The organism is Pseudoalteromonas sp. 3D05, from assembly GCF_002723455.1.
Classification (GTDB): Bacteria; Pseudomonadota; Gammaproteobacteria; order Enterobacterales; family Alteromonadaceae; genus Pseudoalteromonas.
On sequence record NZ_PDUS01000005.1, the window covers coordinates 115,343 to 173,013 of the forward strand.

Consider the following 57,671-nt stretch of genomic DNA (forward strand, 5'->3'; position numbering starts at 1 on the left):
TTTTGCAGAGAAAGAAGCCAGCCAAATATTGGTCAATGACTATTTCCCTATCGATAAAAGTAAGTGGAAACAGCCAGCTAATGTTGAATTAGAGCTACTCATTGAACGTGAAATGTCAGCGGTCATTGGCGGGGCGTCGGCAAGGCTTATTTTAGATGTGGCGAAAAACGAACAGCGCCAACCGCTAGAGCAAGTGGCGGAGTTCGTTGACGAAGCCACACAAGTTCTAAAGTTTAATCGTGACTTATTGCAATCCACCATCGAAAATATTCAGCAAGGCATTAGCGTGGTTGACAGTGAACTACGTTTAGTCGCCTGGAATCAGGGCTATAAGCAGATGTTTGCCTACCCAGAAGATGCGCTTTTTATAGGTCGTCCAGTGGCTGATATGATTCGTTTTAATGCAGAGCGAGGATTGTTTAGCACTGACGATATAGACACCGAAGTTGATAAGCGTTTGGCATACATTAAACAGGGCAGCGCGTATAAATATCAGCGCTCACACAGTGACGGTCGGGTATTTGAAATGCAAGGCAACCCTTTACCAGGCGGTGGTTTTGTTACCACTTACACGGATATATCTGAATTTGTTAAACAGCAAAAAGCACTAACACAAGCTAATGTGAGCCTAGAGGAAAAAGTAGCGGCGCGCACGACTGCGTTAACGCAAGCAAATCATGAACTATCACAAGCCAAACAAGTCGCAGAGCAAGCCACGGTGAGCAAAACGCGTTTTTTTGCTGCTGCTAGTCACGATTTACTGCAACCTTTTAATGCAGCCAGCTTATTTTGCTCATTGATGAATGAAAAAGCGCAAGACACAGAACTTAAAGATCTTGCCTTAAATATCAAAAATTCATTATCCAGTGCAGAAGAGCTGCTATCGAGTATTTTAGAGCTCACCAAGCTTGATTCTGGTGCATTTAAAGTGCAAGTCAGTGAGTTTTTGGCAAGTAGTCTAATTGAGCCGCTGCGTAATGATTATGCGGCTCTTGCCAAAGAGAAAGGGCTCGGCTTTGTTATTGAAACCTGCGATGTGCGTTTGATAACAGACAAAGCATTATTAAGGCGCGTGTTACGTAACTTACTAAGTAATGCAATTCGCTATACAGAGCAAGGTGAAGTGCGATTGAAGATGCAACAGCAAGATGGACATGTTTCGTTTATTGTAGAAGACACGGGAATTGGCATTGCCACAGCCGACCAACAAAAAATTTATCAAGAGTTTAAACAGTTAGGTGCCAAGCACAATGCAGAAGGTTTAGGGCTAGGCTTAGCAATTACTAAGCGAATTTGTGATTTGCTGACTATTCCGTTGGTGATGGGATCTGAGCTTGGCAAAGGCACGCAATTTACATTAACCCTGCCTTGTAAAGAGAACTATAACAAAAGCACTACTCAACCCCATGAGCATAACCAAGAGACAGAATTGGGCCGTCTACGTATTTGGCTGATAGATAACGATAGCAATGTGCTTGAAGCGCTCAAACAATTACTTGAAAACTGGGGCTGTGCAATTGCCACCGCCACTAACTTAACCGAGCTTGAGCAATTGAAAGTGGCTCACGATTTACCGCAACTACTCATAGTTGATTATCAACTAGATGACGGTGTGACTGGACTTGACGTTATTGAGCAAGCAGGTCTTGAAACACTGCCGGCTATAGTCAACACAGCGAATCATGATGAGGGTATTCGAGAGCGGGTGCTAGATGCAGGCTACCCGCTGCTCTATAAACCACTTAAAGCACCCGCCTTAAAACGGATGATAAAACGGCTAACATAATTGCAAGGACACGAATACTTGGGTTCCCGATTTATTTTGTCGGGCGTTAACACTCAGCTCGCCCCCTTGGTTGCGTATCAATTCGCGACTGATCACCAAACCGATTCCTGCGCCTTGTGCTTTGGTTGAGTAAAAGGGCACAAAGAGGTTATCAGGGTTGGCAATACCCGTGCCGCTGTCAGTCAGTTCGATCACAACGTTATCGTTTTGCTGTTGCCAGTTAAGTGTGGGAGGCGTGTTACCGCCCGCTTCAAAGGCATTTTTTATCAGGTTGATAAGTGCTTGCTCAAGCTGGCCTAAATCGGCTGTAAAATTAACTGGCTGAGAAGGGTGAATTTCGAGCTCAGGGAATATTGCCTGTAGTCGTAAGTTCACTTGCTCGTTATTGATTTGCTGTTTATTTGGGGTGGGGAGTTTTGAAAATGCACTGTAGCTACTTACAAAATCAAGCAAATGTTGGGCGCGTTTTTCAATCACTTGCAGCATATCTTGGGCAAGGTCTGGGCTCGGGGTTATTTGCCCTTGCTGTTTCATGGTTTGTAATGATTGGCTCATCGAGTAAATTGGCGTTAAGGAGTTACGTACCTCATGGTTGAGCACGCGAATTAAGCGCTGCCAAATGTCTTGTTCATTTGCGCGTAGCTGTTGTTCGATTGAAAATAGGGTAAGCAGTTCGTAGTTTCGCCCTGTGCGCCAAAATGTTTGTGCTGATACGATAAAGCGGCGTTTAAAACGAGACTCTTTCTTTATTTGCCAACTACCGTTGTTATAAACCAACCCTAAATCGGCGCTACTTAACCCTTCAACATTAGGTGTTGTTAAGGTGTTTAAAAATGCTTTATTGGTAAAGTAAACTTGCCTGTGAGGGTCTAAAATAACAATAGGTAAATCAAGCATGCTGGCAAACTCAAACACGAACTCTTCGGTTTGCATATAATGGCGTTTACTTTGCGCTATTTTGTCACTGAGCTTGGTAAAGTCATTTTTAAGGTTGGCGACTCGCCCGATTTGGTACTGCGCTAAATGCCAACTATTACTCTCGTTGTTAGCCAGTGCATCGAGCTGTGTTCCAAAGCGTTCGATAACATCAAGGGTTAGCTTGTAGCTTTTGACAACTGCAAACAGGCTTACTGCAACAATGGGGAGTATAATACTAATGCTTGCAAACCAATCGAGCCCCCACGTTATTACAAGCAAAATACACAGCAATAATACAATAAACATCACTAAGGCGGCATAACGCATTAGGCGTTGTTCGAGCGATTGAGTGCGGGCCATCAAAAGTCTGCTTCTTTTAAATCAAGCTGGTGTTTATCGATTCGTCTGTAAATCGCTGATTTACTCAAGCCTAAAAACTCACCTGCGGCCACAACATTACCATTAAATTGCGCCAATGCTTTTTGAATCATCTGTTTTTCAAGTTCTTCCAGAGGCAGCAGGGGTAATGATTCACTCGTTGCGGTGTTGCTTGCATCACTACTGGGTTGTTCAAGAATTAAATCACTGGCGTCAATATTGTCGTTATCGCTCATGATTACGGCACGTTCAATACAATGGCTAAGTTCTCGCACATTGCCCGGCCACGTGTAGTTTGTGAGCGCCTTGGTCGCAGAGGCTGACAGTGACATGCCTTCACGTTGGTATTTTTTACTGTGCGTTGCAAGTAAATGATGGGCTAATTCTATAATGTCTTCAGGGCGCTCACGTAGTGGCGGAATATGTAGTTCAATGGTGTTGAGCCTGAACAATAAATCGCGACGAAACTCACCCGCCTCAATGGCTTTAGCAAGCTCTGCGTTAGTGGCTGCAATGATCCGTACGTCTGCTGTTTGGGTTTGGCTTGAGCCTAATACTTCAAACTCTTGGCTTTCTAGTACGCGCAGCATTTTACTTTGTAGCTCAAGGGGGAGTGTGGCTATTTCATCTAAAAATAAGGTGCCGCCATTGGCTATTTCAAAGCGACCTAAACGGTCTTCTTTGGCGTCGGTAAAGGCGCCTTTTTTGTGACCAAATAATTCGCTTTCAAATAAAGAGGGCGCAATCGCGCCAATATTTACGCTCACATAGCGTTGCTCGCAGCGGTTAGAGTGTTGGTGAATATAGTTTGCTAGTAGGCTTTTACCGGTGCCATTTTCTCCGGTGATTAAAATACTGGCATCGGTTTTTGCGGCGCGGTTAGCACGTGTTAGTAATTGTTGCATCACCGCTGAATTGGCGATGTAATCAGTATTTTTTGGTAAGTTCAGTGCTTTTAAACAAGCATTATCGTGATTGCTTTTTTTCAGCGTTAGTTGCTGTTGTACAACGCTTGTTAGACGCAGGTTATTCCAAGGTTTCTCAACAAAATCAGCAGCGCCTAATTGCATCGCTTTTACCGCGACATCTACACTCGCCCATGCGGTCATTACGATAACAGGAATGGTTGAGCCAAGTGATTGCAGTTGCTTTAAAAATCGCAACCCTTCTTCACCGGAAGTGGTATCGAGGCGAAAGTTCATATCGAGCAAAATAAGGCTAATTGCATTGCTGTTTATAATATCAAGAGCTTGCTCAGGGCCTTGTGCTTCAATACATTGCAAGCCAAGTTGGTTTAAGGCGACGATGGCTGCCATGCGAACATCGGCTTGGTCATCAATTACTAAAATTGGGTCCATTTTATATGTATAGTCCTGTCGTGGTGGCCCTGTTTGGGCCACCCTTATCATTATTATTCGTTACGAAGTGCGGCCATGGGTTTGGCTTTAATTAACAGCAATAGTGGCCTAAAGCAGGCGAACATTGCAATAATCAACGTGATAAACCACGCCATTAATTGTAAACGCACGTCTAAAATTAACCATGAGACAAGCTGTTCTTGCAAGACAAAGTAACCTGCTATTACGATAATAAGTGCCACGGTAAAGCCAATTAACACTGGGATGATCGCCTCTTTACTCATAAGTTTAAATAAACGTGCCTTTTTAGCTCCCAGTGCCATGCGAATGCCAAACTCATAACGACGCAGGCCTAGGTTGTAGCTCAAGACCCCAAATATTCCAATTGCCGCTAATAGCAAAGTGAATAGTGCCAAGGTACTGCACAGAACAACAGTTAAACGGCTCATGTAGAGTAGGCCATCATATTCTTGCTGTAAGTCTTTAAATTGCCATAACGTTAAATGGCTATTGGCTTCTCTGAGTAGGCTTAATATTTTTTCACTATTGAGTGTGGCACCAGCGTCCATTTTAATCGTAAACATGTAGCTCCATGGTGTCGCTGGCCACCACATGTGCCGACCAAACGATTCATCATAGTACTTAGGGTGATTAAAATCTTCGGTTACCCCGACAATCTCAAACATTTTATCTTCTAAGCCTTGGTAACTTTTACCGATAATATTTGTGTATTCTTGATCGGGTAATAACCAATTCGCAACACTGATAGACACCAATAGCTCATTTGTTTCCCCGCGCATAGCTTGTTCACTGAAAGTGCGGCCAGCGAGTATCTTGGTGTTTACTAAATCAAAATACTCAGGCCCGACCCATTGGCTTGGGAAGAAGATAGAGCTTTTTCCTTCAACATCGGTCAGCGTGTTGGCATTTTGCCTTGGCGTTACAGGGCTGTGGCCGATAGCCACATCTTTGATTCCGTCGCTATTTTTTAGTACTTTTTGATATTGCTTAAGTTGTTCATAGCGCTCAGGGAGTGTTGCATTATTATTGGCTTGAAAAAGTTGGGCAAAGTATAGGTTTTCTGTATCGCTGCCGAGTGGGCGGTTAATGGTTTCAAGAGATTTGCTTACAATCATCACTGAAAAGCTCACTAATAAAGCAGCTACAAACATTTGGCTACCGATCAGTATGCGCACGGTGCGACCTGAGACCTGTGATACACCGCCTTTACCGCTACTTTGCATTTGGCCACTGAGGGTTTTGTAGTTAATTAAGCGAGCTGTAATAATTGAAAATACATAAGCCAAGGCAATACAGATAGCAATGGCAATGAGCACCAAGCTGGTGTCGACGGCTAAGCTATTTACTAGCGGTAAACGGCCTTCGGCTAACACTTTAAACAGCCTAATGCCCCAGACTGACAAAAACAGCGCAATGCTGACAGAGATCGTCATCAATATAAGCGACTGCAATAGAATACTATTAAATAACGTTTTACGCTTTGCGCCCAGTACAGCTTGCAGTACTAATGTTTTGTGTTGCGCCAAGGCACGAGAAAAAAACAACGTGCTCACGTTAAGTACAGCAATAATAAATAAGCCTAAGGCACCGGCAAGCATCATTAAACTCAGTTGATCATTATTACCCAGTTCAACCTCGCGATAGGGTGTAACAACAGGGTTTACATCAGTAATACCGCCATTATCAAGCCACTCAGATTTAATGGTATCAATTTGGGCTTTTAAATCGGTTTTGACTTGCTCGTTTGTGACGCCGGGCTTTAATACTGCTATTAACTTGAGATTTCTAAAGGTGTTGGTCCACGGGCTTTGCCAGTCATCATTATGGAAAAAACGACGGTCAGCACTCATTGGTAGCCACACGTCAACCAGGCCCGTTTTAATCATGTATGACGGACTAAATTCTTCCGACACGACAGCCTTTATGGTGTAGCTTATACTGCCGAGAGTTTGTAGTGATGTGCCAATTACATCAGGGTCACTGTTTAAGTGCTCGCGCCAAAATCGTTCTGAAATAACCACACTGTCATCAACCTGCTCTAGTGTGTCACCGCTACTAAAAGGCTGCCCGAGGATAAATTCTGTATTGAGTAGCTCAAAATATTCGCCACTGACATATAAAATATCTTCTTTGGGCTCCCCTGCAATATTTTTAAAAATCATTTCATTGGCATTGATAATAAATGCATTTTCAAAAGATTTATTGTTCTTAAACCAGTGCACCATGGATTGATAACTTTGAAAGCCAGCCGCATCATAATCATCATAAGTGAGGCTTTGTTCGACCACCACCATGCGGCTTTCATCAAATACATCGAGCGGTTTTAAAAAGTAGCTATTGACTAAACTTAGTACGACAAATAATGCCGCTAAAGTCAGTGCGAGTGTTGAGACAACGGCGGTGACAAACCCCGGTGCATTCATCAGTGATGCCCATGCTAAGCGCAGTTGGCTACGCGTTTTTGTTAAACGGCTCATGCTACACCACCTCTGCAGTATCAGTGGTTTCGCTTGTTAGAGCATCATTGCTAAGCGTGTCATTTTGGCGTGCATGCGAGTAAGAGACAATTTCGCCATCGAGTAGTTTTAGCTGAGTTTTTGCCCGCCCAGCGTAGCGTAAGTCATGGGTTACCATACAAATGGTGGTGCCTTTTTGATTAAGTGCATCAAGTAAGTCCATCACTGCATCGCCGTTTTTAGAGTCAAGGTTACCTGTTGGCTCATCGACCAATAAAATACTGGGCTTTCCGGCAAGGGCGCGAGCAATAGCAATACGCTGTTGTTGACCACCTGAGAGCTGGTTGGGCTTATGTTGCGCGCGGTGACCCATTTCAACTTCATCAAGGGCATGTTTTACTGCACTTTGAATGTCAGCTTGGCTCATCGCAGGCTCACGATAAGTCAGCGGCAGGGCGACGTTATCAAATACTGATAGCTCATCGATTAAATTAAACGACTGAAAAATAAAGCCAATGTGTAAATTGCGTAGCTCGGCTTGTTGGTCCATATCAAGGGTTTTGGTATCGACGTTTTTAATGGCATATTGGCCGCCTGTTGGGCTATCAAGCAAACCTAATAACGACAGCAAGGTCGATTTCCCGCAGCCTGAAGGGCCGCTAATACAAATATAATCACCTTCATGAATAGTCAGGTCGATATCTTTTAAAGCATAGGTTTCAACATTTTGGCTGCGATAAACCTTGGCGATGTTCTTTAATGAGATAAGCGTATTGTTGTTCATAAACTTTCCTGTTCGATTTTTATAGTTGCCAAATGCTGCCATTTAGAAAGGTCTGAAATGATCAGCTGTTCGCCCACCTTGGCGCCATTTAAAAGTTGAATTTTATTATCACTGAGTGTACCAAATTCAATATCTATCGGGGCGGCTAAATGAGTGTTGGGGTTAAGTTTAAAAAGCATCGCTTTTGAGTGAGCTTTTGCTTTTTGCGGTAATTTAATGGTCAGTGCATTAGCTATTACATTGCTTATAACATGGCCTTCTATGCTTAAGTCAGGGCGTGCATTGGCAGGTAATTCACCAATAAGGTCGAGCTCAATCATGACACGGCCATCACTAACAATGGGGTCAATTCGGGTCACTTTAGCTGCCACTTCACCTTGCTTTGAATTGCTAAAGGTATTAACGCGGGCATCCATATTGAGTGCGATCTTTTCAGCGTCACTTTGTTTAATACTGAGCTCTGCTTTGAGTGCGTTGTCAGAGCCCACCACCGCTAAGCGGGTTCCGGGTGTGAGGTTTTGACCCAGCTCTACATTGAGCTCTTGCAGCATGCCATCTATGCCCGCAGTGATTTGTAGGTCGTCAAAAGCTTGTTGCTGTACTTGATAATTTAATTCAAATTGGCGCAATAACTCTTGTTGCACTTTGCTGCGTTGTAGGTGCATTTGCGCAAGTTGTGCGAGGCGCTTTTTCTCAATCTCTACACGCTGCTTAAGTTGTTTTACGGTGAGTAAGCTGCGTTTGTAATCTAAACTCGATACGATACCTTGTTCGATTAATTGACTCTCTGCTTCGCTTCTAAGCTGAGCGCTTTCAAGCTCACTTTGCAAAATAGTTAGGTTAGCTTCGCGCTCTAGTAGCTGACTCTTTTGATTGATTTGTTGTTCACTAGCGCTGGCCTTTTGCCTTGCAAGCTCCAGTCTTGCGACTGATAAACGCTGGGCTTGCAGTGGATTAACAAGGCTTAAAATAACGGTGTCTTTTTTGACTTGGGTACCTGGGTAAACGTGAATTGCTTCAACCATTGCGACATCTGTGTTGGTTAAGTAGCGCTGATATTTTGATTTTAATCGACCAAAGCCTTTCACTTTTACAACAAAATCAGCTTGTGTCACGCTGGCTATTTGCAGTTGTTTGGCTGGCAATGATGTTGGGGCAAGCCACAACTTAATAAGCCAAATAACCAGTGTGATGCTAATGAGTAAAGCGCCAATAATCAGTTTTTTACGCTGATTTGGTTTTTTACTCGGCTTTAAGGTGCTATCTAAATCCATGGCTTGTGTTTCATTATATTCTAATTAATAAACACAGTAGCGAGGAGTGTGCCAATTTTTAAACTATTGAATTTTATTGTTTTTTGTTTTGTTTTAAATAAAGTATTTCCCACTTTTGGGAGAGTGAAATCAAAAGTGGGACGAGAGCAGTGGTAAGCTTATTGATTAAGCTTGGCTAATTTAATCAATTGCTTTTGCGCATATGCGTTATCAGGTTTGAGCTTAAGCACATGCTTATAGTTTGCAATGGCGTGTTGATAGTCCCCAAGGTGCCAATAGGCTTCAGCTAAGCTATCAAATGTGTTGTAACTTTGTGGGAACAAATGCGTATTAAGTTTAAAAATAGCCAAGGCTTCATGTAGTTTTTCTTGGCTAATCAGTGAGTAGCCACACAGATTAAGATTGTTTTCATCAAACTGGAAATGTTGCTTTTGGCTTAAGGTGCGCGCAGCTTCAATGGCATTTTCATAGCCTTGGGCTTCAAGAGTTTGCCACAATAATTTTATGTTTTTAGTTAAACCAAAGCCGTTCTCGCGTTTCATTTGCGGGATATAAAACCCGGCAATTTCATCTGCAAACTGTGAAGGAAGTGCGCCAGCAAGGTTGGTTAAAATAACGATAGACATATTATCTTCAGGGTAAACAAATATACCGGCTCTATTTCCTCCAACGGCCGCGATTGCTGGGTGTTCTTCACGTCCCATGACTGGCCAACCTAAGCTATAACCATTTAGGAGTCTGTTAAACCCTTGCGTATTACCATTATTTAATCGAGCTGGAGTCCACATTTGACGTACGCTATCATCATTGATCAATTTGTTAGTTTGCAATGCAATTAACCAGTTTGCTATTTCAGTGGCCGTTGATGCCATACCTGCTGCTGTTTGTAGCATAGGAGAAAAAGTAGCTGCTCTTAAGTTTATAAGGGTAGTGCCTTGGTTTTCATAGCGCCTTGCTGAATGCTTAACGACGTGATTAAGATTGTTAAAACCGGCGTCAATGGTTCTATTCATTTGAACCCGCTGCAACTGATTTTTTATGATAAACTGCTGAAATGGCATGCCTGATAGCTTATTAATTAGCTGACCAATGATAATATAATTAGTTTGGTTGTATTTAAAACGGCTGCCTTTTTCAAACTCTACAGGTAATAATTGCACTTTTTGCCACGCATCTTTTGGCGCAAGATCAGCGATTAAGTTACCTACATCGTCTTTCAAAATAGCCGGTAAACCAGAAGTGTGGCTCATCAATTGTTTAATCGTTACGCTATGCCACTGCTTAGGTAGCTCAGGTAAATATGTAGCAATAGGCGCATCAAGGGTGAGTTTTTTCTGCTCAACTAATTGCATTAGGGCAACGCCAACAAAGGCCTTAGTGACTGAATTAATAGAAAATAAAGTGTCTGAGTCTACCGCGATATCATCTTCTATATTGGCGTGCCCATAATGAGCTGTTTTTATTATTTTATTATCTTTGACAATGGCCAGTTGTAAGCCGGGAATATTGCGCTTATGCATAAGTGTTTGCATCCACTGATCAAGCTCATCCGCATTGACGCTAAAAGCACTTAAAATAACGGTGAAAAAAGCAATAATGCGTAGTATTCGGTTTTTACCCAGTGATTTGCTCGCTGTATACACGTGATCGTCCTTAGTGTTTATTTGATTAGTGCATGAGATAAAAAATTTTAAACTCACGTTGCGAGTACTAAAGCTAAGAACATGCCAGAATATAAGGTGCTGAAATATATTGTTTTTATTTTTTAGATATGAGTGTCTTTCCCATTTATGGGAAAAACGCTGAAAACTGGGAAGCGTTTTGGTTTATTGGCTGCCTTCGGTTTTACCCACCTGAGATAGCTGGTTAAATAAAATGCCTGCTTGGGTGCGGTTATATACGTTGAGTTTGCGCAAAATAGCGGATACATGTTGTTTGATGGTGGTTTCTTGAATCGACATTTCAAACGCGATTTGTTTATTCAGCAGCCCATCAGCAATCATGGCTAAAACACGGTATTGTTGCGGGGTGAGCTTTTCTAGGTTACGGGCAAAACTGCTTTGCTCGTCATTGACGACTACATCGGTTAAATCAATGTCGACTGGCAGCCAAGTATCGCCATTGAGAACATGGCTAATGGCTTCGCTTATGACATCCAAAGATGATGACTTTGGAATATACCCCGCAGCACCTAAGCTCATTGCTTGTTTGATTATAGTGGGTGTTTCGTTAGCTGAGACCATAATAACTAAAATGTCAGGGTAACGGTTTCGCAGTTGTGACAGTGCTTGTAAGCCATTGGCACCGGGAATGGTTAAGTCTAAAAAAATCAGTTCTGTTTCAGGATGATTCGCGAGTAAAGTGAATAAGCCGTCGATATCACTGGTTTCTTTTATATGCTCTTCAGGCACACAGGTTGCAGCCGCTTGGCGCAATGCGCTTCTAAATAGTGGGTGATCATCGGCAATTATTGTGTTCACAGCAAAAGACATTCCTAATACTCCAAGGCAATAAGTTATAAGTGATTTTTTGGGTTGAAACAAGGTTTACCTGCTAGGGAAATATCAGGTAAACCTTTAAAACACTCACTTAGAAGCTATAGCCTATAGTAAGTGATACCGTACGAGGGTCGCCGTAGTAACCAATCAAGGTATTGTCTCCACCAAGGCCTGGTGTGTATTTACTGACATCAGCAGGGGCAGTAGGATCAGGAGTAACAAATTGGTAGCCGCCAATCATATACTGCTCATCAGTGAGGTTTTTACCGTATAAACCAGCACTCCACTGGCCATCGGTGCTGTACCAAGTGATCCCGACATTTAATATGCCGTAAGCGTCTTGTGTTAATAAGCTGTCTTCTTCAAATAATGAATAGTCACCACGGTGGTAGTAATTACCGTTCATAACAAAGTCGCCCATGTCGGTATACATACGGTAAGTCGCGCCAAGGTTAAAGGTTAAGTCCGGCGTGTTCGATACACTGAAACGGTCTGATTTATCAAATGCTTCGCCAGTTGTAGGGTCGTAATCAATTACGTTATCAAAGCTGCTATCTATGTAACCAATGGATGCATCAAGGCTGAGTGATTCTGTGGCTACATAGCTGAGCTCGACTTCAACACCGTCTGAAGTTGATTCACCGATGTTACCTAAACGCTGGTTTAAATCAGCGGCGCTGTCGCCCGGTAGAACTGAGATATACTGGCGGTCTTTGTGATCAAGCGTAAACACGGTGACATTAGCTCGAAGGTTATTATTCCACTCACTTTTCATCCCTAGCTCTATTGAATCAACCACTTCTGGTCTCGCGGCAGGTTCTGCTGTGGTTGCCCGTGGGTTAAACGTGCCTGATTTAAAGCCTTGTGCATAACTTGCAAAGAACATAATGTCTGAGCTGTATTGGTATTCGATACCCGCTCTAGGCGTAAAGCGAGACCAATCTTCACTGTCATCGAGGACTGTAGGGACTAAGTCACCCTCTGGGCGAACATAGCCTGGCACCCACCCAGATTCAGGATAAACGGTATCAAAGATCAGGCCGTTATTAACCTTTGCCTCTTTGCTGTCTTGGGTGTAACGCGCACCGAGTGTCATAGACCATTTATCGTCAAAGTCATAACTACCTTGAATGTAGGCAGCTTTGCTGGTGGAGTTGCTGCACCCACTTACTTCACGAGTGAGGCCTGGAGCACCAAGGCTTTTACCGAGCTCTTCTAAAATAGCTTCAAACTGACCGCATGACTGGCCATCATAGTAGTACAACCCAGATACCATTTTGTAGTTATCGCCCTGATGATTGAGTTGTAACTCATGGGTAGTTTGTTCATCATCGTAAATAGCGGGAACATCAAAAATGCGGATTGACGTATTATCAAAATCAATATTCGTTGGCGAGTAACTTTCACGGCTAGCGCCAACATACTTTAAGCTAGTGTTGTTACTTATATCCCAGCGCGCTGTTAGGCTATAGCCTTCAAGCTCGACTTTGTTCCATGTTGGCATGCTGGTGTAAGAGTCGTATACGCTATCTGGCACAGGTGCATTAGTGAGTAAGCTTGGCAGTAAACGATAGCCGCCTTTAGCGTTAGATTTATCTTCGGTTTTATCCCAAGCGAGTCTAAAAAATAAATCGTCTGTGGGTGTGTATTCTAACGTTACGCGTGCGGCGGTGACGTCTTTGTTGTAGTTTTCACGGTCTTGATTATCAAGGTCTGAGGTTAAAAATGAGCCAAAGCCATCGCGGTTTAAAGTGGCAAAACCAAAGCCAACATAAAGTTTCTCATCAACCAGTGGCAGTTGCCCGGTAATTTTTAAATCTTTTTGATTGTAGCTACCTACGGTGCCTTGCACATTGAGTGTAGCATCGCCGCTCATTTCTTTAGTCACATATTTAATTGCGCCACCAATGGTATTTTTACCATATAGCGTGCCTTGTGGGCCACGTAGTACTTCAATTTGTTGTACATCGAGCAAATCCAGTACCGCACCTTGCGGGCGCGCTAAATATACGTCATCAATATAAATACCAACGCCTGGTTCATAACCCCACAGTGGGTCTTGTTGGCCTACACCGCGAATAAATGCCGTGATGGTTGAATTGGTACCGCGGCTGGCTTGCAGTGTAGTGTTTGGGGAAAACTGCTGTACTTCGGTCATTACGCTAATGCCATTCTCAGCAAGTTCTTGTGCGCCAATAGAGGTCACTGCCACAGGGACTTCTTGCAGGTTCTCTACGGTTTTACGTGCAGTTACTTCAATGCGTTCTAACTCGCCTTTGGCTTGAGTGGTTTGCTCGGCGGCAATACTGCTGGCACTTAATAATGCCAGTGAAACGGCGAGAGTAACCGGTGTAATTTTTTGATTGAGCTTAATCATGGTGTGTTCCTGTTTTTGTTGTCTTTGTTGTCTTTGTTGATTGCTTAATTGCTCATGTCACCTGCATTTAATGTAGAAGATAGTTGCGAAAAAGGAATTAGTACCATAGTGCTATACGCTCTCAATACCTTGACTTATCTAGCTTTTAAGCCAAATTTAAACGATGTAGTACCTTAGTGTTATGTCATTTTTACTGTTTTAACGTAAGACTAAATTCAATTACTGCGATGTCACCTCATCTGTGTAATAACAATAATTATAGGAATGTCTATGCTGAGCATGATAGGGCTGTTAGGCGGTTTAATACTGCTGATTATATTAACGTTGCGTGGCGTAAACTTGTTTATTGCCGCGCCAATCTGTGCACTGCTGGTTGCGCTAAGTAGTGGGATGGCGATATTTCCAGTAACGGCAGAGAGTAATTTTATTACTGCCTATATGGATGGTTTTGCTGGCTTTTTAAGTGCATGGTTTTTTATGTTCTTACTTGGGTCATTATTCGGTAAGTTTATGGAAGACACCGGCGCGGCAGATAGCGTAGCAAGCTACATAGTTGGCAAGTTAGGCATGAAACATGCCGTACTCGCAGTGGTCATTGCTTGTGCGGTACTGACTTATGGCGGCGTTAGCGTGTTTATTGTGGCGTTTTCGGTCTACCCGATGGCGCTGAGTTTGTTTAAAGACGCTGATTTACCCCGGCGCTTTATTCCTGCCACGTTAGCATTTGGCTCGGTGACATTCACCATGACCTCGGCAGGCTCGCCAGAGATTCAAAACTGGATACCGGTTAAGCACCTTGGTACATCACCCTATGCCGCATGGGAAGTGAGCCTTGTAGTGGCTATTTTTATGGCGATAGTGGGTTACGTTTGGCTTAACAAAATGATTAAAAAGGCAGTTTCAAACGGTGAGCGATTTGCTGCCCGTGATGACGATCCGGTGATCTTAGAGCGTGAACGACCGCACCCAATCACTGGGGTCATTCCGCTCATAGTGGTGTTGCTTTTATCATTTATGTTGCACGATATTTTACAGCAAACCGCCTTAATTGTGGCGTTACTCGGCGGCGTGTTAAGTATTGTGGCAATCAATTTTAAATACTTTCATAACATGGCTAATGCCATCAATGTCGGGACCACGGGTGCCTTGGTTGCCATTGGTAATACGGCCGCTGTGGTCGGTTTTGGTGCGGTGGCTAAAGTGTCGCCGGCATTTATTGCAGCGGTTGATTTAATGACCCAGATGCCCGGTAATGAGCTGGTTGGTGCAGCGGTGGCGGTGAGCGTTATTGCTGGCTTAACAGGTTCAGCCTCGGGCGGTCAAGCCATTGCGCTACCGCTTGTTGCCCCGGGTTATTTGGATATGGGCGTTAATCCTGAACAATTGCACCGTGTGGTGGCTATTAGCTCCGGCGCACTCGATAGCTTGCCGCACAATGGCTACGTGGTGACAACGATACGGGCTATCTGTAATGAAACACATCAACGCGCTTACTGGCCGCTGGCTGCATTAACTGTGGTTATTCCGCTTATTGGTGTCGCGTTGGCATTAGGTCTATTTATAACTTTTTAAGGAAGGGCAATGAAAACAACATTAATAATTATCGGATTGCTTTTATTTTATACCAGTGCCGCATTTAGTGCAGGCAAAGCTGCACCCATGCTGGTGGAGAAACAACATTTTACCACCAAAGATTTTACCACTGTATCAGGTAAAAAAATTGCCAAAGTCGATATTGGCTGGGAAAGCTACGGCACGTTGAATAAAGCCAAAGATAATGTGATTTTAATTACTCATTATTTTTCTGGCACCTCCCATGCGGCAGGTAAATACAACGCTGATGACGCTTTACCAGGGTATTGGGATGCGATTATTGGCCCAGGCAAAGCCATTGATACGAATAAGTATTTTGTGATCAGCTCTGACACTTTAGTCAATGCCAATTGGCATGATCCAAATGTAATTACAACGGGCCCTGCATCAATCAATCCTGCTACTAATAAACCCTATGGGCTCGACTTTCCTGTGGTGACAATTACTGACTTTGTAAATGTGCAAAAGCGGTTGCTCGATAGCTTAGGCATCAAAAAGCTACACGCCGTGATGGGCGCATCAATGGGGTCATTCCAGGCGCTTGAGTGGGCGGTGCGTTACCCAGATCAAGTTGAGCGACTTATTCATGTGATTGGTGCTGCCACCATGGATGCGTGGACGGTGGCGGCCCTTGAAAAATGGGCATTGCCAATTCGATTAGATAAGAACTGGCAGCAAGGCAACTATTACAACAAAGAGCGGCCGCTAGATGGTTTGGCTGCAACCATGTTGAACATTACTCAAGATGCCATGCACCCGATTATTTATAACGCCAGTTTCCCTAAATTTACCGTACTTGATCAAGGAGCTTTAAATGATATTCGTACCTTGCCACAGCTTAGCCAAACATTAGCAACACGAGCCATGGCACGTGCGAAAACCCAAGATGCTAATCACGTGTTGTATTTAGTCCGTGCATCACAGCTGTTCACCGCGGGTATGCAAGGAGATTTAACGAGTGCACTGAAAAACGTGAAAGCAAAAACCTTACTATTGCCTGCAACAAACGATTTATTACTGCGTCCTGAAAATATGCGAACGGTTTATAAAGCCATGAAAGCAGCAGGTAAAGACGTTGAAATGTCAGAGATTGAAGGCGGCTGGGGGCATTTAGACGGCATTTTTTCTATCTCACCAAAGGCTCAGCTTATCAGTGACTTTTTAAAGGAGTAATCGCATGAGTAAAACGGTACTAATTACAGGGGCTGCAAGTGGTATCGGCTTTTATATTGCTGAGCAACTCGCCAAAGCAGGTCATCTTATTATCGTCACTGATTTACATCAGCACAGCGCTGAACAAGCCGCTGCTAACATTATTGATCAAGGCGGAAATGCACAAGGTTTTGCGCTTAATGTAGCTGATAGTGATGCAATAGAGATATTTTTTAATGAATTTAAACAGCCGATTGATGTATTGATCAATAATGCGGGCATTCAGCATGTAGCTAAACTTGAGGATTTTCCTGCTGATAAATGGCAGTTTTTACAGCAAGTGATGTTGGTTGGGCCAGCGATGATGACCAAAGCGGTGTTACCGCGTATGCGGGAGCAAGAGTTTGGCCGTATTATTAATATTGGCTCTATTCATGCGATGGTCGCGTCTAAATATAAGTCAGCTTATATTGCTGCTAAGCATGGCTTAATTGGCTTTGCTAAAACCATGGCGCTGGAAACAGGGGATGCCAACATCACCATTAATACGGTATGCCCTGCATATGTAAAAACGCCGTTAGTCGAGCAGCAAATTGCCTCGCAAGCTAAAGAACATGGTCTATCAGAGCAGCAAGTTATCGATACTATTATGCTTGCGCCTATGCCTAAAAAATCCTTTATTGGTTTGGATGAAATACATCATACAGTGACATTTTTAATGGCAGATGCGGCACGTAATATTACCGCACAAGCAATCGCTATTGATGGCGGTTGGACAGCGCAATAGGAGGACGTATGGCAGGTTTTGATAAAGTAGTAGCTAATTACAATGAGGCTATAGCAGGCCTTGAAGATGGCATGACGGTGATTGCTGGTGGTTTTGGTTTATGTGGGATTCCTGAAGGGCTTATTGCGCAAATTAAACGCCAAGGCACGCGAGATTTAACCGTCGTGTCAAATAACTGCGGGGTTGATGGCTTTGGCCTTGGGGTGCTGCTTGAAGATAAACAAATTAGCAAAATGGTAGCTTCTTATGTGGGTGAAAACGCACTATTCGAGCAACAATTACTCAGTGGCGAGCTTGAAGTACAGCTAACTCCACAAGGCACCTTAGCTGAAAAAATGCGTGCTGGTGGTGCGGGCATACCAGCCTTTTACACCGCAACTGGAGTGGGTACCCCTGTGGCTGAGGGCAAAGAAACCCGAAACATTAATGGCCGTGATTATTTACTAGAGCCGAGTATTACCGGAGATTTTGCCATTGTTAAAGCATGGAAGGCGGACCGCTACGGTAACTGCATTTACCGCCATACGGCGATGAACTTTAACCCCATGGCCGCTACAGCAGGGAAGATAACCGTACTCGAAGTTGAAGAAATCGTAGAGCCTGGCGAGCTTGAACCAAGCCAAATTCATACTCCAGGTATCTATATCGATAGAGTAATAAAAGGCGAATTTGAAAAGCGCATCGAGAAAATCACTACGCAAGCGGCAAAGCTTTAAGGAGTAAATAATGGCGTTAACACGAGAGCAAATAGCAAAGCGCGTAGCGATGGAATTACAAGATGGCTACTATGCTAATTTAGGAATTGGAATACCTACGTTAGTGGCGAACTATGTGCCTGAGGGCATTGAGGTAATGTTGCAATCGGAAAACGGATTGCTAGGTATGGGGCCATATCCAAGTGAATCGCAAGTCGATGCAGATATGATCAACGCAGGGAAAGAAACCGTCACGGCGGCGAAAGGCGCTGCCATTTTTAACTCCGCAGAGAGCTTTGCCATGATCCGCGGCGGCCATGTCGATTTAACTGTGCTCGGTGCGTTTGAAGTGGATCAAAACGGCAGTATCGCCAGTTGGATGATCCCTAATAAGTTAGTTAAAGGCATGGGCGGGGCAATGGACTTAGTGGCAGGAGCAAAAAACATTATTTGCACCATGACCCATGCGAATAAACATGGTGAATCAAAGCTACTCTCAGAATGCAGCTTACCGCTGACTGGTGTGGGGTGTATTAATAAAGTGATTACCGATTTAGCCTTATTAGAAATTAAAGACGGCGCTTTTCACTTATTAGAACGCGCCCCCGGTGTAAGTGTTGATGAAATTAAAGCTAAAACACACGGGCATTTAGTCATCCCTAAAGACACACCTGAAATGAGGCTTTAATATCGTCGTAAAACTTTTATCAATTAAACCTGCTTATATTTGTCGCTTGTAAGTGGGCAGGGTCAGTTCTTACATTTGCCTTTATGTAATTAGTGGCAAAAAAACAAAGCTTGACCCCGATAGTTTCTGCAGTAATTGTTTTTAATCCTAGAAAAAGGATTTCGATTCATATAAATAGAGGAGTTGTAAATGATTCTCCAAGCTTCGCATTAGCTCATAAAGTATTTTATGTTTGGAGACCCATGACTCGTGGCTACTTTGGAGCAAACGATCGGATTAGGATGGGTAGGCCTGTCAGGGGGCTTGGTGTAATGAAAGCCCATGCTGTTAGATATACAAACAGAACAAGAATGCAAGCTGGTGCAAATTATCAACGTACGCATCACCTTGGAAAAGGGACCTTATATGCAATACCTTAAATTTTTACTTGCTCTTAGTGTTACATTGATAACTTCATGCTCCAATTTTGAAACAAATTTACATGAATATGAGAAGTTATGTAACTTTAATGAGAAGGTGATCGATAGCTTAGAAAGTGAAGTTCATGAGAGGGTTAATGGACCTTCGGAGTTAAGTAACTTCATGTTGGTTCGACATATGCATCCTAGCAGTAACAGCTATAGTGTAACACTTTTCGAAAATGAGATATCAAAAGGAACTGTTTATTATATAGATAATGAGGAAGGTAAAGTCTTTAGTATATTATCACCTCAATATGTTAATAATGTTCTTACCTCTTCCAAATCATTAGAAAGTGTTAATGTTTCTGATCATTTTACAACTGAAAATGTTTTTGGTTTTTCTTGTTATTCAATCAAAGTTAATAATAGCTCTAGTTACAAGAGCTATAACTTTGTAGGGATGACTAGAAATTCCGATTTTTATGAGTTTGTTAGTAAAATAGAAAGAGCAGCGGCACTCGCTTACTACTGATAATAGTCGATAAAGAATAAAGGAAAAGTGAGTAGGGTCAGGTCGTGCATTTTGACTTTATGTAATTAGTGGTAAAAACAAGACCTGCCCCCCTATATTCACTCATCAAAATGTTAAAAGCGCAGTGTAATATAAATAAATAGAAGGGTTCTATACTTCTGCTCATGAGCTTTACCATGCATGGGATAATACTTTGGGCGCCCCGTTAAGTGGAAGTGCAAAAAGGCAAGCTATTCAATGGACCAATCAAATCAGGTTACAGAGAAGGTCTCAGTGGGTTCGTTTATCACATGATCTAGGTAAAAATTCAAATAGCTTTGTGGATAGTTATAAAGATGCGAAATCAAGAATTGACTAAAGTTTTATTTATACCAATATTAATTGCTATTTTTTTAGCTTTTTTCTTTATTGAATCTTATAAAGAAAAAGAAAAGTGCAGGTTAACGTTGGCTAATTTAAACTCATTTTTTGAGCTTAGTAACTCTCCAGTAAAAAAAGGTGCAAATATTATAAGTGATGGTTCTTACTTTGTATTTAAGACAGCAGGTGGAAATTCATTAATGTATTATTTACTTGTTGAAAAGAAAAATCACTTTGAGTTGCATGAGTTCTTTCAGTTTGGAGGGTGGAAGTCTCAAAATTTAGAGGTTGGAGAAGGTCGATTGATTTTTGATAAGTTAAGAGCTCTATCTACTGAACCAGCTAGTGAGTCTAAATTATTTCATAGCTCTTGTGCTGTAACTGAGTATAGAGATGAAAACTCTAAGGTATTGAAATATACAAATGAATCACATCCTGTCTCAGTAAAGATAATTAATGAAATCTTTAGTAAAAGAGAGAGCGTCTTTAATCAGGAAGAGCACCTTTTCCGGATGAAAGATAGTCAAATTAACTATCTGAATAAGGATGTTTTCGCCGAGCTAGGAGAACGGTGAAAACAGAAATGAGGTAAATAGGGTCAGGTCTTGAATGAGGTAAATAGGGTCAGGTCTTGTATTTTGCCTTTTATGAAATATCAGGAACAAAAGGAAAAGTGAGTAGGGTCAGGTCGTGCATTTTGACTTTATGTAATTAGTGGTAAAAACAAGACCTGCCCCCCTATATTCACTCATCAAAATGCTGAAAGCGCAGTGTAATATAAATCAACAGAAGGGTTCTATACTTCTGCTCATGAGCTTTATCATGCATGGGAAGTCCAGTATTTATAATACAATTACTGGTGAGATATCAATGACTACAACTTATTTAAATGGTAGTTCAGTGAGTGGTTTGATACACGAGATTTCACATTCATTTGGCGGGGAGCATCAGAATGGAGGTTACCATTTTAATAAAAAGAATATTAGTATTCGTGCTAATAATGCTCGGTATCGCCCTTTTTATACAGACACTCAGGCGTTAGACAGTCAAAGGTTAGATAGAGCTGCTCTATATAAAAATGTTCATACACTTGATTTTGTGCTCCAAAATAAGAGGTTATAAGTGATTGATAAATTGATACTGTTGGGGGGTGCTATTTTATCATCTCACACTATGTCTAGCATGGCTGCTGAACATAGTGTTGGTTTGTATAGTAAGGTCTATATTGATGTGACTTGTTCAGTGGTTAAAGGCATTGCTACTTTAAAGTTTCATAATATGACAGGCACCTATGTAAATATAGAAGGTGCAAATGACAAGTTCGGCATTTGGGAGTCGGATGCCATTAAAGTTGTTCAAAAGAAATCATATTCAGAGCATTACACACGTTGGGAATATGCTAGAAAGAACAAGCTTTCTAGTTATGAAGGTAATGACCCTATATCGAGTTTAGTCCTTGCTCCATATTCAAAGCGAGAGTTTGATGTTTTTTATGATAAAGAATTTGAATTAAAATCAGGCGACGAATACGTGTTATACCTAACATTTTCTGCTTATATAAATAGTTATCCGCTCGACTTTAAAGTCTTTAGGTCCAACAGGCTTTTGACCTCAAGTGATAATTGCTACTGATAGAATTAAAATGAGGTGAATAGAAAGAAGGAAGTTAATAGGGTCATCCATTAGAAAGTTCCGGTCAAGCAGGCAGCTGTGTTTTCTTGCACATCACTTGTATAACCAAATAAAAAATCAACCAATTACCACCGCGCATTAATTTATTGTGCTCATAAAGTTCATGCACTTTATGGTTTTAATCATTTTTAGATCGATCAATGCAGCTTAACTTCTAAACATTTCGTTAATTTCACGTTAACACTATGCTCCGATTTAGATCGTAGTAGGTAGCCCTGATCTTTGACAACAAACCATTATAAAAATGAGTGTGGAGAACACAAATGAAAGCAAGTAACACACAATTAGCGCTTTGTGTTGTAGCGGCATTAGCAAGCTCGACAGCATTGGCAAATAACGATACTGAAAAATTACAGCAACAACTAGATAAATTGCAAAAAGAGGTTGATTCTTTAGAAGGTAATAAAGCCTTTGACCTTGAATTTGGTGGTCGTGTTCAGCTCGATTACAACTATTTTAACGGCGCGTATAACGCCAATAATGATGGTGATGCAGGGAGTGATTTTTCCCGCGTCGTATTCGTACTTATGTAGAAAGTGAGCACGGTAATTGGGATCATAAATTACTTCTTGAATTTGGTGAGGGGACTGCAGAAATTGTTTTGGCTCGGGTTCGTTATGCATTTGATAATGGCCTCAAAATTAAAGCCGGTAAAATTCGTGAGGATATGTCGCTTAATGCTTTAACCAGCTCTAAACATATAAATACAATTGAGCGCAGTACGTTAGCAAATACCTTCTCTCCTTTTTTCCGTTGGGGTGTATCGGCTTATCAATACTCTGAAAATAGCGGCGTGCGCTATGCTGTTGGTGTGTATAAAAATGACGCATTTGGTGCATCTGGGCATGATGAAGATGACAGCTTAACACTTGCTGCAACGGGTCGCTTAACGTGGTCTAGCGCGTCACCGGGCGATGTAATTCACCTAGGTGCGTGGCATTCATATCGTGATATGGAGTGAATAGGGTCAGGTCTTGAATCTTGCCCTTTACAAAATATCAGGAACAGGTCTTACATTTTGTTGACCTGTTTCCTTCTAATAAATTAAAGAAAATAATGAAAAACCATTAATTTTACTCGTGTTTTTATTTTTAAGTGACACAGTGTTTGCTTATAATCGGGCGTCAGGAAAGTTGATTGAAAACATTCGTGTCAGGCCAATGGTCGCCTATGTATTATTTGAAGGGTGTGCCAAGTACACTAAAATATATTTAACAAACGATTATTATAAATCAATGCTATCTGTAGCTTTAACGGCAGCTGCCGCTGGCAAAAAAGTCGACGTGGTTTTTCAAAATAATGCGAGTTGTGCAACCACAGAGGCGCAAATTGAATTTATTGATGTGAAATTTTGATAATATGAAAATAGGGTTTGCAGCACGAACCCTATTTTTGAACTTTTATAATGAGAAGTTTTCTTGAAAAATTATTTTAATCATTTTTTACTATTAGATTGCGCTTATAGCCCTAATTCGTATTAGCGAACATATTCCAAGTTCAATTTACACAGGTAGAGGCACGAATGCAGGTCCATAAGGAGCCCCACATTTACTTACCAAGCTACAAGCACACGGCAACTCTTATTTAATCGTTTATATCAAAACCACCTCAAAATGCAGGATTCAGCATTTCAGAAGAGCTTAATATCAAGACGTTACTTGCAAGAATGGCAGTCCCTTTCAATTCCAACGACGCTTACATCTTGCGTATATTTGTCGCTTGAAGGTGCGACAAATATACGGATTGGACTAACACGACGTTGTAATAACCTTAGCGATTAGGTAAGGCGTTTAAGTTTACCTTAGGTGCTTTACTTGCTGGGCGCTCAAACTCGCTATGCAATTTAGTAGGGCCTGTAAAAAAGCCTGTGTTGCGTAAGTAAAAGCCTGCGTTTTCAGTGCCACCTTGATAATCCATTCTAGATTGCTTGGCGGCAGTTGCATCATAGGTAAAACGTGCTTTAGTCAGTGCGTGCCATTTGCCATCAGTATCCCTGAGCCACTGATTACCGTATAACGCTTTGCGCTCGAATTGCCCTGCATCTGGAATGAAATTCTCTAAGAAGCTGTGTGGCCTTGCTACATATGTATTGGTATTGGGGCGCCTGAAAGAAGCGATGAAGAGCCACTTTTCATTACTAGGATCATAAAAGTATGCGCTGTAATCGGTTTTGTTATTAAGGTTTTCAGTCGGGTTTACTTTTAATAAAAAACGATAGGTTTGCTCTGCCTGCCATGGGAAAACGAGGTAACTTTGACCGCCAGAGCCTTCGTTACCAAATTTACCTGTGTATACATTGTTGCCTTTTGCTAAGAGTTGAATTCTCATTTCAACAGGGATAGCTGTCGGATCATCCGTTTGAAATGGGCTCCACACTGAAAACAAAACTCTGCGTTCGGTTTCAGAGTTAACCTGTATACCAAAGTAACCCTCAGCAAACCCGTTAGCCATAAAATATGAGCCCTGATGATCATAGCCTTTTGGTACTGTGAGCTCAGAGTAAAACCATTGATAGTCTTTTGAAGTGTCATCTATAGGGTAATTTAAATGTACTGACGGACCACGACGGCCCCAGTAAATATCGTCTTTGACATATAAAGGTGCGGCGATGTTTTTATCTAGCGTGATAATGATCCCTTCAATATCTGCAAAGGTTCTTGCACTTCGAGTGAGTCCACTCAATATCAGCTGCTGGTAGCCTGCATCTGTTGGGTTAAATTGCCCCAGGTCGATATCTTGGAATTGTTGATTTGTGAGCTTGATGATCTGGCTTTGCTGATTAAAAGTGACTTTTAATTGGCTGTTTCCGCCAGTAACTTTTGCACGTATTTTTAAATTGAAAGGGGCGTTTGTTGGCAAATAAAAGTAGTGGCTAATTGGTACTGCAGGGTCTTGCCAGTGAGTAATTCCTTGGTCACTGAGCAGGTTTTTATTTTCTACAATGCTATGGTTGGTGGCACTATTGCCATAGCTGGGAATGAAGTAGTCAGTGGTTTGATTTGCTGCGACTAAGGGAGAAAGTAAACCGCCCAATAATAAGCTAACAAGTAGTAAAAATCTCATAGTATGTTCCATAAAAAAGCGCCGATAAACGGCGCTTAGTTGAAGAGGTGCTATTAAAATGACGCAGAAAAGCCTAAGCTAATCGAGCGGCCATAGCGCGCCAAGCGACGAATTTGTTCTTCAGTTTTAACATACGACCATTGTCGCTCGTTTGTTAAATTAGTGACGCTTAAATCAACGCGCATTTTTTTAGTAATGTTGTAACTTGCACTAAAATCATACTGACCATAATCGGCCGCCCACTCAGGTCCGCCCCATGCATCTGGGTATACTAAGTAATCATCACGCCAGTTATAAGCAATACGCGTTTGGTAATCACCTTTCTCATAATAAATCACAGCATTATATGAGTGTTCAGACATGCCAACAAAAGGAAGATCGTTTAGCTCTTCATCATCGTAGCTGCTGTCTGTGTAAGTATAGTTTACTTGTACACCTAAGCCATCAAAGGGGGCAGGAAGTACTTCATCAAACGATTGCTGGTAAGCTGTTTCAAAGCCTAATATGGTTGCGCCTTTTTCTGACGTTGGTGAGATTTTAGTAAAAACAGGCCCTTCAACTTCAACGTCATCTTTAAAGTAATTACCCACTTGCGCGGTGCCGACACGGCCACGAGCTATGACAGATTCTATATCTTTATAATACGCTGCAAATGTAAGTGCGCCATAATCAGAAAAATACCATTCAATTGTGCTATCAAGCTGGTTTGCTCTGAGTGGCTCAATACCAGGGTTAGAGGCATGGTACTCAGCATTATTAAAGTCTAAGTAACTATACGGTGATAAGTAACTAAGGTTTGGCCGTGTGATCACTTTTGCGGCACTAAAGCGATACAGTAAATCGTCGCGTAAGTTAAGCTTGAAGTTTAAGCTAGGTAGTACGTCGGTGTAGCTTTCATCTGTTGTTGAACGTGCATAATAATCGTCAATATCACCATCAACACGATAGCTTAACGCACCGTCTTTTTCAGTCACATTGTAGCGAACATTTTCAACATCAAAGGTATAGCCATCCGATGTGACATCGGTTTTAATAACGCGAACACCCATGTTCAGTGCAAAAGGGAATTGACCGATATCGCCTTGTAGGTTTGTTTCAACAAAGGCTGCTAGGGTTTGCTCTGTTAATGCAAAGGAGTCTTGCGGGCTGTTTTTTGCAATAATTTTATCTTTAGCGGCTTGTGGGTTGATTGTTTCATAAAAAGCATAAAGCTTATCGTAATCAAAGCTGGCCCATGGATCTGGGTGCTTGCCTGGTTCGCCATCTAAGAAGTTATCAAAATTAGCTGGGACTAGCACATCAGCAGGTAAGCGGAATAAACTTAAGCCGCCAAGCTCTTCAACACTAGAGTCATCAAAGCTATCGTATTCAGAGTTTTTAAAGTAAGCACCACCGTTACTAAACATGGAGGCATTTTTAGATTTAAATACGCTGCGCTCTTTCGTTTGTTTGCCGTAATGTAAGCCAAATTGCACATCTTTTACTAGCTCAAAAGAAGGAATATAAGTTGCTGCGAGACGTACTTCTTCGATTTTGTCTTTCACATCGGTGCCAGAGTTATAGCTGTAGTGCGCACCAAAAGGTTGCTCTGAGCTAAGCGCTGGTGTCATCGTTACATCTGGTAGCATATTACTGCCAGTTTGGTCGATGGTGATGCCATCAACAAAACCACGGGCTACAATAAAGCGGTTATTACCATTGCTAACATTTTTAGCTTGTGATTGTGAGATATCTAGATCAACAGTTAAGTTATCAGTGGCATACCAAACAGTATTGAAGCCCCATTGCCATGTATCGGTATTGCGCGGTACGGAAACATTCAGCAGCTCGGCCATAGCGCCATCAACAAGTTCTACGTAGTTTGCATTGCCATCTTCATTAAACTTTACCTCACCGATTGCCGGAATGCCGGGAGTCCAAGACTCATCGTAGGTCACAAAGGAGATTTGGTATTGCTCACCATTAGTTTCATACTGTGAATACATACTATCAAAGTTCACATCAAACTTATCTGATGGGCGCCATTGCAACGCTAGACTTGCGCCAAGACGTTCGCGTGTATCTTGCCAGTTTGAGTAGCGCACGTAGCCTGGAATTATAGACGGATATGATTTCTCATTGTCCTCAAGCTCACCATTGCCATTACTATCGATTGGAATACGAACGTCTACGTTTTCATCTGGGTCATAGAAGCCTTGGCCTTCATATGAATCAGCACGTTGTGTACGCTCAGAGTAAACAGCAGTAAATAATGCGCCAAAGGTGTCATCAAAAAATGTATCGCTAATTAAGAAAGATGCTTGCGGATTTACATCACCCGTTCGTTCTTCATAAATGCCTTTGGCACTGCCTGATAAAGTAAATCCATCTAAATCAAGCGGTTTACGGGTTTTAATATTGATGACAGAGCCTATGCCGCCTTCTTGTGTTTTACTTTGTGGAGATTTATATACTTCGAGGGATTGGACAATTTCTGGGGCGATTAAATCAAAATTAAAATTACGGCTGGAATGCTCTGATGCCATGCGCCGACCATTAACGGTGGTCACGTTATAGTCACCACCTAAACCCCGCACGGTCACGTTTTGCCCCTCGCCACCGTTACGGGTAATTGCAATACCTGTCATTCGTTGTAGTGCTTCTGCAATATTTTGGTCTGGGAACTTACCGATATCTTCTGCAACGATGGCATCCATAACCCCAACAGCTTGCTGTTTTAAATACAGGGATTCCTTAATACTCGAGCGAACACCTCTGACTTCGATTACTTCTACTTGCTCAGCCTCGGCTTCTTTTTCCGTTTTTTTATCTTCTTCAGCAGCCAAGGTTGCGCCACTGAAAATGGCACTCATGGACAAAAACAGGGTGGACAGTTTTAGTTGTGCTTTCATAATAGTTACCTGTATTTTACTTGTTGATGGTTGTTTTTTTATTGCTTTACTTAGGGTTAGGCGTACTGGTAGTCGTTACCTACCAATACGCTTTATTTAATTACGAAATAATGCCAAGTGGCTTGGCTTGTTGCCAAAGTCCACGAGTGAAATCCGGGAAGTCTTTGCTGTTACTGCGATCGGCAACCGAGTCAACAGAGAGTGGAAACACTGCTGACCACGCCGCAGCGTCATATACATCCTGATCAAGTGGCTCGCCATTGCGAAGGCAGAAAATAATGCGCCAAAACATAAGGAAGTCCATACCACCATGGCCGCCGTTGCGCTCAGCTTCTGCGCCCATTTTTTGCCAAAGCGGGTGATCATATTTGTTATACCAATCTGCCATATCGTAATCCCACTCGTGGTAGCTTTTGCTGCCACCTTGCTCAAGTGCAATACGATTAGGGAAACCAGCAAATACGCCATTGGTACCTTGAATTAGGTTGTGACGAGAGTAAGGGCGCGGTGTGGTTGTATCGTGTTGCACCATGATGCTGCGGCCTTTAACCGTTTTAATGATGCTGGTATTCATATCGCCAGCGACATAATTCAGCTTGTTGCGACCATGATCTGCTGGAAATTCTTTTTTAGCGTATGCTGCACGGCCCAGTGACGGTGAGCTCATTGATGTTATGTAGTCAAAACGATCACCGCGATTAATATTCATATACTGTGAAACGGGTCCCAAACCATGGGTTGGGTATAAGTTACCGTCAACCGCGGCGTGCCAAGGCGTGCGCCAAGAACCTGTTTTATGGTCAATCTCTTTCATTTGCCAGCGTAATTCATGGATATACGCTGCTTCACCATGGAGCAACTCACCAAAAATACCTTGGCGAACCATATTCAATACCATGAGCTCATCACGTCCATAGCAGACATTTTCCAACATCATGCAGTTCATTTGGGTACGTTCAGAGGTGTTTACTAATTGCCATGCTTCTTCAACGGTTACGGCTGCGGGCACTTCAACAAACGCATGTTTACCACTTTCCATGGTCGCTACTGCCATGGGGGTATGCCATTTCCAAGGCGTTGAGATAATAACGATATCAATATCTTTGCGCTCTAGCATGCGAAGATAATCATGATCGTCTTTGCCGTAGGTATCTGGCTTTTTAAAGCCTTTATCGACCACTATTTTTACTGCTCTATCTACAACAGCCTGATGGGTATCGCAAATTGCTTTGATTTCAACACCGTCTAAATGACAAAAATGTTTAACGGCACCAACACCTCGCTCACCTACACCTATAAAGCCGACTCTTACCACATCCATTTTAGGTACGGTTAAGCCTAGCGTTGAGCGTCCTTGTGTTGCGGTTTTTAGCATTGAGTTGGCATTGGTTGTGGAAGTGCAACCTAACGCGGCGCTTGTTGCTGCAATTGCGGCCATTGATTGAAGGAATCGTCTGCGGTTGAGATCGCCCATAATAGTGCCCTTATGTGTTTATTATTTGTAAATTTGTTTTCACAGGCTTTTATTTGTACACCCAAGAGAATGTCAAAGCAAGATAAAAATCTTTCGTTTGCTTTCATTTGTCTTGTGGTTTTATTTTTATTTTTACATTTGCTGTTTAAAATCAGTTTCTTATGTTTAATTATTGCTAATAAATAAAAAATGTAAAAAAATTGAATTGAAAGTAAGTGAAAGCTGCGTACAATGAATGAAAGTAAATAATGAAAGAGAGCGGGCATGCTTAACACTATCGAAAGACGTCATGAAATTGTGCAATTAGTTTGTAAACAAGAGCGCGTACAGGTTCCTGAGCTTGCTCAGTTGTTCGGTGTATCGACAGTTACTATTAGAAACGATTTAAATGAACTGAATGAAAAGGGTTTGTTAGTGCGTTCTCGAGGTGGTGCTGTGATGAGTAACCGTCTTACGCAAGAGTTGTCATTAAAAGAGAAGCACGATGCGAACCGCAGCATTAAAGAGCGTTTAGGTAAATTTGCTGCCAGCTTAATTAAAGACGGTGAATCGATCATTTTAGACTCAGGGACTACAACGGAAGAGGTCGCTAAAAACTTAACCAACCATCACAGTGTAGTAGTGATGACTAATGGGTTAAATGTCGCGCACTCGCTGTTAAATGCACCATCGGTTGAAGTATTGATGACCGGTGGAACATTGCGAAAAAAATCATTGTCATTTTATGGTCGCCAAGCAGAGCAGCATTTGCAGCAATACCACTTTGATAAATTAATTTTAGGTGTCGATGGTTTTGAGAAAGACATCGGTATTACTACGCATTTTGAGCTTGAAGCCTTATTAAACCGGGTGATGTGTGAAGTATCGAGAGAAATAATAGTTGTTACCGATTCGAGTAAATTTAATCGTAAAGGGGTACATAAAATAATTTCTGCCAGTGAAGTAAATACAGTAGTGACAGACAGTGGGATCCCTGCCGATATTAAAACCGCTCTTGAAAGTGCAGGTGTTCAGTTACACATAATCGACCTTTAATTTCCATAGTACGAATATCAATTAAAATAACCAATACAGAGGCTTGCAATGACGATATTACAGCAATTAATCGCAGCGAATAAACGGGGTGAAAGGCAAGGCATTTATGCCGTATGTTCGGCGCATCCATTGGTGCTTGAAGCCGCCATATTGCAAGCCAAGCAAGACAATAGTTACTTATTAATAGAAGCGACGGCTAATCAGGTTAATCAATTTGGCGGTTATACTGGCATGTTACCTGCTGATTTTATGACGTTTGTTGAAAGGCTTGCAGAAGAGCAGGGCTTTGCGGTTGATAAACTGATCCTCGGTGGTGACCATCTAGGTCCGGTGTGTTGGTGCGATGAGAGTGCTGAAGCAGCAATGCACAAGGCGGAGCAATTAATTGCTAGTTATGTAGCGGCAGGGTTTAAGAAAATTCACTTAGATACCAGTATGCGCTGTGCTGATGATGACGAGATTTTAGCGGATGAAACCGTGGCAATACGAGCGGCACAGTTATGTGAAGTAGCTGAGAAAACAGCACTGAAAGTATTTGGTCATAGTGACTTGGTGTATGTTATAGGTACTGAGGTGCCACCACCTGGTGGGGCTGATGAACATATAGATACGTTAGCCGTTACAGATACAAAGCACGTTGCAAGCACTTTAGCATTGCATCATGAAGCTTTTTTACAACTTAATTTATCATCGGCATGGCAACGTGTTGTTGGTCTAGTTGTGCAACCGGGTGTTGAATTTGATAATACGCAAGTATTTGATTATGTCAGCAGTGCAGCTCAACAACTTAAACATTACATAAAATCTGTAGATGGTATTGCTTTTGAAGCACATTCAACTGATTACCAAACACCGATCGCATATCAGCAGTTAGTGAATGACCATTTTGCGATTTTAAAAGTGGGGCCTGAGCTTACATTTGCGTTACGTGAAGCATTATTCGCATTAAGCCATATTGAAGATGCACTAATAGATACCGAACAGTGTTCGCATTTGCGTACAGTAGTTGATGCTGATATGCAGCAGCATCCAAAAGACTGGCAGCGCTTTTATCAAGTTGAACAATCATTGCAGCAGCTATACCGTCGCTTTAGCTTTAGTGATCGCATTCGTTATTACTGGGGTAAACAAGGCAATCAAAATGCGGTTGAAAAGCTGCTTTGCAATTTACAAAATCAGCCAATCCCATTGCCATTACTAAGCCAATACATGCCATTACAGTATCTTGCTGTGCGAAATAAAACACTTGAAAACAACCCTAAAGCCTTGGTTATTCATCACATAATGCAAGTAACCAGTCGCTACGCAGACGCGTGCTTTAAACAATAATAGACGTAAGTGAGGTAGCAATGTCGAGTTATTTAGCAATTGATAAAACCCTTCTAGAATCTAGAAATAGTGCATGGACAGCAAAAGAAATTATGCAGCAAAGCAGCTGTTGGCGAGAAACACTGACTATTGTTGAGCTTGCGCGTAAGCAGCTTGATAGTTGGCTTGACCATGTGCTGGATAAGCCTAATGCGCAAATCATTTTTACCGGTGCTGGTACATCTGCCTATGTTGGAGAGGCGGTTGTTGGTTATTTAAACCAAAAGTTATCAACGTTATGTGTAAGTGTTAGTAGCACGGAATTAGTGGCTTGCCCGGAGCAGTATTTACAAAAAAGTACACCGACTTTACTTGTGTCTTTTGCGCGTTCGGGTAATAGCCCGGAAAGTGTCGCTGCTGTAGATGTAGTGAATAATTATGTGCAGGAATCTGCCCACCTCTTTATAACCTGTAATCCAGATGGCGCACTGAACCAGCAAGCCAAAGAGCATGAGAACTGTTTTTCGCTATTGATGCCATTGCAAACGCTCGATCAAAGCTTTGCGATGACCAGCAGTTTTACTTCAATGTTGATTGCAAGTCTCGCGGTGTTTAGCGATGTGGATAACGCAGTGTCGGTGATGGCTGATTGTGTTGAAAAGAATATTCCACAACAACTTACTCAATTAAAAGCATTAGCTGAATTGCCTATGCACCGTTTAGTTTATTTAGGAGCTGGGTCGTTAAAAGGTTATGCGCAAGAATCAGCTTTAAAACTACTGGAATTAAGTGCAGGACAGGTGATGGGGTATTTTGAATCTCCACTTGGTTTTCGCCATGGGCCAAAATCATTGGTTGATGACAAAACGTTAATTGTATTATTTGGTTCCAGCAATAACTATACAAAACAATATGATATTGACCTATTGAATGAATTGAAAGGCGATAACCAAGCACTTGCAGTTCATGCGTTAGCCTTGCCAAGTGAGGCTTCTGATGAGCCATTAGATGATGTATTTAATGGCCTGTATTATATGGTGTGTGCACAAATAATTTCCTTTTACAAAGCGTGGCAATTAGGTATTACGGTAGATAATCCATGCCCAACCGGTGAGGTAAATAGGGTGGTTCAAGGGGTAAATATTTACCCATTCCCACAAGGTAATGCTAATGACTAAGCAGTATATTTATGGCATTGATATTGGCGGTAGTAAAATCGAACTTGCCGTGTTTGACGCTTCCTTAAATCAACTTGAATCATGGCGCATTGCTACACCGCAAAGCAGTTATCAAGACTTTTTAAACGCGTTAGTCGATATGATTTCAAGTGCCGATAATAAATATCAATGCCAAGGCGCGGTAGGTATTGGTATGCCAGGGATTATAAATGCGAAGCAGGAGGTTTTATCCGCGAACGTGCCTCATGCAACAGGTAAAAATGCAGCACGCGATTTAGCAACGTTGATAAATCGACCCGTTGCTATCGAAAACGATTGTCGTTGTTTCGCCCTTTCTGAAGCACAAAGTCCTGTTGGTTTGCAAAACACTCGTGTATTTGGTGCGATCATTGGCACTGGTACTGGTGGTGGGTTATGCATCGATGGTGAGCTGTACAAAAGTGCGCAAGGTATTGCAGGCGAATATGGGCATTATCCGCTTTCTGCCGTGTTACAACAAAAATACCAATTACCGATTCTAAAATGTGGCTGTGGTTTGACCGGGTGTATTGAAAGTTATATTGCTGGCCCAGGGCTGGCACGAATCTATCATCACTTTTCAGGTGAAAAGCTCAGCACTTATGAAATTGTGGAAGGGTTGCGAAAAGGCGATGTACTTTGTCAACAGAGCTTTGCATGCTACTTAGATCTATTGGGCAGTACCTTTGCGGCAATTGTCATGGCTTATGATCCTGAGGTCATCGTTGTTGGTGGTGGTATGTCACTGGTTGACGAGCTTATGGGTAATTTAGACGCGGCAATAGTGCCGTATGTTTTTGCTGATATCCGTGTACCAAAGATTGTGTTGGCTGAGTTTGGCGATGCCAGTGGTGCCCGCGGTGCTGCTATTTTAGCGAAGGCGCAAGGTGGAGCGTTATCATGACAGAGTCGGTATTTTACGTTAAGGCGCATGCTATTTATTGCCAAGAGACGGTACTCAAAAATCATCTAATGTTAGTTGTTGATGGCTGTATTAGTGGCTTTACAGAAAACCCTAAAGCGGGTGTGCCAATTCATGATTATGGTGATGCTGCAATTATTCCTGGCTTAATAGATTTACACATTCATGGTCGCGAAGGCTGTGATGTAATTGATTGTAAAATGAGTAGTATCGAGACTATCTCATGCTCACTTGCACAGCATGGAGTTACGGGTTTTTTAGCAACAACTGTGACGACTGACTGGCAACAAACTCTTGAGGCGATGGCTGTAATTGGCCAAGCATATACAAAGCAACCTAGCGGTGCGCAGGTGCTAGGTGGCTATAGCGAAGGTTTGTTTTTTAGTGAAAAACATAAAGGGGCGCATAACCAAGACTACTTTTTAGAGTTATCGCAGGACCATTTAAAGGCAATGATTAGTGCCGCCAACGGTAGTTTAAAAGTGGTTGCATTAGCCCCAGAAAAGCCAAAAGCAAATACATTAATTAAATACCTGACAGCGCAAGGCATTCGGGTAATGCTTGGTCATTGTGATGCTAATTTTGAGCAAACACAGCAAGCTCTTGAGCATGGTGCGTGCGGTGGAGTGCATGTTTTTAATGGCATGCGCGGCATTCATCATCGCGACCCTGGTTGTGCTGGCGCGGTCTTGATGAATGATAAGGCTATGGTAGAGGTTATTGCTGATGGTGTGCATCTTCATCCAACTATTTTACAGTTAATTTATAAGCTAAAAGGCCCACAAAAAATCGCGCTGATAAGTGATTGCATTAATGCGGGCGGGTTAATTGATGGGCAATATAAATTAGGGAAAATGGATGTTTTTGTTAGTGAGGGAATAGCAAAAACGGCATCAGGATCACTGGCAGGGAGCACTTTAACTCTGGAAAATGCAGTTAAGAATATGCATGAATTGGGTTGTATAGACTTACGAGAGGCACTCAATATGGCCAGTATTGTACCTGCTAGGTTTCTAGGTATGGCGGATAAAGTAGGTTCGCTTGAAAGCGGTAAACAAGCTAACTTTGCCATTTTAGATAGAGATTTTACAATTCAAGCAACTTATATCAAAGGGCGGCAATGTTTTTTAAACGATATAGAAGTGAGCGAAAAACAAGGGCTTTAGCGAAGATATATTGTTCAAACTAACAAGAAAGAAATATTTTCTAGAATTGATTGCATTTTAAGCGACTTCTATGGTGATGTTCGCTTTAAGTGATGTTATACTCCCGCCGAATAATTTTTCGACTTTATTAAGAGTAAAATAATGGCAGATTTATCGAAGTACAGAAACATTGGTATTTTCGCGCACGTTGATGCGGGTAAAACCACGACTACTGAGCGTATCCTGAAGCTTACAGGTACTATCCATAAAACAGGTGAGGTTCATGATGGTGAATCTACTACAGATTTCATGGATCAAGAAGCTGAGCGCGGTATTACTATCCAGTCTGCGGCAGTAAGCTGTTTCTGGAAAGATCACCGTTTTAACGTTATCGATACTCCTGGACACGTTGACTTCACAGTTGAAGTTTACCGTTCACTTAAAGTATTAGATGGCGGTGTTGGTGTATTCTGTGGTTCTGGTGGTGTTGAGCCACAATCAGAAACTAACTGGCGCTACGCGAACGAATCAGGTGTTGCACGTATTATTTTCGTAAACAAATTAGACCGTATGGGTGCTGATTTTTACCGTGTAACAGCGCAAGTACAAAAAGTACTTGGTGCTACTCCACTTATCATGACTTTACCAATCGGTATTGAAGATGATTTCGTTGGTGTTGTTGACGTTTTAAACAAACAAGCATACGTATGGGATGACACTGGTCTTCCAGAGAACTACAAAATCGAAGATGTTCCTGCAGACATGGTAGACAAAGTTGAAGAATACCATGAAATGCTTATCGAAACTGCTGTTGAGCAAGACGATGATCTAATGGAAGCATACATGGAAGGTGAAATGCCTTCAGTTGAAGATATCAAGCGTTGTATCCGTAAAGGTACTCGTGACCTTGCTTTCTTCCCAACGTTCTGTGGTTCTGCATTCAAAAACAAAGGTATGCAACTAGTACTTGATGCTGTTGTTGATTACTTACCTGCACCTACAGAAGTTGATCCTCAACCTCTTATGGATGAAGAAGGTAACGAAAACGGCGAGCATGCAATTGTATCTGCAGACGAACCTTTCAAAGCGTTAGCATTCAAAATCATGGATGACCGTTTTGGCGCATTAACTTTCGTACGTATCTACTCTGGTAAGCTTAACAAGGGTGACACCATCCTTAATGCATTTACTGGTAAAACTGAGCGTGTTGGCCGTATGGTTGAGATGCAAGCAGATGAGCGTAAAGAGCTTACTTCAGCACAAGCGGGCGATATCATCGCTATCGTTGGTATGAAGAACGTGCAAACTGGTCACACTCTATGTGATCCTAAGCACCCAGTAACTCTAGAGCCAATGGTTTTCCCAACGCCAGTAATCTCGATTGCTGTACAGCCTAAAGATAAAGGCGGTAATGAGAAAATGGGTGTTGCTATCGGTAAAATGGTTGCAGAAGATCCATCTTTCCAAGTTGAGACTGATGAAGATTCAGGCGAAACTATCCTTAAAGGTATGGGTGAGCTTCACTTAGATATCAAAGTAGATATCCTTAAGCGTACTTACGGTGTAGACCTTATCGTTGGTCAACCACAGGTTGCTTACCGTGAAACTATCACTCGTGAAATCGAAGATAGCTACACGCATAAGAAACAATCTGGTGGTTCTGGTCAGTTCGGTAAAATCGATTACCGCATCAAGCCAGGCGAAGTGGGTTCAGGTTTCGCGTTCACTTCATCAGTTGTTGGTGGTAACGTACCTAAAGAATTCTGGCCTGCAGTTGAGAAAGGCTTCAAATCAATGATGGGTGAAGGTGTTCTAGCTGGCTTCCCAGTACTTGACGTTGAAGTTGAGCTTTTCGACGGTGGCTTCCACGCCGTGGATTCATCTGCAATTGCTTTCGAAATCGCTGCTAAAGGCGCTTTCCGTCAGTCTATCCCTAAAGCGGGTGCACAACTTCTTGAGCCAATCATGAAAGTTGACGTGTTCACACCAGAAGATCACGTTGGTGATGTAATCGGTGACCTTAACCGTCGTCGTGGTATGTTAAGTAATCAAGAAGCTGGTTTAACTGGCGTTCGTATTAAAGCTGACGTACCATTATCAGAAATGTTCGGTTACATCGGTTCACTTCGTACAATGACATCGGGTCGTGGTCAGTTCTCTATGGAGTTCTCACACTACGCTGCATGTCCACAAAACGTAGCTGACACTGTAATCGCTGCAGAAAAAGAGAAAAACGCTGCTAAGTAATTAGCACTTTCACTCTTTAAAAAACCCGCACTTGTTGCGGGTTTTTTGTTTTTATAAAACGGCTATTTAAATAAGCCGTTAGTCACCATCGGTTTAAGTCATAAGTAGTTTGATTCAAATAAAGGTACAAACTTTGTTGTTATCTATTGTTTGTTGCTTTAATCCTAAGTATTAGCGATTAATGTATATACTAAAATAATATAGATATTTTTTTTATTATTAATTCTATGTATATTAAAGAGTTACTTTAAATGCTTTTGTTCTAGTTAAAAAGTAGGGTAATTACTCTTGTTTAGATTTCTGTTATAGGTAAAATTACGTCTTGTTTTTCTAAAATCAGTACAAGAAAAGGCACCTTTTTAATAAAGGGGTGGGCGTAAAGGGACCGCAATGAATGTAGTAAAAATTTCACCTAATTGGACGTTACAACTAATTAAAATTAGCTTGGCTTTGTTTATCACCTATATCTTGAGTGCAGCCACTCCACTGGAGTTTAAGTCTGTAAGTATCATAATATTACCTCTATTTTTGATAATCAGCTTTTTCAATATTATGCAATTAAGGTTTTTACATTGCTATAAGGCTGGGATCAACTATTCTCGCGGAGCTGGAAAGCAGTACATAAATGCAGATGAAATTAAAAATCTAAGCTTTAAACGTTTATGGGTTATAACAGCTTTTAATGTTGTGACACATTCAAATAAATCACATCGTTTTGTAAATTGGCAAGTATCAGAAGAACAAAAACAAGCAATATGTAACTTGTATGAAGGGAAATGCATAGGAAATACGGGTAATGTCTAATTACCATTTGTGCAAGTTCTTTAAATAATAGATGAACTAAGTAACCTGTTCACCAGAGTTCTGGTTAAGTAAATGCCACTTTAAGAAATAAAGTGGCATTTATAGTATTAGCTAATTACTTTTTAACGCGTCGGCGAGCTAAAAATGGCAATGCTAATAAGCTTAACCACCCTAATGAGCCTGACTCGTCTTCGTCATCAGCTTCATCATTATTAATATTGATGAAAACTAATTGTGCAGCAGAGAGGTTGCCAGCACTATCTTTAGCTTGAACCATTAAAGTGATCTTACGCTCAAATTCGTAATCAAGCCCAGCAGCAACAATTAATTGGCCTTGTTCATTAATAGTGATGGCTGAATGCCCTGATACAATAAACTCAACCACAGGCGTGTAATCACTATCTGCATCTGTAAATTCAAGCTGCCCAATAACGGTACCAATAGCTGCACTTTCGATAATATTAAAGCTTTGTTCTGGCGTTAATACAGGTGCTTGAGGTTCTGGTGTAGGCTCAGGCTCTGCCATTGATTTGATATCAATGATGACAGGATCATGGTCAGAGGCGCGATAAGCACTTTGTGAATAAAGACTCGCTACTTGCGTATCTGACTTATACTCAACGTTGTAATCTAAGCTGATAGGCTCGTCAGCATTAATGTGCCAATCGGTTGCAGCGACTACTTTATCAAGCAAGCTCTGCGTTGCTACAGCGTGATCTAGGCTACCTAGGCGGCCTGAAAAACTGTATGAATAACCTAGAGTATCGCCATCAATTTCAGCGACAACGTTTTTATAACCTTTATCGGCGAGCGCGCGGATAGGATCTTCCATCGCGTAAGCATTCATATCACCTACTAGGATAATATCTTCATCTTCAACACCTGTAGGTTTGCTGTCTAACCAGTCAGCAAATGAATTTGCACCAGCAACACGAATTTCGTTCCAACATGCTTGGCCATCACCTTGGTCTTCATTGTTACCTTCGGCACTTCCACAGCCACCTTTAGATTTTAAATGTGCAACAGCCACAGTAAATACTTCACCTGAACTAAGTGCTTCAAAGCTTTGTGCGATAGGCGCACGGTTGCTGTAATCAAAAGGGTACTCTGAAGTTGTTGCAGCAGTACCTACTTCTTTGATCATATTTGAACGATAAATGAGTGCTGTAGTAATGGCATCAGTACCAATTTGATTCATATTGAAATCAACAAAGGCGTATTCATTAGTGCTGTCTGCATCATTTAGTGCAGACACTAAACTTGCTACAGCGCTTAGCTCACCGAAGCCATCATTTTCGATTTCCATTAAACCAATCACATCAGCGTCGAGTGCTGTGATTGCACTGACTAGTTTAGCTTCTTGACGAATTAGTTCTTGCTCAGAGTCCGCGCCACGGCTAGTTGGGAATCCACCACCTTGACCATCACCATTAAAGTAGTTAAGTACGTTGAAGCTTGCGATACGTAAGTTAGCATCACTGTGAAGTGCTGGAGCCTCTGTACGTGGGTTTGTAGCAGTAAATTCAGGTTGAACAGTTGGGTGAATACGGTAGCGGTTGAAGCTATAGCCTAACACACCTGTGATTGTGTTTACTGAATCACCTAAACGTAAGGTATTGTATGCGTCTAAGCCAACACCAGGGTAAGAAATAGGATCAAGGTTTTGTTTAGTTGATCCATCATCGAGTAGGATTTGCTTTTTCTGGTTTTCAGCTTCAACAGCGTTAGCAGCTTCACCAGGAAGAGCGATTTGTGTACCTTGGTATAAGCGCTCAGTGGCTAAGTCTACTTCACCATAGCGACCTAAACCATAGTTATTTGTGACAACTAAAGTTTGGTCTAAAGTCACCAGCATACCCTCAAAGGCTTCTAAGTCGGCAATATCTGCCACTGGTAAAGATATTTTTGTAGCCCCTGTAGTCAACCCAGAAGCACAGATCTCTACTTGGCTTACATCGCCAATTTGAGTTGCATTATAATACTCAGCAACACTGCCTTTAACACGAACATGGTCGCCCACAGCCACATCAATATCTGAGAAGTACACAAATACACCTTCAGATGTGAGTGCGTTAGTATCAACATCAGCTTCAAGAGATGAAACAAAGAAGCCATTTAATTGCTGGTCACCCTGCAAATCAGCAGTAACAACACCTTCGAATTCTACTTCTTGGTTTAAAAGTGGGCTGTCACCCCCTTCACCTTGTATTTCATTAATGAGTGTTTTAGCTGCGCCGCACTCTAGTGGAGTAACTGGATCAGGATCAGGTGTAGGCTCTGTGCTTTCACCATGAAAACCAATGCCCGAAAAGTCATCTTTATCAAACTGCTCCCATTGTTCACTTGGGTCAAAAGCAGATGTCGCATCAACGCGACCCGCTGTGATATCGAGTTTACGACGTAATGACTTGTCTTTCGTAGTTACGCCTCCAGCTGACCATTCTTTACCTGGGTCTACGCCTAGTTGACCAAAGCTGTCTACAATAACACCGTCCTTAGTTAGCACGAGTGCATCGTCGCCGTTAAAGTAAGTAACAGTCGCTTCAGTGTCTGCTTTTGCTTTCAGTTCGTCGACAGATCCTGCATTTACAATGACATAAGTACCATTGGCAGGTAAGGTTCCTGATAGGTCAAGGGTGTTATTTGGGCTTGTTAAGTCACCGTTACCGTTTGAGTAAAGGCTAATATTGTACCCATCCAACGATAACTCCGCGCCTGAGTTATTATAAAGTTCAACGGCTTTATTGTTGGAACCACCTTCAACATATTCAGAGATAATTAGATTAGCTGAGGCTGGCGCACTAAGGCTTGCAACGACAAGCGCCAGTGGCGTAAGAGTTGTTTTTAACATTATTATTTTTTCCCGTGTATTGTGTCCCAAATGGGACAAACAGTGTAAGGAAAATTTATGACAAATAAAATAATAATTGTTAACAAAATGGAAATAAAAAGGGCGATCTAGCCCTTTTTATCAAACATCAGTAGGCATGCATTTATTTCTTGAGAAGCTGTGCTGCTTGTTTAGCAAAGTAAGTGAGAATACCGTCGGCACCAGCACGTTTAAACGCCAATAGCGATTCCATTATCGTGGCTTCCTCATTTAGCCAGCCATTATTAATTGCGGCTTTATGCATCGCATATTCACCACTAACCTGGTAAGCAAATGTAGGAACGCCAAACTCATCTTTGACTCGGCGAACGATATCGAGGTAAGGCATTCCAGGTTTAACCATAACCATGTCTGCACCCTCTTGTAAGTCCAGCGCAACTTCACGAATTGCTTCATCGGAATTTGCAGGATCCATTTGATAAGTTTTTTTATCAGCCCCTTTTAAGTTGCCTGCAGAGCCAACTGCATCTCTAAATGGACCATAGTAGCTAGATGCGTATTTAGCTGAATAGGCCATAATTCGAGTGTGAATAAAACCATCTGCTTCGAGAGCTTCACGAATAGCGCCTATACGGCCATCCATCATATCTGATGGTGCAACAACGTCTGCGCCAGCTTCTGCATGGGATAACGCTTGTTTAACTAATATTTCGGTGGTGACATCATTAATCACGTAGCCTTCATCATCAATGATCCCGTCTTGGCCATGAACGGTAAAAGGGTCAAGTGCAACGTCGGTAATTACACCCAGCTCTGGAAATGATTCCTTCAAAGCACGAACAGTTCGTTGGGCTAGACCATCATCACTGTAGGCCTCTTCCGCTAAAAGAGACTTTTTATCAGCAGGAGTCACAGGGAAAATAGCGATTGCAGGCACACCAAGCTCAACAAGCTCTTTCGCTTCTTCTAGTAATAGATCGATTGATAAGCGTTCGATACCGGGCATTGACTCAATTGCTTCGCGGCGATTTTTGCCTTCAAGTACAAATACTGGGAAAATGAGATCATTCACGCTGAGTTGGTTTTCAGCCATCAAACGACGAGAAAAATCATTGCGGCGCATTCTGCGCATCCGCGTGTAAGGGAAAAGATCAAGACCTGATTGGGCCATTATTTGCTCCTAGTCTACTATTGGAAAACTAACTACACGGTTTCTGCCGGATTGTTTAGCATGATAAAGTGCCTTATCAGCGCAGTCAGTAAAAAATGCTGGGTTGTTAATATCTTCGGCAATTGCGCTATAAACACCGGCGCTTATTGTAAATGTAATTTGACTATTAGCCACGGTGATCGTTGAGTCCATAATGGCTGTGCGTATATTATTAGCTATTTCAAGCGCACCAGGCAGAGGTGTATTTGGTAAAAGTACAACGAACTCTTCACCGCCATAACGAGCTACTTCGTCAAGCGGGCGTTTTAATTGGCTTTTTATTAAATCAGCAACAGCGCGAATAGTTTGATCACCTATTAAGTGGCCATAGTTATCGTTGATCGACTTAAAATGGTCAATATCCAACATAATGATGCTTAAAGGTGTTTGTTCTCGGCGTGAGCGACGCAGGTCCATGACTAATTTTTTGTTAAAGTAACGGCGGTTTTTAATTTGTGTGAGAGGGTCTTCCATATTGAGCTGTTCTAGTGCACGGTTCTTTTCTTCGAGCTCGCGTAACGTCACTTGTAGCTCAAACGTACGTTCTTCTATATTTGCTTCTAGGTCGAGGCGAGCTTGCTCTTGTAAATCGAGGCGCTCTTGTAGCAGCTGATCTTGTGCTTCGCTTTGAGCAATCTTGGCGTGCTGCGCGGCTACTTGCGCATCTCGCTCAATTAAAAAATGTTTTATTGTGGCAAAGCTTAAGCTTAATGCGCATATTAAAAAACTACCAAACATAAAGGGAAGATTGCGAGAGTCAAAATCGAAAACGCTAAATACAACAATGTTTATGTACACCAAAAATGCGCAATATATTATGGCACCGACTAACAGGCCACTCAATGGTTGGCTGCGTGTGTACCTAATGTTCATAATGATTACGGCGATATTCATCAGCATTATTAGCATACTCGCTACTAAGCTATAAATGATAATAATGCTTGTAGGGAGCAGCCACATAACAAAAATACTTATAAATAACAGGTTATTGCACCAAGTATAGGGTATGTCTATTGGCGTTTTTAACTCGCTTTTAAGCTTTTCAAGCAGCGGTTTAAATAAATAGCAAGCAAGCAGAAGTAAGCTAGGTATAGCAACTTGCTGAAGGCTCGGTAGTGAAGGGTGAAAGTAACGGTAACCAAAGCCATATAGATAAATAAGTAAGAACCATAGCGTAAGTAATATAGCACCGCTTAACGCAAAATAATGCTTTCTTGAAAAGGCAAATAATACAAAACAAGTTAGCGCTAGCGATAAAATAAAACCCGCAAGCAAACCATATAAAAGATTGAACTTACTTTTGTATTTTAAATATTCATCACTTTGCCATAGGCTCAAAGGTGCTCGTAAACCCGCTTCATTTTCAATTCGCAACAGTAATGCTGAAGTACTTTTTGCAGGCAAAATAAGCTTTACCAGCAAAGACTCATTTTTTATTTGTCTGTTTTGCAGGGGCAATGCATCACCAATTTCTTTAAACAATACAATGTCATTATTATGGTATTGGTAAACAGATACTTTATCTAACAATGGGTTATCGATAGACAATATAATTGGCAACTCAAGGGGCTCTTGATTTGTTAAATTAACGCGCAGCCAAGCGACTTTTTCAGACATACCTAGGTTTAAAATTTTATTATTTATTGGCTGCCACCGCGTGGCGATCTGAGCTTGTTTTAGCGTAAGTGGTTCGCCAATATATTCAAATGGGATGTCTTGTAGCTTTTTAATATCTTTATCAAGAGTGATGTTAGATGCAAACGAGTAGAGCGAACTAAACAAAAGTAAACAATAAAGCACCCTCCAAGCAAACGTCATTATTAGGCCTTATGGCTGAATAACTGTTGAAAATTAAGTGTAGTTTGCTTTGCGACGGTTGCAAATTCTAACCCCTTTAGGTTTGCAATCGTTTGACATACATAAGGGAGGTAGCTGGGTTCATTTCTACGTGATTTAGGTTTTGGTGTTATTGTGCGCGGAATTAAAAATGGCGCATCTGTTTCAATTAGTAGCCGTTCTAATGGGATACTGGGGATAAGCTGCTGCAATGCTTCACCACGGCGCTCATCGCATACCCAGCCTGTTATACCAATATGCAAGCCCAGTGATAAATACTGCTCTAACGCATGCCCATTACCCGTAAAACAGTGCAATACGCCGCGTACTTTGTGCTCTTTAAGAATCGATAGCATATCCTCGCTGGCGTCTCGCTCATGTAAGTAAACGGGCATGTCGAGCTGCTCGGCAAGCTTTAACTGACGAGAAAAAACACTACGCTGGATGTCTCTGGGTGAAAAGTCACGGTTATAATCTAAGCCACATTCGCCAATGGCTACAACTTCAGGGTGATCAGCTAACAAGCTAATCTGCTGTTCAAGCTGAGTATCGGCGGCTTTAGCATCATGAGGGTGGACACCTGCGGTGGCAAGTAAACTATATTTTTTTGCTAAGCGTAAACCTTGCTGGCTGCTATCTATATCACACCCAATCAATAGCATTTGCGAAATGTTTTGTGCGGTTGCGCGGGCAATGATGGCCTCATGGTGACTATCAAATTGATGGTTCGTAAGGTTTACACCCGCATCTATCAACCGCTCACTCATTAATTTGTTCGCTTCACGCGAATTGAGCGATTTTGCCCTTCTTTTTTCAGTAAGAATGAATTGAACATACCGCGAACAATAACAACTGTGTCGCCGGCATCAATACGTAAACGATCAGAACCAATTTGACGCCATTGCTGGGCGTTATCTAATGTTATGATTAGCTCACCATAAGGGGCTTCTTTAACACTCGTTACGCTTGCTGTAATTTCATCATCATTAACCTTTACGGCTTCTTTGTGCTCTAGGCCAAAGTCGTCATTTTTTGTTTTGACAATTTGATTGTTCGCAACCACTGCGGTTGCTGCTGTGGCCGCAGGCTTGGTTGCAGATACTTGTTTTTTTTCGTTATTGGGTCTACTTAATGATTTACCGGCCATCGTGTTGTCGTAACACAATAGGCGGTTAAAATCATTTTCAACAAATGTACATGCTTGCAGTGCTTGAACATTCACTTCATTCGCGTATGCCGTTGATATGCTTAATAATGCAATTATTGGTACGAGTTGTTTTTTCATTTATTCCTCTGACTCATCTTGCTGAGGTTTAGCGCTGTAAAAAGCGGCTAAAATTAACCCCAATTCAAATAACAGTAGCATAGGAAATGCTAATAATGTTTGCGATAGTACATCAGGTGGCGTTAAAAACATTGCCACAACAAATACACCCACCACAATATAAGGTCGTTTTTCTTTTAAGCTTTGCGTCGTTGTTGCACCACTCCAACATAACAACATAATTGCTACAGGTATTTCAAACGCGACTCCAAAGGCAAAAAATAGCTTTAAGGCAAAACTTAAGTAACTACTAATGTCAGGTGCAAGCGTCATCATCTGTGGCCCAACACTGGTAAAAAAACCAAGTATAATAGGCAGTACTACGAAGTAACAAAAAGCGATGCCGCTATAAAACAAGATAATGCTCGATGCCAAAATCGGCATTAACATACGTTTTTCACTTTTGTACAAACCTGGAGCTATAAACCCCCAAATTTGATGTAAAATAAACGGAATCGCGGCAAATAAAGCTACAAAAAGTGTCAGTTTAAATGGCGCAAAAAACGGTGCTGTTACATCGGTTGCTATCATGGTTGCGGTACTGGGTAAGTGCGCAACCAAAGGAGCAGCAACAAAGCTATAAATATCATTCGCAAAGTAAACAAACGCAATAAAAAATAATAAGATAGCCAACATAGCTTTCATTAATCTATTACGTAATTCTATTAAATGACCCACAAAGCCAGATTGAGTTTGTTCGGCCATTGTTACTTGTTACCTATTAATTGACCACAGATCGCAAAAAAGATTTCATTTTTGTTCATCAATATTCACTTTATCTGTTTGCTCAGAAGATGTTTTTTTATAACTGTGGGTAACAGAGTCAGCAGCTTTTTGTAACTCATCAACTGAATCTTTTAACGCAGGACTTAAGTCTTGCATGCTTTGCTGCTCTGCTTTTTTTAAGTTTTGGTGTAATTCATGTACACGAAGTTCTTCATTTACTTCTGCTTTGACCGAGTTGGCCAAAGATTTTATAGTTTTAATCCATCGACTTACCGTTCTAATAGCGACTGGAAGCCGCTCTGGCCCAAGAACCACAAGGCCAACGATTAAAACTATAACAAGTTCCCACATGCCCATTTAGTTTAAGCCTTATGGTCTTCTTTGCTTTTTTCAGCCGTGTCTTTGTTTTGCACAGAATGATTAGCTTGCTCTATATTATCAGTCGTTTTTGTTTGTTCTTCTTCAGAGACTGCTTTTTTGAAGCCTTTAACAGCGTTTCCTAAATCACCACCAATACCACGCAACTTTTTAGTGCCGAAAAGTAATACTATGATTGCTAAAACAATTAACAATTGCCAAATACTGATACCACCAAAACCCATGACTTACTCCAAAATTTATTGTCGTGTTAACGCTGATTATACTCAGCAATATGTAAATAGCACTTAATTTATGCGCTTCGCCACGCTAAAACAAAACCAATTAATGAGCAGCTTGCTGCAATACTGCTCGCAATTAAATCGTTTTGCAAATAACACAAACCCGATACCACCATTACAGCTCCTGCAAATACACTCATAATAAGTGGCTTGTGTGACACTGGTGCTGCTGGCGGAGAAGATGCTTTATGCTGCTGCTTTAAATTGTGATAAATCAAATCTGGCAGCTCAGGCATTTTTTCTGCCCAAAAGGGAAGATTTGCATACATTTGCTTAAGTACTGAAAGCGGGCCCACTTGCTGCTTAACCCAATCTTCTAAAAAGGGTTTCGCTGTTTTCCACAAATCTAATTGTGGATAAAGTTGGCGCCCCAAGCCTTCAACATACAGTAAGGTTTTTTGTAGTAGAACTAATTGGGGTTGAACCTGCATATTAAAGCGACGAGCGGTGTTAAACAGATTGACTAAAACGTGACCAAATGAAATTTCAGCAAGGGGTTTATTAAATATAGGCTCACAGACAGTGCGAATAGCAAACTCAAATTCTTCAACACTCGTATCTTTAGGTACCCAACCAGAATCAACATGTAGTTGCGCAACTTGGCGGTAGTCACGGTTAAAAAAGGCAATAAAGTTTTCTGCTAAATAACGTTTATCTTCTTTATTTAGTGTGCCAACAATACCGCAATCTATACCAATAAACTTAGGGTTTTCAGGCGTATCATAAGAGACAAATATATTACCTGGGTGCATATCCGCGTGAAAAAAGCTGTCGCGGAACACTTGTGTGAAAAACACCTCAACCCCGCGTTCAGCAAGCAGTTTCATGTTAGTGTTTTGAGCTAATAACGATTCAGTGTCGGAGACTGCAATACCGTATATGCGTTCCATAACTAAAATATTTGCCCGGCTATAGTCGCTATAAACGTATGGGATATAAAGTGAATCAGAGTCTTCAAAATTGCGTCTAAGCTGAATTGCGTTGGCGCCTTCACGCATTAAATCGAGTTCATCAAGTAATGTTTTTTTATACTCTTTGACCACTTCTACAGGGCGTAGACGCTTTGCTTCATTTACCAGCTTTGCTACCACCTTAGCAAACTTTTCCATTAAGGCTAGATCGGCATCAATTTGTACTTTGATATCTGGGCGAATAACCTTAATAACGACGTCTTGTGGTTGGTTATTTTCATCAATTAGCGTAGCAGTATGTACTTGTGCGATAGATGCGGAGGCAAGAGGGGTTTGCTCAAAATCGCTAAAGCACTCACTGATATCGTCTATTTCCAGTGCACTTTCGATAAGTTGTTGTGCGAGTTCGCCTTCAAAAGGTAACACTTTATCTTGCAACAAGGCTAGCTCTAAGGCGATATCATGAGGCAGTAAATCACGTCGCGTTGAGAGCATTTGGCCAAATTTAATCCAAACAGGGCCGAGCTGCTGTAACGCTAAGCGCAGGCGCAATCCCGCAGGTTTTTCTTTGTGTTTGTTTTTTAGCCAAAACAAACAAGCGCGTCCTATTTTGCCATACCAAGGAATTTTTTGGGGTGGGATTAACTCATCTAAACCATAATTAAGCAGGGTTTTGGTAATGTAATAAAGCCGAGCTGCAGACACAAAGAATCCTTACTGAATTGAGTGGTTTTGAAGTAATCGGTTAATGCGTTGTTCTAGTTGAGCAACACTCCCTTTTAACTGGCGCGTATGCTGTTTGAACTGTTCAAGCTCAATAGGATGAATGGTTACTTTTAGCTCGTCTTGACATAACTGACTGAGTGTTGTGGCGAGCTTTTCATCAGCAGCTTGACCTTTTTGCTGCGCGCTTTTTAATGATAGCCATAATTGCTGGGCAGGGGCGTCGCCTAAATAGCGTGAAAAATGCTTCGGCCAATCTACGTCCATCGCTGCAAAGGCATTACTAAAGCCTTGTGCAATATTTAAATCGCCTTGCAGATCCAACTTATCTTGGCGAATGAGTTGAGTCAGCATTGCGGGGTTTTGCAATGTCATTAGTGTGTCAATGTCACCACTAATCATGCAGTCATATTGATTTTCGACGGTGCTGTATAGATGCAGTTGTTGGCCTGAAAAAACCAATAAAAATCGTTGTTGCCAATCGCGTATTTCAATTAACAACTGCTTATGCGCAATCGGCGCAAGCTTATCTATTAAGGTGCTGTCTAGTTTTAAGCTGGTATTTAAAATACGTTCTACTATTGCAACTAAAAAGTTAGTAAACATAACAACACCTTAATTCGGTTTTGGCCGATTTATATTTTAATATTTAAAACCACGATGTAGAGCAACAATGCCGCCAGTTAAATTCTGATAAGTGGTTTGTTCAAAGCCGGCATCATTCATCATTGCTTTTAGCGTGTCTTGGTCAGGGTGCATACGAATAGACTCAGCCAAATATTTATATGACTCACTATCATTTGCGACTAATTTGCCCATTGTTGGCAGTAGGTTAAATGAATAAAAGTCATAGGCTTTACTGAGCGCTTCATGCTCTGGCTTTGAAAATTCTAACACCAGTAAACGGCCACCTGGTTTTAAAATGCGGTACATTGAGCGCAATGCTTTATCTTTATCGGTAACATTACGAAGGCCAAATGCGATGGTGATCAAATCGAAGCTGTTATCTGGGAACGGTAATGCTTCAGCGTTCATTTGCACGTAATCGATATTACCTACGAGGCCTAAGTTATGCAGCTTTTCACGGCCAACTTTGAGCATAGAAGAGTTTATGTCACCAAGTACTACTTGGCCTGTTTCACCTACTAGTTGACTAAACTTAGCGGTTAAGTCGCCAGTCCCACCTGCTAAATCAAGCACGTGGTGGCCTTTACGAACACCTGAACTAGCGATAGTTTGTCGCTTCCATAAACGGTGAATACCAAAAGACATTAAGTCATTCATCACATCGTATTTAGCTGCAACAGAGTGAAATACGTCGGCAACCATCGAGGCTTTGTCGGTTTCAGCTACTGTTTGATAGCCAAAATGCGTCGTCTTTTGTTGATTCTCGTTCATGATAAATCTCTTTCTTGATTATAGAGACTAGTGTACTTGATAGTGACCCTGAGGTGCAATTTGATTATGGAAAAAATGCTTGTGGATCAAGGTGCAGATCATTGACCTGCGATAAAGCTGCTTTGCCCCAATGAACGCGCCTTATGAGCTGCATTAGATGCTTTACGGGCAAGTTTATTAAAGTCTTTTTCGTCACTGTGCTCTGCGATGCCTAAAGATAGGTCTATTGTGGGTAATTTAATTCCGCTTTTAGAGCTTACAAATCGCAGTTTTTCAACGCCGTTACGGACCTTTTCTGCGATGACGTTAGCAGTTTCAGGGTCTATGTCAGCTAACAAAACGGTAAATTCAGCTTTTCCTGTACGTCCTGGTAAGCCACTTTCAAATACATACTTTTGAATTTGCTTGGCCACTTTGTTTAAAATGACTTCGCCTATCACGTCACCATAATTATCAATAAAGTGGTCTAAATTATCTATTTGAATTGCAATAGCACACACCGATTTTTGCTGATCTAACCATAATTGAGTTTGTTGATTAAGGTAGTGACGCTTATATAAGCCAGTTTGCTGGTCGGTAATGTGTTTTGTACGCAGTTGCACAAGTTGCTGCTGAGTCTTTTCTTGAAGTCTTTTAGCTTTAATAAGTTCTTGTTTAAACTGTTGGTGCTGAGTAAGTAAGTGAGCTGTCTGTTTGCTTAGTGTATTTAATGCATTGCGGCTTTGCTGAATGTTTTTTTCATCTAAGGAGTGAACACAATCACTAACCTGATTGGCAAAGCGCATAATATCTTTTTCTGTTGAGTTTGCGCTGCGTGATAACGAGCTTATTATTCCATCAACATTTCGCACCATGGATGTCTCTGCTTGGTGAGCTTTATCCATATAATCAAAGTACAATTGTTCAATGTAAACACAATCAATTGTTTGGCCAAGGGCTAAAGCACGATCAATGGTTGCATTTAATTCTGTATTAGCTTGGCTGATGTAGGTATAGACAACGTTATAATTTAGCGGCGACGGTGGTAATGCGTGATGCTCTAAAAAGATACATACTTTTGTCATTTTTTCTTGAGCAATAGCCATGGAGTCATGGAACATCATTTATTTATACCAACTAAATACGCAAAATAGCTAAATTAACTTCCTCGCTCCATAAGGCATCAGTGCTTTCCTAGCATACGACATTCTCACTACATTAATCTGTATCGCGCCTTTTTAAAAGTAAAAATGTGATTTTTGGCACAGATACATCGATTTTTTTTGCACTATCGCCTGTTTTATCATCAATAATTAACTACTGATTAAGTACTAGACATGGCGTGGTTAATATTTGAGCGTCGACTTTGGTCGCATTTATTTTGGTAAAACTCCTAGCTTAAGGTAATTTAAACACCACGTAATGATTGCAGAACTTTAATATGAAAATGAATACTAATAAAAAACCACGCGGCGTATTGCGCCACTCATTATTGAGCATTGCATTTATCTGCTCGCTTAGCGCCTGCCAAACTACCACGGTAGATAGCGATCAGCAGTTTACTACTGTGGCGCAATCAATCGTTGATTATCGCCAGAGTATTAGTCCATTTAGTAGTCCCGAGGGGGTTGATGGTTACTTACTAAATAATTTAAGTGCTGAATTTTTAGAGGCTAAATATCAAAAAAATACTGCACTTTTGGCACAGTTAGGTGCGATTGATGTAAACAAGCTAAGTGAAGAAAACCGTATAAACTTAACTATCATACGTGCGCAAGTACAAAATAGTGTGGATGAATACGTATTTAATAGCCATTATATGCCGCTTACCTCGGAATATGGTTTTCATTCGAGCCTATCATTTATGGTGTCGCAATCTGATTTTAAGACTCTGGCAGACTTCGAACTATATTTAGAACGTTTGCAGCAAGTTCCTCGCTTTTTTGCGCAAAATATTGGTTGGATGCGTAAAGGCTTAGAGGTTGGGCTAACTCAGCCTAAAGCGGTATTACTGGGTTATCAAGACTCAATCACGGCCTATATTGTGGATGACGTAACGCAATCAGAGTTTTATAAGCCATTTTTAACTAACACCGCAGGGCTACCTAATGATGAGTTTAGCGCGCTGCAGCAGCAAGCTAAAAAAGTAATCAAAGAGCAAGTGATTGGTGCCTATAAAGATTACCTGACTTTCTTTAATAAAGAGTATCAACCGGGTGCACGCAATGACATTGGTATTTCGTCTACACCTAATGGCGAAGCGTTTTATGCTAACCGTGCAAAGTACTACACAACGACTGATATGACGCCAAAAGAAATTCATGAACTGGGCTTAAAAGAAGTTGCGCGTATTCGTGCTGAGATGGATGAAGTTATTAAGCAAGTGGGTTTTGAAGGTACATTTGCTGAATTTGTGCACTTTTTACGTACAGATCCTCAGTTTTATGCAACTACGCCAGAAGAGCTGTTGAAGGAAGCCTCTTTCATTGCAAAAAAAATGGATGCGCAATTACCAAAATTATTTCATACCTTACCACGTTTGCCATATGGCGTTGCCCCGGTGCCTGCGAGTATTGCACCTAAGTACACAACGGGTCGCTATTCAGGGTCACGCCGAGATGATCAGGCTGGCTACTATTGGGTAAATACTTACGCACTTGATAAGCGTCCTTTGTATGTATTAGAAGCACTAACATTGCATGAAGCCGTGCCAGGTCATCACTTACAAATTGCTTTAAACGCTGAGTTAGAATATTTACCAAGTTACCGTCGTGATGCATATTTATCAGCATTTGGTGAAGGCTGGGGATTGTATTCAGAATACTTGGGCCTTGAAGCAGGTTTTTATCAAGACCCATACAGTAATTTTGGTCGCCTAACCTATGAAATGTGGCGTGCCGCACGTTTAGTGGTTGATACGGGCATGCACATGTATGGCTGGAGTCGTGAGCGTGCAATGAACTTTATGAGTGAAAACACCGCGCTCTCATTACACAATGTTAAAACAGAGACTGACCGTTATATTTCATGGCCAGCCCAAGCACTGTCATACAAAATTGGTGAGCTGACGATTAAGCGCTTGCGTAAAGAAGCTGAGCAGGCGTTAGGTCAAAACTTTGATATTCGTGAGTTTCACAATCAAATTTTGCGCCATGGTTCGGTACCACTTTCTGTATTAGAAGAGCAAGTTCGCTTATACATTCAATCTGAACTGGCTAAATCTGACGCATAACGCATGTTGCAGGGTTAGTAGTGCAATGCTACTGACCCTACAATTTTAATTTAATAAACTGATTAACAAAGCAAAGAAGTCATCTTTATCGTTACAACTTTGAGCATTTACCATTAGTTGTTCACCAAGAATGAGAGTTTGCTGCTGCACTGCTAAGCGTGCTTTCTCGTCTTTAATTCCATCAATGTCTGCAACATGGGCCAAGCCTATTGTGCGGCGAATAAGCTCTGCGCCACAGTATCCGACAGCATCTTGTAGTACTTGTTGTAGGTAATAGCGTGCAAATTCAGGGTTAGCCAAACTTGTATCATGACTATACTGAGCAATGAGATTAATCCATTTTTGCTCAAATAGAGTGTAACAATCTTGTAGGCAAGTAAGTAAGTGAGTTTGATATTGACGGCGCTTAGCCAGTTCAGCGATACGCGCATTCTGCGCACAATAATTTAATAAGATGTTACCCATAAACGAGCCGATATCAAAGCCGACGGGGCCAAAAAAGCCAAACTCAGGGTCGATTATCTTTGTTGTTTGTTGATCAACAAAAATGCTGCCGCTGTGCATGTCACCATGTAACAGTGTCTGTGGGCATGCTAAAAACTTGGCTTTTAACTTTGCAGCGGCTAATTTAAGTGCTGAGTTATTGCGAATGCTGGCAACATGATCGCTAAGTTCTGCAGGGAAATTATTACGCTCATGCATAACATAGGGGTCACTAAAAAATAAATCTTCGGTGATTTGGCACAACTCTGGGTTACTAAACTGACTGACTTTCGCTTTTTTATCTTGTGCGGCCAGATAAAAATCTGAATTATAAAAACTAGTATGACTTAGGTAATGTGCAACATGCTCAGCAAGTAAAGGAAACTGCTCAGCGTTAATTTGCGCGCCACGCAAAATTTGTAGGTGACCTAAATCTTCAAGCACCGTAAGGGCTAATTTAGGGTTGTAATGCACTACTTGTGCAGTATGTTCTGAGCAAATAGCACCGTGGTTAATGAGTACTTCAGCCTCAATACGGGCGCGGTCTAATGTAAGCGGCCATGACTCTCCAACACAGCGAGCATACGGTAGCGCCTGTTTTAAGATAATACTGTTATTATTTTCATCGCTCACTCTAAATACGAGATTTAAATTACCATCACCAAACTCATAGGCTGTGAGATCGGCCTCTTTTTGAAAACATTTCAGACCATCATTTTTAATAAGGTGTTTAATATAATCAACAGCGTGTTGTGCATTAAAAGCAAAATAGTCGGCCATAAAAAGAATCTCATAAACTAAGTAGTTGCAGCATTCTATACCCTCAAACGTTTAGATGTCTATACTTCTTGGTTGTGCGATTTAAAAACTGCTGTAGAATAAATAACAGCGAAAATCTTATTAGGATTAATGATGCAAGACCTCATAGCGAGTAGCTTAAAATATCAAAATAATACATTAAGCGTGTTAGATCAGTACCTATTGCCGCATCAGCAAACGTGGCATGTGTGCAGTGATGTAGCGACTATGCGAGATTTAATCTTAAGCTTAAAAATACGTGGGGCGCCGCTGATTGGTATAGGTGCAAGCTTACTGATTGCGCATTTAGCTGAGCAGGGTGCTACAAAAGATACATTGGCAGCTTCGATTGATGAGCTGGAAGCTACCCGGCCAACAGCGGTTAACCTTATGCATTGCATGGCAAAGTTACGTATCGCTTTACAGCAAAGTGACTTTGTTACAGCGATTGTAAGCAGCGCGGTCAATTTATTTAATGAAGATATCGCTTTATGCGAAAGCATGGCAAATCATGGCGCTGCGCTGGTGCAAAGTGGTGATAATATTCTTACTCATTGTAATACCGGCGCACTTGCTACCGCAGGAATTGGCACCGCTCTAGGTGTTATTTATAAAGCGCAGCAGCAACATGGCAATATTCATGTTTGGGTTGATGAAACACGGCCATTACTACAAGGCGGGCGACTAACCGCTTTTGAACTAGAGCGTTGGCAGGTACCGTATACGCTTATTTGTGACAATATGGCTGCAAGTTTAATGGCTGCAGGCAAGGTTGATAAAATATTTGTTGGTGCTGACCGCATTGCTGCCAATGGTGATTTTGCCAATAAAGTAGGCACGTATAATTTAGCGGTTTTAGCACACTTTCATAATATTGAATTTTATGTCGTAGCGCCGCTCACTACGCTCGATGTAAATACAGCTTGCGGCGCAGATATCGAAATAGAGCAACGCAGTAGCGCAGAGGTGCGAGGCGTCAGTGGTAGTTTTGGCGAAGCACTTTGGGCGCCGAGTAATGCCCAGGTGTATAACCCAGCATTTGATGTAACCCCTGCTAAGCTGATAACTGGCTGGGTGTTAGATACTGGTGTGTATAGCCAACGGGAAATAGAAGCAGAAAAGCTAAAAGAGTTAAGCTAATAAAATACGGCTAAACTCAGAAAGAAACTCCGAGGTGTCATTTAGGTAATTGGGATATGCCTTTTCAATCGATTTTAAGTCACTACCAGCAACTAAGAGTACGTTATTTTGAGTTTGCTTTTCTTGTTCTGCATAATGAGTGAGTGCTTTTTGCTTTTTATTTGGGGCGTAAAGAAATACTCGACCTTCTTGGGTTTCTGTATTATGTACTAGCAAGGCAAATCCGGTATTTTTGGATTTGTTCTTAATTTCGTCTAGTTGAAAAGCACGATTAAATGCATCCAGCTTATGAAAAGCAGTAAGCTTTTTGTTTAATGCGGCAAGTTCATCTGTATATGCTTGAGTTTGCTGTGGAGTTAACTGAAGAGCTCCATCTTTTAAAGCTAGAAACTCACCCATAATAAAAAAGAGGCGCTTCCAATCTGTATCAGCCATCTTTGGGTTTGTCTTTAACGTTTCTTTTTCAATAATATCGACTATTTCAACGGTAGTTGCCCATAAATGCTGTAGTCGGGTACGTAGCTGAACTTCAATTTGAAAGCCTTTGTAATCGTGTGATTCTAAATTGTTGTAACTTTTATAAACCCTATGAATACCTCTATAGCCAGTTGTTTTAGGGTGTTCTATATAGTTATACGATTTTACACTGTGGACAGTTCTGCTTGAATCTAAGCTATTATTGAGTTCATTCAGGTCATCTAAATTATCTAAAATGACTCTACAACCTCCTATATCATGCATACGTTTGAGGTTGATGGCATTATTACTGTTACCATCCAATGTATCACGTTGTAACTTGTCAATAATGGTAGGTAGACGTTTTAGTCGCCTTACTATCGTAGCAGATTCAAGTAGGTTTAACTTTTTAACATGCTTCCATACAAGATTTTTGATGATAGTGAGTGGGTACAAGTGAGCCGCGCGGTAGTTTTGAATTACCTCTGTAGCAAACTCAAAATCGCCTTCTTTTTTTCGAAAAATACGCCCAGCCTTTTCAACTTGCTTACGTGAAAAAGCTAGTTGCTGTTTAGACTTTTGATATTGTTCGTTAACCATTATAAGAACCCAAGAGCAACAAAAGATATTCTAAAAATATAGTACAGAGATAAGTTCCCCAAGTCACCTTACTTTAAAAAATCTTAACTTTTCGCCACATATACCCAAGCATTGTTGCTGTTACTAAACCGCTCCTCTACACGGATGTAGTCGTCTACTTCGTAGCTATCTGCACTGGCGAGTTCTTGCTCGCTAATGCTAAAAATGGTGCCCGTGACGCTGTCGGTTGTTTGCCCTGTTTTTATTAATGCCGGGTGATACCGTTGGCCACTGCTTTTAAGCACGGCTGCATCAGTAATTTCCACTTCACCGACAATATACCCAGTAAGCGTTGCCGGTTCGCCTTTAAGTAAGCGGCCAAAGGTATCAAGCTGTACCTGCTCTAATTGCAGTGTGCCGTATGAAAATAGCTTTTCCATTGAAATTCCTTTATTAAGCGGTGCATTAATCTAAAAGTGGGAATTGCTTAGCAATCTCAGACTCAGTACTTTGTGCGACCCAACCGTCAGTATTACTGAATAAACGAATTGCGGTAAACTCTGGGTTGCTACCCATATCAAACCAATGTGGAGTAAGCTCTGGAACAGAGATTAAGTCACCTTGCTGGCAAAGTACTTGATACACTTTATAGTTAATATGTAGGCAAAACAGGCCTTGGCCCTTAACAAAAAAACGCACTTCATCTTCACTGTGAGTGTGTTCGAATAAAAACTTAGCACGCAGCTCTTCAGCTGCGGGGTTACCTTTTGCTAACGAAATTACATCAACCGTTTTATAACCGCCTTGTTGTTTTAAGCGCTCTATATCGCTGTTGTAGGCGTTAATAATCTCATCGTGAGTGGTTGTCTCGGTAATGGTTGCGTTTGCTTGCCACTGTTCAAACCGCACATTCACTTTTGCAAGCTCTGTTGCCATTTCAGAAGCTTTATCAGTAGTTAGTAATGCATTGGAACCATTACAATCGGCAAATATAGTAAGTTGACTCATGCTAAATGCTCCGAGGTAAATTGGCTAAAGTCGTTTATGTAGTGATGCTCAGCAGAACTCTCTTGATTATCACGGATTAAATGTAAAGTTTTTAAACCTGCACTTTTGGCGGCATCCAGCTCCGCGACTACATCACTTAAGAACAGCACTTCACTGGCGGAAAACGGTAGCTGCGAAATGATATTTTCATAAGCGACGGCTTCTTGTTTAGCGCCTACGTTAGTATCAAAATAATCGGTAAACAGTGGGCGAATATCACCAAAATCGGAGTATTGAAAAATTAACTGCTGGGCTTTTACTGAGCCCGATGAGTAGACATACAACTGCTGCCCAGCTTGGTGTTGAACTTGTAAAAACTGGTAGGCATCAGGGTATAAATGGCCAGTAAAATCGCCATTTTCGTAGCCAGTTTGCCAAATGAGGCCTTGTAGTTGTTTAAGAGGGGTAATTTTTTTATCGGCAGCTATCCATTCGAGCAATGTATTAACTACGGTGTCTATATCAGCATTTGGTTTTTCAATCAGTACTTTAACTGCATCAATTT

The 57,671-nt window shown here is 41.5% G+C and carries 48 protein-coding genes and 1 pseudogene (2 of these 49 running past the window's edge); 21 read left to right on the forward strand and 28 right to left on the reverse strand.

The window, feature by feature from the left end; all coding sequences use genetic code 11:
- Positions 1–1,786, forward strand: partial view of a PAS-domain containing protein gene (locus tag CSC79_RS07175; protein ID WP_099295155.1) — the 3' portion only. Its footprint begins 1,664 nt before the window's first position; the window shows 1,786 of its 3,450 coding nt (coding positions 1,665–3,450); its start codon lies beyond the left edge, outside the window; its stop codon occupies positions 1,784–1,786.
- Here the strand turns inward: CSC79_RS07175 and CSC79_RS07180 are convergent.
- The 8 genes from CSC79_RS07180 to CSC79_RS07215 all read right to left on the reverse strand — a co-directional run bounded on the left by CSC79_RS07180 (position 1,778) and on the right by CSC79_RS07215 (position 13,850).
- Positions 1,778–3,064, reverse strand: a complete 1,287-nt coding sequence (locus CSC79_RS07180; RefSeq protein ID WP_237113981.1) for a HAMP domain-containing sensor histidine kinase — start codon at positions 3,062–3,064, stop codon at positions 1,778–1,780. The genes CSC79_RS07175 and CSC79_RS07180 overlap by 9 nt on opposite strands.
- Positions 3,064–4,440 (reverse strand): sigma-54 dependent transcriptional regulator, encoded by a 1,377-nt coding sequence (locus CSC79_RS07185; protein WP_099295156.1) that lies wholly within the window; start codon positions 4,438–4,440, stop codon positions 3,064–3,066. The genes CSC79_RS07180 and CSC79_RS07185 overlap by 1 nt, the downstream gene beginning before the upstream one ends.
- 53 nt (positions 4,441–4,493) lie before the next feature.
- Positions 4,494–6,938 carry an ABC transporter permease gene (locus CSC79_RS07190; RefSeq protein WP_099295157.1) on the reverse strand — a complete coding sequence of 815 codons (2,445 nt, stop codon included), beginning with the start codon at positions 6,936–6,938 and terminating at the stop codon, positions 4,494–4,496.
- A gap of 1 nt (position 6,939) precedes the next feature.
- Positions 6,940–7,701, reverse strand: a complete 762-nt coding sequence (locus CSC79_RS07195; RefSeq protein WP_099295158.1) for an ABC transporter ATP-binding protein — start codon at positions 7,699–7,701, stop codon at positions 6,940–6,942.
- The gene (locus CSC79_RS07200) at positions 7,698–8,975 is read right to left on the reverse strand and encodes an HlyD family efflux transporter periplasmic adaptor subunit (protein WP_099295159.1); all 1,278 of its coding nucleotides are present in this window, start codon (positions 8,973–8,975) and stop codon (positions 7,698–7,700) included. The genes CSC79_RS07195 and CSC79_RS07200 overlap by 4 nt, the downstream gene beginning before the upstream one ends.
- A 158-nt stretch (positions 8,976–9,133) precedes the next feature.
- A complete protein-coding gene (locus CSC79_RS07205; RefSeq protein ID WP_099295160.1) occupies positions 9,134–10,618 on the reverse strand; it encodes a serine hydrolase in 1,485 nt (494 codons plus the stop codon).
- A gap of 183 nt (positions 10,619–10,801) precedes the next feature.
- Positions 10,802–11,467 carry a response regulator transcription factor gene (locus CSC79_RS07210; RefSeq protein WP_099295161.1) on the reverse strand — a complete coding sequence of 222 codons (666 nt, stop codon included), beginning with the start codon at positions 11,465–11,467 and terminating at the stop codon, positions 10,802–10,804.
- A gap of 97 nt (positions 11,468–11,564) precedes the next feature.
- Entirely contained in the window at positions 11,565–13,850 is a 2,286-nt protein-coding gene (locus CSC79_RS07215) for a TonB-dependent receptor (RefSeq protein ID WP_099295162.1), read from the reverse strand.
- A gap of 270 nt (positions 13,851–14,120) precedes the next feature.
- On the opposite strand from CSC79_RS07215, the gene CSC79_RS07220 reads away from it, so the two are divergent.
- The 11 genes and pseudogenes from CSC79_RS07220 to CSC79_RS07275 all read left to right on the forward strand — a co-directional run bounded on the left by CSC79_RS07220 (position 14,121) and on the right by CSC79_RS07275 (position 23,105).
- A complete protein-coding gene (locus CSC79_RS07220; protein ID WP_099295163.1) occupies positions 14,121–15,422 on the forward strand; it encodes a GntP family permease in 1,302 nt (433 codons plus the stop codon).
- Between the two features lie 9 nt (positions 15,423–15,431).
- The gene (locus CSC79_RS07225; RefSeq protein WP_099295164.1) at positions 15,432–16,616 is read left to right on the forward strand and encodes a homoserine O-acetyltransferase; all 1,185 of its coding nucleotides are present in this window, start codon (positions 15,432–15,434) and stop codon (positions 16,614–16,616) included.
- Positions 16,617–16,620: 4 nt separating this feature from the next.
- Positions 16,621–17,382 (forward strand): 3-hydroxybutyrate dehydrogenase, encoded by a 762-nt coding sequence (locus tag CSC79_RS07230; RefSeq protein WP_099295165.1) that lies wholly within the window; start codon positions 16,621–16,623, stop codon positions 17,380–17,382.
- Between the two features lie 8 nt (positions 17,383–17,390).
- Positions 17,391–18,098, forward strand: coding sequence for a CoA transferase subunit A (locus CSC79_RS07235; protein ID WP_099295166.1), 708 nt, complete (start codon positions 17,391–17,393; stop codon positions 18,096–18,098).
- Positions 18,099–18,108: 10 nt separating this feature from the next.
- Positions 18,109–18,765 (forward strand): 3-oxoacid CoA-transferase subunit B, encoded by a 657-nt coding sequence (locus CSC79_RS07240; RefSeq protein WP_099295167.1) that lies wholly within the window; start codon positions 18,109–18,111, stop codon positions 18,763–18,765.
- Between the two features lie 321 nt (positions 18,766–19,086).
- On the forward strand, positions 19,087–19,698 hold the full coding sequence (locus CSC79_RS07250; RefSeq protein ID WP_143483821.1) for a hypothetical protein: 612 nt from the start codon (positions 19,087–19,089) through the stop codon (positions 19,696–19,698).
- Positions 19,699–20,033: 335 nt separating this feature from the next.
- A complete protein-coding gene (locus tag CSC79_RS07255) occupies positions 20,034–20,633 on the forward strand; it encodes a hypothetical protein (RefSeq protein WP_099295170.1) in 600 nt (199 codons plus the stop codon).
- Positions 20,634–20,928: 295 nt separating this feature from the next.
- Complete coding sequence (locus tag CSC79_RS19985; protein WP_143483822.1) at positions 20,929–21,180, forward strand: hypothetical protein; 252 nt, start codon at positions 20,929–20,931, stop codon at positions 21,178–21,180.
- Entirely contained in the window at positions 21,181–21,690 is a 510-nt protein-coding gene (locus CSC79_RS07265) for a hypothetical protein (RefSeq protein ID WP_099295172.1), read from the forward strand.
- A gap of 323 nt (positions 21,691–22,013) precedes the next feature.
- Positions 22,014–22,705: pseudogene (locus CSC79_RS20335) on the forward strand (porin); the annotation flags it as partial.
- Positions 22,706–22,853: 148 nt separating this feature from the next.
- The gene (locus CSC79_RS07275; protein WP_143483823.1) at positions 22,854–23,105 is read left to right on the forward strand and encodes a hypothetical protein; all 252 of its coding nucleotides are present in this window, start codon (positions 22,854–22,856) and stop codon (positions 23,103–23,105) included.
- A gap of 415 nt (positions 23,106–23,520) precedes the next feature.
- Here CSC79_RS07275 and CSC79_RS07280 read toward each other — a convergent pair whose 3' ends face one another.
- The 3 genes from CSC79_RS07280 to CSC79_RS07290 all read right to left on the reverse strand — a co-directional run bounded on the left by CSC79_RS07280 (position 23,521) and on the right by CSC79_RS07290 (position 29,178).
- The gene (locus CSC79_RS07280) at positions 23,521–24,813 is read right to left on the reverse strand and encodes a DUF3472 domain-containing protein (RefSeq protein WP_099295174.1); all 1,293 of its coding nucleotides are present in this window, start codon (positions 24,811–24,813) and stop codon (positions 23,521–23,523) included.
- 53 nt (positions 24,814–24,866) lie between these two features.
- Entirely contained in the window at positions 24,867–27,704 is a 2,838-nt protein-coding gene (locus CSC79_RS07285; protein WP_099295175.1) for a TonB-dependent receptor, read from the reverse strand.
- A gap of 100 nt (positions 27,705–27,804) precedes the next feature.
- Complete coding sequence (locus CSC79_RS07290) at positions 27,805–29,178, reverse strand: Gfo/Idh/MocA family oxidoreductase (RefSeq protein ID WP_099295176.1); 1,374 nt, start codon at positions 29,176–29,178, stop codon at positions 27,805–27,807.
- Between the two features lie 264 nt (positions 29,179–29,442).
- On the opposite strand from CSC79_RS07290, the gene agaR reads away from it, so the two are divergent.
- The 7 genes from agaR (at position 29,443) to CSC79_RS07325 (ending at position 37,835) form a co-directional block, all read left to right on the forward strand.
- Complete coding sequence (gene agaR / locus CSC79_RS07295; RefSeq protein ID WP_099295177.1) at positions 29,443–30,213, forward strand: transcriptional repressor AgaR; 771 nt, start codon at positions 29,443–29,445, stop codon at positions 30,211–30,213.
- 48 nt (positions 30,214–30,261) lie between these two features.
- Positions 30,262–31,542 (forward strand): D-tagatose-bisphosphate aldolase, class II, non-catalytic subunit, encoded by a 1,281-nt coding sequence (locus CSC79_RS07300; protein ID WP_099295178.1) that lies wholly within the window; start codon positions 30,262–30,264, stop codon positions 31,540–31,542.
- A gap of 20 nt (positions 31,543–31,562) precedes the next feature.
- Entirely contained in the window at positions 31,563–32,699 is a 1,137-nt protein-coding gene (locus CSC79_RS07305; protein WP_099295179.1) for an SIS domain-containing protein, read from the forward strand.
- On the forward strand, positions 32,692–33,621 hold the full coding sequence (locus CSC79_RS07310; RefSeq protein WP_099295180.1) for an ROK family protein: 930 nt from the start codon (positions 32,692–32,694) through the stop codon (positions 33,619–33,621). The genes CSC79_RS07305 and CSC79_RS07310 overlap by 8 nt, the downstream gene beginning before the upstream one ends.
- Positions 33,618–34,805 (forward strand): N-acetylglucosamine-6-phosphate deacetylase, encoded by a 1,188-nt coding sequence (gene nagA / locus CSC79_RS07315; RefSeq protein ID WP_099295181.1) that lies wholly within the window; start codon positions 33,618–33,620, stop codon positions 34,803–34,805. The genes CSC79_RS07310 and nagA overlap by 4 nt, the downstream gene beginning before the upstream one ends.
- 141 nt (positions 34,806–34,946) lie before the next feature.
- Positions 34,947–37,031, forward strand: coding sequence for an elongation factor G (gene fusA, locus CSC79_RS07320; RefSeq protein ID WP_099295182.1), 2,085 nt, complete (start codon positions 34,947–34,949; stop codon positions 37,029–37,031).
- Positions 37,032–37,421: 390 nt separating this feature from the next.
- On the forward strand, positions 37,422–37,835 hold the full coding sequence (locus tag CSC79_RS07325; RefSeq protein WP_099295183.1) for a hypothetical protein: 414 nt from the start codon (positions 37,422–37,424) through the stop codon (positions 37,833–37,835).
- Positions 37,836–37,950: 115 nt separating this feature from the next.
- On the opposite strand, the gene CSC79_RS07330 is transcribed toward CSC79_RS07325, so the two are convergent.
- The 12 genes from CSC79_RS07330 to CSC79_RS07385 all read right to left on the reverse strand — a co-directional run bounded on the left by CSC79_RS07330 (position 37,951) and on the right by CSC79_RS07385 (position 50,537).
- A complete protein-coding gene (locus tag CSC79_RS07330) occupies positions 37,951–40,686 on the reverse strand; it encodes an ExeM/NucH family extracellular endonuclease (RefSeq protein WP_099295184.1) in 2,736 nt (911 codons plus the stop codon).
- 142 nt (positions 40,687–40,828) lie between these two features.
- Positions 40,829–41,836, reverse strand: coding sequence for a porphobilinogen synthase (gene hemB, locus CSC79_RS07335; RefSeq protein WP_099295185.1), 1,008 nt, complete (start codon positions 41,834–41,836; stop codon positions 40,829–40,831).
- Between the two features lie 9 nt (positions 41,837–41,845).
- A complete protein-coding gene (locus CSC79_RS07340) occupies positions 41,846–43,693 on the reverse strand; it encodes a diguanylate cyclase (protein ID WP_099295186.1) in 1,848 nt (615 codons plus the stop codon).
- 2 nt (positions 43,694–43,695) lie between these two features.
- Positions 43,696–44,478: a TatD family hydrolase gene (locus CSC79_RS07345; protein WP_099295187.1), complete on the reverse strand. Its 783-nt coding sequence runs from the start codon at positions 44,476–44,478 to the stop codon at positions 43,696–43,698.
- The gene (locus CSC79_RS07350; RefSeq protein ID WP_099295188.1) at positions 44,478–44,996 is read right to left on the reverse strand and encodes a hypothetical protein; all 519 of its coding nucleotides are present in this window, start codon (positions 44,994–44,996) and stop codon (positions 44,478–44,480) included. Before CSC79_RS07350 ends, CSC79_RS07345 begins: the two co-directional genes overlap by 1 nt.
- Entirely contained in the window at positions 44,997–45,740 is a 744-nt protein-coding gene (tatC, locus tag CSC79_RS07355) for a twin-arginine translocase subunit TatC (protein WP_099295189.1), read from the reverse strand. It abuts the gene before it with no gap.
- Positions 45,741–45,785: 45 nt separating this feature from the next.
- Positions 45,786–46,112 (reverse strand): Sec-independent protein translocase protein TatB, encoded by a 327-nt coding sequence (tatB, locus tag CSC79_RS07360; RefSeq protein WP_237113984.1) that lies wholly within the window; start codon positions 46,110–46,112, stop codon positions 45,786–45,788.
- 11 nt (positions 46,113–46,123) lie between these two features.
- Complete coding sequence (tatA, locus tag CSC79_RS07365) at positions 46,124–46,363, reverse strand: Sec-independent protein translocase subunit TatA (protein WP_099295191.1); 240 nt, start codon at positions 46,361–46,363, stop codon at positions 46,124–46,126.
- A gap of 68 nt (positions 46,364–46,431) precedes the next feature.
- Entirely contained in the window at positions 46,432–48,036 is a 1,605-nt protein-coding gene (gene ubiB / locus CSC79_RS07370; protein WP_099295192.1) for a ubiquinone biosynthesis regulatory protein kinase UbiB, read from the reverse strand.
- A gap of 9 nt (positions 48,037–48,045) precedes the next feature.
- Entirely contained in the window at positions 48,046–48,660 is a 615-nt protein-coding gene (locus CSC79_RS07375; RefSeq protein ID WP_099295193.1) for an SCP2 sterol-binding domain-containing protein, read from the reverse strand.
- Between the two features lie 36 nt (positions 48,661–48,696).
- Positions 48,697–49,452, reverse strand: a complete 756-nt coding sequence (gene ubiE, locus CSC79_RS07380) for a bifunctional demethylmenaquinone methyltransferase/2-methoxy-6-polyprenyl-1,4-benzoquinol methylase UbiE (protein ID WP_099295194.1) — start codon at positions 49,450–49,452, stop codon at positions 48,697–48,699.
- Positions 49,453–49,550: 98 nt separating this feature from the next.
- Complete coding sequence (locus CSC79_RS07385; protein ID WP_099295195.1) at positions 49,551–50,537, reverse strand: GGDEF domain-containing protein; 987 nt, start codon at positions 50,535–50,537, stop codon at positions 49,551–49,553.
- 335 nt (positions 50,538–50,872) lie between these two features.
- Between CSC79_RS07385 and CSC79_RS07390 the strand changes: the two genes are divergently transcribed.
- The gene (locus CSC79_RS07390; RefSeq protein WP_099295196.1) at positions 50,873–52,663 is read left to right on the forward strand and encodes a DUF885 domain-containing protein; all 1,791 of its coding nucleotides are present in this window, start codon (positions 50,873–50,875) and stop codon (positions 52,661–52,663) included.
- 45 nt (positions 52,664–52,708) lie between these two features.
- On the opposite strand, the gene mtnK is transcribed toward CSC79_RS07390, so the two are convergent.
- Positions 52,709–53,926 carry an S-methyl-5-thioribose kinase gene (mtnK, locus tag CSC79_RS07395; RefSeq protein ID WP_099295197.1) on the reverse strand — a complete coding sequence of 406 codons (1,218 nt, stop codon included), beginning with the start codon at positions 53,924–53,926 and terminating at the stop codon, positions 52,709–52,711.
- Between the two features lie 132 nt (positions 53,927–54,058).
- Between mtnK and mtnA the strand changes: the two genes are divergently transcribed.
- A complete protein-coding gene (gene mtnA / locus CSC79_RS07400; RefSeq protein ID WP_099295198.1) occupies positions 54,059–55,084 on the forward strand; it encodes an S-methyl-5-thioribose-1-phosphate isomerase in 1,026 nt (341 codons plus the stop codon).
- Here mtnA and CSC79_RS07405 read toward each other — a convergent pair.
- From CSC79_RS07405 to mtnC, 4 genes are all read right to left on the reverse strand, one after another.
- Positions 55,076–56,140 (reverse strand): RelA/SpoT domain-containing protein, encoded by a 1,065-nt coding sequence (locus CSC79_RS07405; protein ID WP_099295199.1) that lies wholly within the window; start codon positions 56,138–56,140, stop codon positions 55,076–55,078. The two genes, mtnA and CSC79_RS07405, sit on opposite strands and share 9 nt — an antisense overlap.
- A gap of 83 nt (positions 56,141–56,223) precedes the next feature.
- On the reverse strand, positions 56,224–56,559 hold the full coding sequence (locus CSC79_RS07410; protein ID WP_099295200.1) for a gamma-glutamylcyclotransferase family protein: 336 nt from the start codon (positions 56,557–56,559) through the stop codon (positions 56,224–56,226).
- Positions 56,560–56,584: 25 nt separating this feature from the next.
- On the reverse strand, positions 56,585–57,127 hold the full coding sequence (locus CSC79_RS07415; protein ID WP_099295201.1) for an acireductone dioxygenase: 543 nt from the start codon (positions 57,125–57,127) through the stop codon (positions 56,585–56,587).
- A protein-coding gene (mtnC, locus tag CSC79_RS07420; protein WP_099295202.1) for an acireductone synthase crosses the window boundary here: on the reverse strand, positions 57,124–57,671 show its 3' portion. 139 nt of this gene lie beyond the right edge of the window; only the last 548 of its 687 coding nucleotides appear in the window; the start codon falls outside the window, past its right edge; its stop codon occupies positions 57,124–57,126. The genes CSC79_RS07415 and mtnC overlap by 4 nt, the downstream gene beginning before the upstream one ends.

Excerpts from the sequence above, each read along its gene's own strand:
- CSC79_RS07180 (WP_237113981.1), bottom strand. The coding sequence starts at position 3,064 with ATGGCCCGCACTCAATCGCTCGAACAACGCCTAATGCGTTATGCCGCC.
- CSC79_RS07185 (WP_099295156.1), bottom strand. The coding sequence starts at position 4,440 with ATGGACCCAATTTTAGTAATTGATGACCAAGCCGATGTTCGCATGGCA.
- CSC79_RS07190 (WP_099295157.1), bottom strand. The coding sequence starts at position 6,938 with ATGAGCCGTTTAACAAAAACGCGTAGCCAACTGCGCTTAGCATGGGCA.
- CSC79_RS07195 (WP_099295158.1), bottom strand. The coding sequence starts at position 7,701 with ATGAACAACAATACGCTTATCTCATTAAAGAACATCGCCAAGGTTTAT.
- CSC79_RS07200 (WP_099295159.1), bottom strand. The coding sequence starts at position 8,975 with ATGGATTTAGATAGCACCTTAAAGCCGAGTAAAAAACCAAATCAGCGT.
- CSC79_RS07210 (WP_099295161.1), bottom strand. The coding sequence starts at position 11,467 with ATGTCTTTTGCTGTGAACACAATAATTGCCGATGATCACCCACTATTT.
- CSC79_RS07215 (WP_099295162.1), bottom strand. The coding sequence starts at position 13,850 with ATGATTAAGCTCAATCAAAAAATTACACCGGTTACTCTCGCCGTTTCA.
- CSC79_RS07220 (WP_099295163.1), top strand. The coding sequence starts at position 14,121 with ATGCTGAGCATGATAGGGCTGTTAGGCGGTTTAATACTGCTGATTATA.
- CSC79_RS07225 (WP_099295164.1), top strand. The coding sequence starts at position 15,432 with ATGAAAACAACATTAATAATTATCGGATTGCTTTTATTTTATACCAGT.
- CSC79_RS07230 (WP_099295165.1), top strand. The coding sequence starts at position 16,621 with ATGAGTAAAACGGTACTAATTACAGGGGCTGCAAGTGGTATCGGCTTT.
- CSC79_RS07235 (WP_099295166.1), top strand. The coding sequence starts at position 17,391 with ATGGCAGGTTTTGATAAAGTAGTAGCTAATTACAATGAGGCTATAGCA.
- CSC79_RS07240 (WP_099295167.1), top strand. The coding sequence starts at position 18,109 with ATGGCGTTAACACGAGAGCAAATAGCAAAGCGCGTAGCGATGGAATTA.
- CSC79_RS07250 (WP_143483821.1), top strand. The coding sequence starts at position 19,087 with ATGCTGTTAGATATACAAACAGAACAAGAATGCAAGCTGGTGCAAATT.
- CSC79_RS07255 (WP_099295170.1), top strand. The coding sequence starts at position 20,034 with ATGCGAAATCAAGAATTGACTAAAGTTTTATTTATACCAATATTAATT.
- CSC79_RS19985 (WP_143483822.1), top strand. The coding sequence starts at position 20,929 with ATGACTACAACTTATTTAAATGGTAGTTCAGTGAGTGGTTTGATACAC.
- CSC79_RS07280 (WP_099295174.1), bottom strand. The coding sequence starts at position 24,813 with ATGAGATTTTTACTACTTGTTAGCTTATTATTGGGCGGTTTACTTTCT.
- CSC79_RS07285 (WP_099295175.1), bottom strand. The coding sequence starts at position 27,704 with ATGAAAGCACAACTAAAACTGTCCACCCTGTTTTTGTCCATGAGTGCC.
- CSC79_RS07290 (WP_099295176.1), bottom strand. The coding sequence starts at position 29,178 with ATGGGCGATCTCAACCGCAGACGATTCCTTCAATCAATGGCCGCAATT.
- agaR (WP_099295177.1), top strand. The coding sequence starts at position 29,443 with ATGCTTAACACTATCGAAAGACGTCATGAAATTGTGCAATTAGTTTGT.
- CSC79_RS07300 (WP_099295178.1), top strand. The coding sequence starts at position 30,262 with ATGACGATATTACAGCAATTAATCGCAGCGAATAAACGGGGTGAAAGG.
- CSC79_RS07305 (WP_099295179.1), top strand. The coding sequence starts at position 31,563 with ATGTCGAGTTATTTAGCAATTGATAAAACCCTTCTAGAATCTAGAAAT.
- CSC79_RS07310 (WP_099295180.1), top strand. The coding sequence starts at position 32,692 with ATGACTAAGCAGTATATTTATGGCATTGATATTGGCGGTAGTAAAATC.
- nagA (WP_099295181.1), top strand. The coding sequence starts at position 33,618 with ATGACAGAGTCGGTATTTTACGTTAAGGCGCATGCTATTTATTGCCAA.
- fusA (WP_099295182.1), top strand. The coding sequence starts at position 34,947 with ATGGCAGATTTATCGAAGTACAGAAACATTGGTATTTTCGCGCACGTT.
- CSC79_RS07325 (WP_099295183.1), top strand. The coding sequence starts at position 37,422 with ATGAATGTAGTAAAAATTTCACCTAATTGGACGTTACAACTAATTAAA.
- CSC79_RS07330 (WP_099295184.1), bottom strand. The coding sequence starts at position 40,686 with ATGTTAAAAACAACTCTTACGCCACTGGCGCTTGTCGTTGCAAGCCTT.
- hemB (WP_099295185.1), bottom strand. The coding sequence starts at position 41,836 with ATGGCCCAATCAGGTCTTGATCTTTTCCCTTACACGCGGATGCGCAGA.
- CSC79_RS07340 (WP_099295186.1), bottom strand. The coding sequence starts at position 43,693 with ATGACGTTTGCTTGGAGGGTGCTTTATTGTTTACTTTTGTTTAGTTCG.
- CSC79_RS07345 (WP_099295187.1), bottom strand. The coding sequence starts at position 44,478 with ATGAGTGAGCGGTTGATAGATGCGGGTGTAAACCTTACGAACCATCAA.
- CSC79_RS07350 (WP_099295188.1), bottom strand. The coding sequence starts at position 44,996 with ATGAAAAAACAACTCGTACCAATAATTGCATTATTAAGCATATCAACG.
- tatC (WP_099295189.1), bottom strand. The coding sequence starts at position 45,740 with ATGGCCGAACAAACTCAATCTGGCTTTGTGGGTCATTTAATAGAATTA.
- tatB (WP_237113984.1), bottom strand. The coding sequence starts at position 46,112 with ATGTGGGAACTTGTTATAGTTTTAATCGTTGGCCTTGTGGTTCTTGGG.
- tatA (WP_099295191.1), bottom strand. The coding sequence starts at position 46,363 with ATGGGTTTTGGTGGTATCAGTATTTGGCAATTGTTAATTGTTTTAGCA.
- CSC79_RS07375 (WP_099295193.1), bottom strand. The coding sequence starts at position 48,660 with ATGTTTACTAACTTTTTAGTTGCAATAGTAGAACGTATTTTAAATACC.
- ubiE (WP_099295194.1), bottom strand. The coding sequence starts at position 49,452 with ATGAACGAGAATCAACAAAAGACGACGCATTTTGGCTATCAAACAGTA.
- CSC79_RS07385 (WP_099295195.1), bottom strand. The coding sequence starts at position 50,537 with ATGGCTATTGCTCAAGAAAAAATGACAAAAGTATGTATCTTTTTAGAG.
- CSC79_RS07390 (WP_099295196.1), top strand. The coding sequence starts at position 50,873 with ATGAAAATGAATACTAATAAAAAACCACGCGGCGTATTGCGCCACTCA.
- mtnK (WP_099295197.1), bottom strand. The coding sequence starts at position 53,926 with ATGGCCGACTATTTTGCTTTTAATGCACAACACGCTGTTGATTATATT.
- mtnA (WP_099295198.1), top strand. The coding sequence starts at position 54,059 with ATGCAAGACCTCATAGCGAGTAGCTTAAAATATCAAAATAATACATTA.
- CSC79_RS07405 (WP_099295199.1), bottom strand. The coding sequence starts at position 56,140 with ATGGTTAACGAACAATATCAAAAGTCTAAACAGCAACTAGCTTTTTCA.
- CSC79_RS07410 (WP_099295200.1), bottom strand. The coding sequence starts at position 56,559 with ATGGAAAAGCTATTTTCATACGGCACACTGCAATTAGAGCAGGTACAG.
- CSC79_RS07415 (WP_099295201.1), bottom strand. The coding sequence starts at position 57,127 with ATGAGTCAACTTACTATATTTGCCGATTGTAATGGTTCCAATGCATTA.